This is a genomic window from Halomonas sp. B23F22_20, assembly GCF_043496985.1.
Taxonomy (GTDB): Bacteria; Pseudomonadota; Gammaproteobacteria; order Pseudomonadales; family Halomonadaceae; genus Halomonas.
Genome location: NZ_JBIEKH010000029.1, coordinates 1 through 42,541, shown reverse-complemented (window position 1 = coordinate 42,541; position 42,541 = coordinate 1). Strand labels below are relative to the sequence as shown.

Annotated in this window: 40 protein-coding genes; 14 read left to right on the top strand and 26 right to left on the bottom strand. The window is 64.4% G+C overall.

Translation table 11 applies throughout. From position 1 onward, the window contains the following. Positions 1-127: 127 nt before the first annotated feature. From ACGTN6_RS18430 to purU, 3 genes are all read right to left on the bottom strand, one after another. Positions 128-466, bottom strand: a complete 339-nt coding sequence (locus ACGTN6_RS18430; protein ID WP_394594422.1) for a hypothetical protein — start codon at positions 464-466, stop codon at positions 128-130. Positions 467-636: 170 nt separating this feature from the next. Continuing rightward, positions 637-1,308, bottom strand: a complete 672-nt coding sequence (locus ACGTN6_RS18425) for an energy-coupling factor ABC transporter permease (RefSeq protein WP_394594421.1) — start codon at positions 1,306-1,308, stop codon at positions 637-639. 38 nt (positions 1,309-1,346) lie between these two features. Beyond that, positions 1,347-2,201 (bottom strand): formyltetrahydrofolate deformylase, encoded by an 855-nt coding sequence (purU, locus tag ACGTN6_RS18420; RefSeq protein WP_183388384.1) that lies wholly within the window; start codon positions 2,199-2,201, stop codon positions 1,347-1,349. 238 nt (positions 2,202-2,439) lie between these two features. Between purU and ACGTN6_RS18415 the strand changes: the two genes are divergently transcribed. Beyond that, the gene (locus tag ACGTN6_RS18415; protein ID WP_394594420.1) at positions 2,440-4,038 is read left to right on the top strand and encodes a ribonuclease J; all 1,599 of its coding nucleotides are present in this window, start codon (positions 2,440-2,442) and stop codon (positions 4,036-4,038) included. A gap of 134 nt (positions 4,039-4,172) precedes the next feature. On the opposite strand, the gene ACGTN6_RS18410 is transcribed toward ACGTN6_RS18415, so the two are convergent. From ACGTN6_RS18410 to mobA, 7 genes are all read right to left on the bottom strand, one after another. Continuing rightward, on the bottom strand, positions 4,173-4,466 hold the full coding sequence (locus ACGTN6_RS18410; protein ID WP_183388385.1) for an H-NS family histone-like protein: 294 nt from the start codon (positions 4,464-4,466) through the stop codon (positions 4,173-4,175). 232 nt (positions 4,467-4,698) lie between these two features. Next, positions 4,699-5,691 (bottom strand): GTP 3',8-cyclase MoaA, encoded by a 993-nt coding sequence (gene moaA / locus ACGTN6_RS18405; protein ID WP_394594419.1) that lies wholly within the window; start codon positions 5,689-5,691, stop codon positions 4,699-4,701. Continuing rightward, the gene (gene moaE, locus ACGTN6_RS18400) at positions 5,688-6,149 is read right to left on the bottom strand and encodes a molybdopterin synthase catalytic subunit MoaE (protein WP_394594418.1); all 462 of its coding nucleotides are present in this window, start codon (positions 6,147-6,149) and stop codon (positions 5,688-5,690) included. Before moaE ends, moaA begins: the two co-directional genes overlap by 4 nt. A 2-nt stretch (positions 6,150-6,151) precedes the next feature. Continuing rightward, positions 6,152-6,961, bottom strand: a complete 810-nt coding sequence (gene moaC, locus ACGTN6_RS18395; RefSeq protein ID WP_394594417.1) for a cyclic pyranopterin monophosphate synthase MoaC — start codon at positions 6,959-6,961, stop codon at positions 6,152-6,154. A gap of 10 nt (positions 6,962-6,971) precedes the next feature. Then, positions 6,972-8,225: a molybdopterin molybdotransferase MoeA gene (gene moeA, locus ACGTN6_RS18390; protein ID WP_394594416.1), complete on the bottom strand. Its 1,254-nt coding sequence runs from the start codon at positions 8,223-8,225 to the stop codon at positions 6,972-6,974. Continuing rightward, complete coding sequence (gene mobB, locus ACGTN6_RS18385; RefSeq protein WP_394594415.1) at positions 8,222-8,809, bottom strand: molybdopterin-guanine dinucleotide biosynthesis protein B; 588 nt, start codon at positions 8,807-8,809, stop codon at positions 8,222-8,224. Before mobB ends, moeA begins: the two co-directional genes overlap by 4 nt. Further along, complete coding sequence (gene mobA / locus ACGTN6_RS18380; RefSeq protein ID WP_394594414.1) at positions 8,806-9,393, bottom strand: molybdenum cofactor guanylyltransferase MobA; 588 nt, start codon at positions 9,391-9,393, stop codon at positions 8,806-8,808. The genes mobB and mobA overlap by 4 nt, the downstream gene beginning before the upstream one ends. 217 nt (positions 9,394-9,610) lie before the next feature. On the opposite strand from mobA, the gene ACGTN6_RS18375 reads away from it, so the two are divergent. Then, complete coding sequence (locus ACGTN6_RS18375; RefSeq protein ID WP_394594413.1) at positions 9,611-10,195, top strand: cupin domain-containing protein; 585 nt, start codon at positions 9,611-9,613, stop codon at positions 10,193-10,195. An 87-nt stretch (positions 10,196-10,282) separates the two neighbouring features. Here ACGTN6_RS18375 and mmsB read toward each other — a convergent pair whose 3' ends face one another. From mmsB to ACGTN6_RS18360, 3 genes are all read right to left on the bottom strand, one after another. Continuing rightward, positions 10,283-11,185 carry a 3-hydroxyisobutyrate dehydrogenase gene (gene mmsB, locus ACGTN6_RS18370; RefSeq protein WP_394594412.1) on the bottom strand — a complete coding sequence of 301 codons (903 nt, stop codon included), beginning with the start codon at positions 11,183-11,185 and terminating at the stop codon, positions 10,283-10,285. Positions 11,186-11,269: 84 nt separating this feature from the next. Continuing rightward, positions 11,270-12,424, bottom strand: a complete 1,155-nt coding sequence (locus ACGTN6_RS18365) for an enoyl-CoA hydratase/isomerase family protein (protein WP_394594411.1) — start codon at positions 12,422-12,424, stop codon at positions 11,270-11,272. 22 nt (positions 12,425-12,446) lie between these two features. After that, on the bottom strand, positions 12,447-13,613 hold the full coding sequence (locus ACGTN6_RS18360) for an acyl-CoA dehydrogenase family protein (RefSeq protein ID WP_394594410.1): 1,167 nt from the start codon (positions 13,611-13,613) through the stop codon (positions 12,447-12,449). A gap of 234 nt (positions 13,614-13,847) precedes the next feature. Between ACGTN6_RS18360 and ACGTN6_RS18355 the strand changes: the two genes are divergently transcribed. Further along, positions 13,848-14,291 carry a MerR family transcriptional regulator gene (locus ACGTN6_RS18355; RefSeq protein WP_183388396.1) on the top strand — a complete coding sequence of 148 codons (444 nt, stop codon included), beginning with the start codon at positions 13,848-13,850 and terminating at the stop codon, positions 14,289-14,291. Between the two features lie 109 nt (positions 14,292-14,400). Beyond that, positions 14,401-16,092 (top strand): AMP-binding protein, encoded by a 1,692-nt coding sequence (locus ACGTN6_RS18350; protein WP_394594409.1) that lies wholly within the window; start codon positions 14,401-14,403, stop codon positions 16,090-16,092. A gap of 176 nt (positions 16,093-16,268) precedes the next feature. Here ACGTN6_RS18350 and ACGTN6_RS18345 read toward each other — a convergent pair whose 3' ends face one another. Next, positions 16,269-16,847 (bottom strand): hypoxanthine-guanine phosphoribosyltransferase, encoded by a 579-nt coding sequence (locus ACGTN6_RS18345; protein ID WP_394594408.1) that lies wholly within the window; start codon positions 16,845-16,847, stop codon positions 16,269-16,271. A 35-nt stretch (positions 16,848-16,882) separates the two neighbouring features. After that, positions 16,883-17,896: a beta-N-acetylhexosaminidase gene (gene nagZ, locus ACGTN6_RS18340; RefSeq protein ID WP_394594407.1), complete on the bottom strand. Its 1,014-nt coding sequence runs from the start codon at positions 17,894-17,896 to the stop codon at positions 16,883-16,885. Positions 17,897-18,258: 362 nt separating this feature from the next. Here nagZ and ACGTN6_RS18335 point away from each other — a divergent pair, with 362 nt between their 5' ends. The 4 genes from ACGTN6_RS18335 (at position 18,259) to ACGTN6_RS18320 (ending at position 20,963) form a co-directional block, all read left to right on the top strand. Beyond that, complete coding sequence (locus ACGTN6_RS18335) at positions 18,259-19,110, top strand: prepilin peptidase (RefSeq protein WP_394594406.1); 852 nt, start codon at positions 18,259-18,261, stop codon at positions 19,108-19,110. Between the two features lies 1 nt (position 19,111). Further along, the gene (gene coaE / locus ACGTN6_RS18330; protein ID WP_394594405.1) at positions 19,112-19,738 is read left to right on the top strand and encodes a dephospho-CoA kinase; all 627 of its coding nucleotides are present in this window, start codon (positions 19,112-19,114) and stop codon (positions 19,736-19,738) included. A gap of 120 nt (positions 19,739-19,858) precedes the next feature. Continuing rightward, positions 19,859-20,089 carry a DNA gyrase inhibitor YacG gene (yacG, locus tag ACGTN6_RS18325; RefSeq protein ID WP_394594404.1) on the top strand — a complete coding sequence of 77 codons (231 nt, stop codon included), beginning with the start codon at positions 19,859-19,861 and terminating at the stop codon, positions 20,087-20,089. Between the two features lie 4 nt (positions 20,090-20,093). Continuing rightward, on the top strand, positions 20,094-20,963 hold the full coding sequence (locus ACGTN6_RS18320) for a DNA replication terminus site-binding protein (protein ID WP_394594403.1): 870 nt from the start codon (positions 20,094-20,096) through the stop codon (positions 20,961-20,963). Positions 20,964-20,981: 18 nt separating this feature from the next. Here ACGTN6_RS18320 and ACGTN6_RS18315 read toward each other — a convergent pair whose 3' ends face one another. Continuing rightward, entirely contained in the window at positions 20,982-21,248 is a 267-nt protein-coding gene (locus ACGTN6_RS18315) for a hypothetical protein (RefSeq protein ID WP_394594402.1), read from the bottom strand. Positions 21,249-21,619: 371 nt separating this feature from the next. On the opposite strand from ACGTN6_RS18315, the gene ACGTN6_RS18310 reads away from it, so the two are divergent. Beyond that, positions 21,620-22,411 carry a helix-turn-helix transcriptional regulator gene (locus tag ACGTN6_RS18310; RefSeq protein ID WP_394594401.1) on the top strand — a complete coding sequence of 264 codons (792 nt, stop codon included), beginning with the start codon at positions 21,620-21,622 and terminating at the stop codon, positions 22,409-22,411. Positions 22,412-22,469: 58 nt separating this feature from the next. Here ACGTN6_RS18310 and ACGTN6_RS18305 read toward each other — a convergent pair whose 3' ends face one another. From ACGTN6_RS18305 to ACGTN6_RS18270, 8 genes are all read right to left on the bottom strand, one after another. Beyond that, on the bottom strand, positions 22,470-22,850 hold the full coding sequence (locus tag ACGTN6_RS18305; RefSeq protein WP_394594400.1) for a histone-like nucleoid-structuring protein, MvaT/MvaU family: 381 nt from the start codon (positions 22,848-22,850) through the stop codon (positions 22,470-22,472). A 259-nt stretch (positions 22,851-23,109) separates the two neighbouring features. Beyond that, positions 23,110-24,789, bottom strand: coding sequence for a 30S ribosomal protein S1 (gene rpsA, locus ACGTN6_RS18300; RefSeq protein ID WP_394594399.1), 1,680 nt, complete (start codon positions 24,787-24,789; stop codon positions 23,110-23,112). Between the two features lie 176 nt (positions 24,790-24,965). Beyond that, entirely contained in the window at positions 24,966-25,655 is a 690-nt protein-coding gene (cmk, locus tag ACGTN6_RS18295) for a (d)CMP kinase (RefSeq protein WP_394594398.1), read from the bottom strand. Then, entirely contained in the window at positions 25,652-27,967 is a 2,316-nt protein-coding gene (locus ACGTN6_RS18290; RefSeq protein ID WP_394594397.1) for a bifunctional prephenate dehydrogenase/3-phosphoshikimate 1-carboxyvinyltransferase, read from the bottom strand. The genes cmk and ACGTN6_RS18290 overlap by 4 nt, the downstream gene beginning before the upstream one ends. Next, the gene (gene pheA, locus ACGTN6_RS18285) at positions 27,968-29,059 is read right to left on the bottom strand and encodes a prephenate dehydratase (protein WP_394594396.1); all 1,092 of its coding nucleotides are present in this window, start codon (positions 29,057-29,059) and stop codon (positions 27,968-27,970) included. Positions 29,060-29,179: 120 nt separating this feature from the next. Continuing rightward, a complete protein-coding gene (gene serC, locus ACGTN6_RS18280; RefSeq protein WP_394594395.1) occupies positions 29,180-30,283 on the bottom strand; it encodes a 3-phosphoserine/phosphohydroxythreonine transaminase in 1,104 nt (367 codons plus the stop codon). A gap of 23 nt (positions 30,284-30,306) precedes the next feature. Further along, a complete protein-coding gene (gyrA, locus tag ACGTN6_RS18275; RefSeq protein WP_394594394.1) occupies positions 30,307-33,009 on the bottom strand; it encodes a DNA gyrase subunit A in 2,703 nt (900 codons plus the stop codon). Between the two features lie 188 nt (positions 33,010-33,197). Further along, a complete protein-coding gene (locus ACGTN6_RS18270) occupies positions 33,198-33,632 on the bottom strand; it encodes an acyl-CoA thioesterase (RefSeq protein ID WP_394594393.1) in 435 nt (144 codons plus the stop codon). Positions 33,633-33,793: 161 nt separating this feature from the next. On the opposite strand from ACGTN6_RS18270, the gene ACGTN6_RS18265 reads away from it, so the two are divergent. The 5 genes from ACGTN6_RS18265 (at position 33,794) to ACGTN6_RS18245 (ending at position 39,872) form a co-directional block, all read left to right on the top strand. Next, positions 33,794-34,726, top strand: a complete 933-nt coding sequence (locus tag ACGTN6_RS18265) for a recombination-associated protein RdgC (RefSeq protein ID WP_394594392.1) — start codon at positions 33,794-33,796, stop codon at positions 34,724-34,726. A 26-nt stretch (positions 34,727-34,752) separates the two neighbouring features. Continuing rightward, positions 34,753-35,907 carry a 1-acyl-sn-glycerol-3-phosphate acyltransferase gene (locus ACGTN6_RS18260; protein ID WP_394594391.1) on the top strand — a complete coding sequence of 385 codons (1,155 nt, stop codon included), beginning with the start codon at positions 34,753-34,755 and terminating at the stop codon, positions 35,905-35,907. A 107-nt stretch (positions 35,908-36,014) separates the two neighbouring features. Then, positions 36,015-37,169 carry a cation diffusion facilitator family transporter gene (locus ACGTN6_RS18255; protein WP_394594390.1) on the top strand — a complete coding sequence of 385 codons (1,155 nt, stop codon included), beginning with the start codon at positions 36,015-36,017 and terminating at the stop codon, positions 37,167-37,169. Between the two features lie 213 nt (positions 37,170-37,382). Next, entirely contained in the window at positions 37,383-37,952 is a 570-nt protein-coding gene (locus ACGTN6_RS18250; RefSeq protein WP_394594389.1) for a transglutaminase-like cysteine peptidase, read from the top strand. 3 nt (positions 37,953-37,955) lie between these two features. Next, entirely contained in the window at positions 37,956-39,872 is a 1,917-nt protein-coding gene (locus ACGTN6_RS18245) for a bifunctional diguanylate cyclase/phosphodiesterase (protein ID WP_394594388.1), read from the top strand. A 62-nt stretch (positions 39,873-39,934) separates the two neighbouring features. Here ACGTN6_RS18245 and ACGTN6_RS18240 read toward each other — a convergent pair whose 3' ends face one another. Further along, complete coding sequence (locus ACGTN6_RS18240) at positions 39,935-40,273, bottom strand: tryptophan synthase subunit beta like protein (RefSeq protein WP_394594387.1); 339 nt, start codon at positions 40,271-40,273, stop codon at positions 39,935-39,937. Positions 40,274-40,343: 70 nt separating this feature from the next. After that, positions 40,344-42,541 (bottom strand): Ig-like domain-containing protein (locus ACGTN6_RS18235; RefSeq protein ID WP_394594386.1); only part of this gene is annotated, 2,198 nt, incomplete at its 5' end.

Below are 42,541 nucleotides of genomic sequence, written 5' to 3'. Positions count from 1 at the left end.
CCCGTCGCCCGTCGCCCGTCGCCCGTCGCCCGTCGCCCGTCGCCCGTCGCCCGTCGCCCGTCGCCCGTCGCCCGTCGCCCGTCGCCCGTCGCCCGTCGCCCGTCGCCCGTCGCCCGTCGCCCGTCGCTCAGCGTATCCGATCCATGATCCGCACTTCATGCAACGGCACCCCGTGGTGCCGTGCAGCCTGCCAGCGTTCATCGCTGCTTTCCTTGCTGGCCAGACGATAAATAGCGATTCGCCGGGGTAAGAACACCAGCTCCGCCAGCGCCCACGCCACCAGAAATCCGCAGCCGGCAAGCCACCAGCCGGTGGGATCGAAGCGAAGCGCCAGGCCGTAGCTGATCACCGGGGTCATCAACAAAGCGAACCAAAGCTGGTGGACGCCAAAGAAACGATGGTCATTCAACATCTGGCGGCGAATCAGCCTGGCAGAACGCACTACAGGGGAAGCCGTCATGGTCATGTCGGGTCTGAGCCATTTCGAAGATGGCCATACTGTGTCAAAACTGGCGCCGACCGATCGTTACATCACAGGCTTAAAGCAACTGCTAATTCAGCTAAAGTTACAGTAGAGGTGCTTCTTGTAACATATTGATACCTGAGAGCGCGATCTACTGCCTATTGCCGGCTTCGCTATTTAGTATCGATATAGCGGTGGGCGTTGAAGGTAGCGACCCACTCGGGGTGATACACCATCAGGATGCTCATCAGCATGCCGGTGATGAAGGCTTCCGAAGGCATCAGCAGCGGCAGGAAGCGGGCATACTCCAGGGCCTGGTGCATGGCCTCGGCATCGGTGGCGCCCAGCGCCATCAATCCCACCGCAGCCAAACCGCTGCCCAGCGCAGTGAGCGCCGAGCCGAAGAAGGCGCAGACGAACAGGAAGACCATCAGATGATCGGGCAGGCGTCGGTCGACCCATCGCCAGACGAGGCTGATGATCAGTACCGGCACCACGCCAGTCACCAGCACGTTGACGCCCAACAGTGACCAGGCATCCCGGCCCAGCAGCACCATGACCAGGTTCACCAGGGTCACCGACACCAGCGCCAACGGCGCCTTGAACAGCAGCGTCAGCAAGGCGGTGAACATCAGGTGAAGGGTCAGCCACTCCACCGCCTGGGCCCTGAGCTGCCACAGCAACATGACCACGACGGTGGCCGCCAACCAACGATGCTGATGGGCACGATCGACCAGTAGCGCCTGCCACGGACGACGTGTCAGCGCCAGCCCGAGAAAGGCCAGCGACATGCCGCTTCCCAGCCACAGCAGCCAAGGCGCCAGCACCGGCTCGGAAAAGGACATCGCGCCGCTCCCGATTGCGTTACGTCCTCGCCGTCGATCTAGGCGAAGACCACCGTCTTGTTGCCATGCACCAGCACACGATCCTCGAGATGCCAGCGCAGGCCGCGAGCAAGCACGGCCTTCTCCACGTCGCGGCCAAAGCGCACCAGATCGTTGGGCGTGTGACAGTGGCTGACACGATGGATGTCCTGCTCGATGATCGGACCGGCATCCAGGTCTTCGGTGACGTAGTGGCAGGTGGCGCCGATCAGCTTGACGCCACGCTGATACGCCTGATGGTAAGGCTTGGCACCGGCGAAGGACGGCAGGAAACTGTGGTGAATGTTGATCACGCGACCGGCGTATCGCTCGCAGAGGCTGGGCGGCAGGATCTGCATGTAGCGCGCCAGCACCACGCAATCAGCCCGCGTTTCGTCAACCAGACGCTGCACCTCGGCGAAAGCGACCGACTTGTCGTCGGGATCGACCGGGACGTGATGGTAGGGAATACCGTGCCACTCGGTCAGCGAGCGCATGTCATCATGATTGGAAATCACCGCGGCAATGTCGCAGTCGAGCTCATTGGCGGTCCAGCGATACAGCAGGTCCACCAGGCAGTGGCTCTCGCGGGATACCATCAGTACCACGCGACGACGCTGATGGGTATCGGTCAGCGCCCAGTCCATGCCGAATTCATCGGCAATAGGTGAAAAGGCATCGCGCAAGGCCTCGGCAGACATACCGATGGAATCGGCCAGGATCACGTAGCGCATGAAGAAGCGCCCCGACTCCAGGTCGGAGTGCTGGCTGGCTTCGGTGATGGAACCGCCCTGGCCGGTAATGAAGCTGGAGACGCGCGAGACGATTCCCAATCTGTCGGGGCAGGAAACCACGAGCCGGTAATAGTGTGACATCGAAAGACCGTAACCCTGGAAGTGTCGAACGGACCTGCATTGTAGCGAAATCCCCGGCGCAAGACAGACCCGTACACCAGTGATTCCGTCGCGTTGTGGGCCAACGCCACGATCCCGTATAGTGAAAACCACATTTTCCGTTTCCGGCCCCTCGATGCCTCAACCCCGCGTCCAGATTCGCCCCCGCCGCCGCCCTCCCCTGCGTTTCCTGCCGCTGGGGGGCTGCGGGGAGATTGGCATGAACCTCAACCTCTACGGCTACGGGGAGAAGAACCACGAGGAAAGCTGGATCGCCGTGGATTGCGGCATGATGATCCGCCAGGATCTGCCCGACAGCCCGCTTCAGGTACCTGACCTGTCGACCCTCGGCACGCTGGACATCACGCCTGAGGCGCTGATCATCACCCACGGCCACGAAGATCATATCGGCGCTGCCGCCTGGCTGTGGCCCCAGTGGGGATGTCCGATCCACGCCACTCCTCTGGCGGCCGGCCTGCTACGCGCCAAGTTCGCCGAGCGCGGCCTCAGCCAGCAGGCCATCCAGGTCATCGAACCCGGAGAGGCGCTGAGCGTCGGTGCCTTCACTCTGCGCTACCTGCCGCTGACCCACTCGATTCCCGAGAGCTGCGCACTGCTGATCGCTGCCGGCTGCCATCGGGTGTTGCACACGGGAGACTGGAAACTCGATCCGGCTCCGCTGATCGGCCCCACCGTAGATTCCGAGACCTACCGCGCCCTGGCCCCGGTCGACCTGGTGGTGGGTGATTCCACCAACGCTCCCGTGCCAGGGCACTCGCGCAGCGAGGGGCTAGTCGCCGACGCTCTCGCTGCGGCTATCGACGGCTGCCAGGGGCGCGTGGTGGTGAGCTGCTTCGCCAGCAACCTGGCCCGCGTGCTGGCCATTGGCCGCGCCGCCGAGCGCTGTGGCCGCCGGATCAGCCTGATGGGGCGCTCGATGGAGCGGATGGTCGGCGTGGCCCGGGGGCTCGGCTACCTGGACGACCTGCCGCCCCTGGTCCCGGTCACCGACCTCGGCTACCTGCCACCCGACGAGGTACTGGTGATCGCGACCGGCAGCCAAGGGGAACCCCGCGCGGCGCTGTCGCGGCTCGCCAAGGGTCGGCACCCGCATTTCGAGCTTGAACCCGGCGACAGCGTCATCTTCTCCTCCAAGGCCATCCCGGGCAACGAACGGCTGATCGAGCGCCTCAAGCGAGGCCTGACACGACTCGGCGTATCGCTGCTGGACGAGACCAACCATGCGGAACTGCACGCCTCGGGCCATCCTGCCCAGGAAGAGCTCGCCACCCTGTATGGCTGGGTCCGCCCCCGGCACCTACTGCCGGTACATGGCGAATCCCGCCATCAGCAGGCTCATCAGGAAGTGGCCACGGCACTCGGCATCATGGCCCCGCTGATCCCCCGCAATGGCGACATGATCCGCCTGGACGCCGAGGGCCTGCATCTAGACAAGCGTCATCCCCAGACGCCACGTATCATTCACCAGGACGAGGTGGCCAGGCTGCCAGGTCTCGGCGGCAGCGCCGAACACCGACATGGCCAGCTGTACCTGGCCCTGACGGTCACCGCCGCCACCAACGGCGGCTGGACGCGTATCGGCCGCCTGCTGCTGGATACCAGTGACGCTAGTCCGCTGGACGAAGATGCCTTCAGCGACTGGCTCGACGACTGTCTCGATGACATTCGGGTGGAATCGCTCGCCGAGCTGCGACTGGCATTGCGCCCCCGCATGCTCGCCTGGTTCGGCGACCATCTACGCCGCATGCCAGAGATCCATCTGCAGATACTCGCCGCAGAAGCCGAGATGCCGGGATAAGGGTAGTGAGTGGTGAGTCATCCCGGATGGCATGGCCCTGAGCAACGACAAACCCCGAAGGTCGTGACCTTCGGGGTTTACGTATCACGCTGCGCTTGTCATTGCCAAATGGCGCGCGTGCATTGGCGCTGGCTTCACGCCTTGTCGGCAGCCTTCTTCGGCGGACGCCCACGCTTGCGCTGCGGCTGTTCGGGGACCAGATCCTCGATCGACAGGCCGGCCTCGTTGATCTGTTCACGAATTTCGGCAAGCTTGCGAGCCTTGAGAGCCTCTTCTTCCTGGCGCTGACGCTCTTCGTCGTGCTTCTGCTCGATGACCTCGCCGATCACCTCGGCCAGCTTGTGGAGTTGCTCCATGCTGAGTTGACGCGCCGCCGCTCGGGCGACGTTCTTGTTGCGAGCGATGCGCTCCAGGGTATGTTCTGACATTGCCCTCTCCATGAAGAAAATTGACGCACGGCCTATATGTGACCGATGTACGGAAAAGTATATGCGCCGCTGTCACTTTGGCAAGAAAAGCGACACAAAAATACATCCAGATGATATAGAAAGACCAGGCGGGAGGAGTGGCGATCAAACCGAAAAACCCTAGGTATTGGTAGAAAGGAAGAAAGCAGCGAGGGCAGCGTTCCATGCACCACCCTCGCTCATTGCTGGATAACTACCCCCCGGTCATGTTCATGAAGCGCACTACCTGCACATCGCCGTCGGTGGTGAAATGATGCCGCTCAGGCTTGAGAGGCATGGCAGCCACGATGGCTTCCTTGAGGGCATCGATATCGCCGGGATGGCGACGCAGCACGGCACGAAGATCCACCGAGTGTTCATTACCGAGGCATAGCAACAGGCGCCCTTCCACAGTGACCCGGACGCGATTGCAGCTGGCGCAGAAGTTATGGCTGTGCGGCGAGATGAAGCCAACCCGTGTATCGCTATCGGGCATCTGAAAATAGCGGGATGGTCCCATCGTCGACTCGGTGGTGGGCACCAGGCGATGACGCGCCTCGATCAGTGCCTGGACGTCATCGCTGGAACAGAAGGTCTCGTCGCGAGTATGGTCCGAGACATCTCCCAGGGGCATTTCCTCGATGAAGCTGATGTCGAGCCCTTCGCGACGAGCGAAGTCCACCAGCTCGACGACTTCGTCGTCGTTACGCCCCTTGAGAATGACCGCATTGAGCTTGATCCGATCAAAGCCGACCGCCTTGGCCGCACGGATGCCATCGATCACCTTGTCCAGATCCCCCGTGCGGGTCAGTCGACGGAAGCGCTCCTTGTCGAGGGAATCGATGCTGATATTGAGACGCTGGAGCCCCCCTTCCCGCAGCCGCTCGGCATACTTGGGAAGGCTGGCACCGTTGGTCGTCATGGCGAAGTCCCTGAGCCCCGGCAGCGCACCGATGTCCGCCACCAGGCGATCGATGTCCCGGCGAACCAGCGGCTCGCCTCCCGTCAGGCGGATCTTCTCCACGCCAAGTTCGGTAAAGGCCCTCGCCACCAGTGACAGCTCCTCGAGAGTGAGCACCTGGGCGCGTGGCAGGAAGGTCATCTCCTCGCTCATGCAATAGACGCAGCGAAAATCACACCGATCAGTGACCGAGATGCGGACATAGCGCACTCGCCTGCCGAAATCGTCGATGAGTTCGTCGGTCATGATGAAGTCTCCCAGCGTCTGGCATCTTGATGATCGGTCTCACGTTCGGCCACCCAATAGTCGCCGCTGGCGGAGTGCTCCTTCTTCCAGAAGGGCGCACGGGTCTTGAGGTAATCCATGATGAAATCGCAGGCCTCGAAGGCGGCGCGCCGGTGGGCACTGGCGACTACCACTAACACGATGGGATCCCCGGGGGCCAGACGCCCAACCCGGTGAATCACCCTGATGCCCTGAAGCGGCCAACGCGACTCGGCCTCGTCGGCGATCGACTCGAGGGCCGATTCGGTCATGCCCGGATAATGCTCCAGGCTCAGCGCTTCGATGTCAGGTCGTTCGTTGAAATCACGTACCAGGCCGGTGAAGCTGACCACCGCGCCGATATCGGTGCGCTCTGCGAGCACTTCTCGCTGCACGGCGCCGGCGTCGAAAGTTTGTTGTTGTACGCGCACACGTGACATATTCAGCCTCCGGTGACCGGGGGAAAGAAGGCAACCTCGTCCTGGGCGGTCAGCGGCGTGGCATTGCCTGCCATCACCTGATTGACGGCACATAGCACGCGCCCTTCCTCGAGGCCGGCGAAGCGAGGATCCATGGCCTTCAGCGCCGCCTTGAGCCCGCCCACGTCGGCACGCTCGAGCGATTCGAACGGCACAGACACTTCGCCGACACCGAGGCGCTCACGCAGTTCGGCCAGGCATTTGACCAGTACGCAGGGCTCATCCAGCACACAGCGAGCCCCCAGGGTCACCTCGCCGGCCTCGCCCTCACCGGTGACGATAGGCGCTTCACCGAGCCCCATATCGCGACGGTAATCGCCGGAGCGGCCTCCGCTCTTGGCATCCAGGTGGATCTCGCCAATTTCCATGTCCTTGTCCACCGCCTTGCACATGTCATAGAGCGTCAAACAGGCCACCGACACGGCCGTCAACGCCTCCATCTCGACCCCGGTGCGGCCGGTCAGCCGGCAGCTGGCGGTGACCCGCACGCAGGCGTTGGCCTCGTCCAGCTCGAACGCCACGCTGACCTTGGAGAGGGGCAGCGCATGACACAGCGGGATCAGCTCGTGGGTCCGCTTGGCGGCCTGAATGCCGGCGATCCGCGCCGTCGCCAGCACGTCGCCCTTGGGCAGACCGCCGTCGGCGAGCAACGCCAGGGTCGCGGTGCGCATGTGGATCACGCCGGAAGCACTCGCCTCGCGGTGAGTCTCGGGCTTGTCACCGACATCGACCATGTGGGCTTCGCCGCGGGCATTGAGGTGGGTCAGGCTCATGAAAGGGGCCTCATGACAATCGGGAAAGGGGTTGAATGACCACCGCTTCGCCGGGCTCGACCGACCCGCGGGTCGCGTCGAGCTCGATCAGGCAATCGGCGGCCACCATCGAGGACAGGATGCCGGAGCCCTGCGCACCGGTCGGTCGCACCCAGCGCCGGCCATGCTCATCGCTGCGGAGGATGCCGCGCAGGTAGTCGGTGCGGCCAGAGCGGCTTCTCAGCGGTGCGTCGGCCAGGGCGTACTCTCGTTCGGGCTCGAAATCGGCACGTCCCTGCAGCCGCCTCAGCAGCGGCGCGACGAACTGCAGGAACGTCACCATCACCGCCACCGGGTTGCCGGGCAGGCCGAGGAACGGCACCTGGCGAGCGCCGAGTACGCCGCAGGCCAGCGGCCGACCGGGGCGAATGGCAATACGCCAGAAGGCCAGCTGGCCCACTGTCTCCAGCGCCTGCCGTGTGTAATCCGCCTGGCCCACTGATACGCCGCCACTGGTCAGCACCAGATCGGCGCATCGAGCGGCCTCTTCCAGTGCCGCGACGACGGCCGCGGGATCGTCGCTCAGGATGCCGAGGTCGATCACCTCGGCGCCGTGTTCCCTCAGCAGGCCATGCAGGCTGAAACGGTTGGCGTCATAGATGCCAGCCGCAGGCAACGGCTCCCCTGGCGCGGTCACTTCATCGCCGGTGGAGAAGATCGCCACCCGGGGGCGGCGGAACACCACCGCGTCAGCAAGGCCAAGTGATGCCACAAGCCCCAGTTCGGCGGCACCGAGCCGGTGACCGATGGTCAGGGCACGCTGGCCGTGAGCGATATCTTCTCCGGCCTGGCGCACGTGCTGGCCACGACGCACGGCCTCGGGTCGGTCGACGCTCACCTCTGCTGCCATCTCACGCAGCTGCTCGCGCATGATCACCGTATCGGCGCCCGGCGGCAGCGGCGCGCCGGTGGTGATCGCCACGCACTCGCCCGGCGCCAACGGGACCTCGCGGCGATGCCCCGCCAGCACTTCGCCGACCAGCCGCCAGCGAACCGGCGGCTCGCCCTGCTCTGGCCAGGCCAGGGCGATGCCATCCATGGCGGCATTGGTGTTCTGTGGCACGTCGATGGGGGAGATCACCTCCTCGGCCAGCACCCGACCGAGCAGGTCATCGAGGGGCAACCGCTCCGCGGGCAGAACGTCGGCAACCAGCTCGGCCAGGGCCTTGCGCGCCTCATCCGGTGTCAGCATGTGCTCGCCGAGTTCGAAGCAGGAAAGCGTCATGCCCGAGGCTCCTCGTGGCGCGGCCGACGCTGGTCGGACCAGCGTCCGGGCCAGGCGGCCACCCAGTCGGCAAGTCGCTCGAGGTCGTTGAGATCCAGCGCCTCCACCCCAGCCGGCAGGGGCGGCGCACCATCGCTGGCCACCGCCTTGATCCAGCCATCCTCGGCGGCCCGCAGCGGCTTGCCCACGTCTTCACGGTAGAGCTCCAGCTTGGGCAACGGCCAGGCCTTGAAGCCCTCTACCAGCACCAGGTCCGGCGCCTGAGGCCGCACCATGGCGACCAGCTCGGCAAGATCGGCCTCCTCGCGGTCTGGCGTTTCCATCATCAACGCGATCCGCGCCCCGGAAGCCACCAGCATCGGCTCGGCGCCGGCCTGGCGCAGCCGATGGCTGTCCTTGCCAGGCTGGTCCACGTCGAAGGCGTGGTGGGCGTGCTTGATCACCGCCACCCGAAGCCCACGCTGACGCAGCGCCGGCAGTAGCCGCTCCAGCAGGGTGGTCTTGCCGGTACCGCTCCAGGCGGCGATGCCCAGCAGCGGCAAGTCATCCAGCAGCGGCAGCGGGCCAGCGTTCGCGTCGCTCATGGCCGCGCCTCCTCGAGACGCCGACGATCGGCCTCGGTGTTGAGGTTGGCAAAGGCCTCGACGCAGTCCGACATATCCACGGGCTGCCAGGCGTGACGCGCATACCAGCGATCAATCTTGCGTTCGCCGGCGGCCAGCGCCTGTGCCAGATCGTCGGCCAGCGAGCGGCGGATTAGTGCCACCACCGGGTGCAACCGCTCGCCATCATGGGCCACGGCGATGTCGGCCTTGCCACGGCCGCCGACCAGACGAGCGACCAGGTCATTCGGCAGCGACGGACTGTCGCAGGGCACTACCACGACCCAGTCGGTGGTCGCCGCCCGCAGCCCGCTGTAGATACCCATCAACGGCCCCTGATACCCCGCCTCGACGTCGCCGATGACTCGATCGCCCCACTCGGTATAGGCATCGGCATGGCGATTGGCATTGATCAGCAGCTCCGCCACACGACCGACGAGGGGGGCGCGGGCATGGCAGACCAGGGGGCGACCGGCGAAAGGCGCGAGGCCCTTGTCGCGGCCGCCCATGCGTCGGCCCTGGCCACCGGCCAGGACCAGGCCGGTGAGGGCGTCACGATGGATCACAACGAGGCTCCAGCAGGATGTTCGGGCATGGCCTCATGATGCCTCAGCCTCGCCGCAGGTTCCATGACCAGAGGGTCAGGTTCGGTGCCGATCGCGACATCGGAGGCGTCATGACTTATCGCCACGGCCTGCAAACGGTATCATCCGTCAATAATTTTCCACGACATACCATTCTCCGACATGAGCAGGATCGCGGCACGCACCGTGAACGATATCAATGGATGAAGGTTTCGACGTAGGCGCACGCCTCCGCCAACTGCGCCTGGAACGGGGGCTTTCCCAGCGCGAGCTCGCCAAGCGCGCACAGGTCACCAACAGCAGTATCTCGCTGATCGAACAGAACAGCGTCAGTCCCTCGGTGAGTTCGTTGAAGAAGATCCTCGATGCCCTGCCGGTGTCGATCAGCGCCTTCTTCGCCGGGGAGGAAACCAGCCACCCCCGCCCTTTCTACAAGGCCGGCGAGCTGACCGAGATCGGCGACGGCAAGCTCTCATGGCGGCTGGTCGCCGCCCGACGCCCGGATCGACGCATGTCGGTGCTTCACGAGCGCTATCCACCGGGCTCCGACAGCGGCGAAGAGATGCTCGAACACGACGGCGAGGAAGGCGGCGTGGTGATCTCCGGCCAGATCGAGATCACCGTCAACGGCGAGGTGGAGGTCCTGTCGGAAGGCGACGCCTACTACTTCGATTCACGCCTGCCCCACCGCTTTCGCAACATCGGCGAGCGGGAGTGCGTGATCGTCAGCGCCAATACCCCGCCGTCGTTCTCTGACGGCGGGGAAGAGTTGCATCATGGGTAATAGCGACTGGTGAGTGGCGAGCCACGGGCAACGCACTACCCGTCGCCCGTCGCCCGTCGCCCGTCGCCCGTCGCCCGTCGCCCGAGGCTAGGACTCCTCCCCCGCCCGATACAGCGTCTGGATGCTGGAGAAGTCCAGCCGACCGCTGCCCTGGGCGCTGTGCAGGGCGAACAGGTTGCGAGCCTGGGAGCCCATGGGCACGCTGGCACGGGTCTTGAGCGCCAGCTCCCAGGCAAGCCCCAGGTCCTTGGCCATCAGGTCGGTGAGGAAGCCGCCCTGATAGTCGCGGGACGACGCCGAACCCTCCATCACCCCCGGCCAGGGGTTATAGACATTCAGCGCCCAGTTACCGCCGCTGCTCTGCTTCATGATCTCGGACAGTACAGCGGGATCCAGCCCATTCTTGACGCCCAGTGCCAATGCCTCTGCCGTGCCGCTCATCAGGATACCGAGCAGCATGTTGTTGCAGATCTTGGCCACCTGGCCGGCACCCACCTCACCGGCATGGAAGATATTCTTGCCCATGACCTCGAGCACCGGCGTCGCCTTCTCGAAGCCGGCCGCATCACCGCCGACGATGAAAGTCAGGGTGCCGGCCTTGGCACCGCCGATGCCGCCTGAGACGGGGGCGTCCAGGTAAGTCAGGCCGCGTGCGGCCGCGGCCTCGCCGACCAGGCGAGCATCGTCCGGGGAGATGGTCGAGGCATCGATGATCAGCGGCTGGTGCGTCAGGTCGTCGAGCAGCCCGGGCGCCTGGTCGCTGCCGAGATAGAGCCCGCGCACGTGAGCGCCTGCAGGCAGCATGGAGATGACCACCTCGGCGTCGCGACAGGCGGCCGCGGCACTCTCGGCGCGCCGGGCTCCCTGCCCCTCCAGCGCCGCCACGGCGTCCTCGACCAGGTCGAAGACGCAGACGTCGTAGCCGGCGCTCAGCAGGTTGGCGGCCATCGGCGCGCCCATGTTGCCGAGTCCGATGAAGGCGATTGTCATGGCGTTGCTCCTTGAGTCCGATACAGGAAGCACTTCCTGAAGGCTATTGATGTTGTTGTGCAATACGGCAATCGCGCGAATCGACTAGCCGACCCGGCGGCCCACACCGAGATCTCTCAACGGGTGCGCTTCGCTCGACCAGGGCGAGGCCAGCATCGCCTGGATGTCCGCCTCCGGCACGCTGGCCACATCGGCATGCGACCAGCGCGGCTGCTTGTCCTTGTCGATCAGCAGGGCACGCACGCCCTCGGCCAGGTCACCCTGATGGCAGCACTGCACCGAGAGCCCGAGCTCGTCGCGGAAGGCATCGGCCAGGCTGGAGTGGCGGTGGCGCTCCAGCATCCGCCATACCAGATGGGCGGTCATGGGGCAGCCGCTGGACAGTCGGGCTCGGTTGGCCGAGAGCCAGGGGTCATCGCGATCGTCGGCCAGGATGCGCGCCACGGCATCGCTGGGCCCGACCTCGCCGACCAACGCCTGCAGGTGGTCGCGCCGCGGCCAAACCTGGCCCTCTGGCGCGGCGCCGCGAGCCTCGAAGCGATCGAGCACGCCCTGCACGGCGAGCCGGCAGTCGGCCGGCTCGCGGTCGCCGTAATCGGCCTCGGCCAGGGCGCCGAGCAGGTCGTCGCGGCGCTCACGCGGCACGAAGCGGTCCGCCAGCCCCAAGTCCAGGGCGTCGCGGGCATTGAGCTGGGCGCCGGTGAGCCCCAGATAGGCGCCGATACCGGGGGGCATGCGATTGAGGAACCAGCTGGCGCCGATGTCGGGATACAGGCCGATGGTGATCTCGGGCATGGCGATCAGCGTGGTCTCGGTGACCAGTCGCTGGAAGCCACCGGCCATCAGTCCCAGGCCGCCGCCCATGACGATGCCATCGCCCCACACAAGCAGCGGCTTGGGATAGGTATGGATACGATGATCGAGCCGATATTCGGCGGTGAAATAGGTTTCGGGAAACAGGCCGCCGCGCGCCGCACCGCGGACATCCCCCTCCTCGGCGAGGGAACGGTACAGCGCTACCACGTCGCCGCCGGCACAGAAGGCCTTGTCGCCGGCCCCCTCGAGCCACACCGCGACCACGCTGCGGTCCACTGCCCAGGCCTCGAGCTTGGCCGCGAGGGACTGAATCATCTCCAGCGACAGGGCATTGAGCGACTTCGGGGCATTGAGAGTGGCCACGCCCACCCGACCGCCGCCACACGTAGGCAATTCGTCGAAACTGACCGCAAGGTCCGACATCAGTGTCTCTCCTGGTGTCCGGTTACTGAAGCGATTCGATGACGCCGTCGGCCAGCAGCCGACGAGCGACGATCAGTCGCATGATCTCGTTGGTTCCCTCAAGGATCTGGTGGACCCGAGTGTCGCGGACCAGCCGCTCCAGGGGATATTCGCGGATATAACCATAGCCGCCGTGCAGTTGCAGAGCCTCGTTGCAAACGTTAAAGCCCATGTCGGTGGCGAAGCGCTTGGCCATGGCGCAATGCGCAGTGGCTTCGGGGTCGCCCTGGTCGAGCCGCCAGGCGGCATGGCGCACCATCAGCCGGGCCGCCGTGAGTTCGCTGGCCATGTCGGCGAGCTTGAACTGCAGGGCCTGGAAACTCGCCAGCTCCCGGCCGAACTGCTTGCGCTCGGCCATGTAGTCGCGCGACAGGGTCAGCGCCTGCTGTGCGGCCCCCAGGGAACAGCTGGCGATGTTCAATCGACCGCCGTCGAGCCCCTTCATGGCGAACTTGAAGCCTTCGCCCTCTTCGCCAAGGCGGTTGCCCACCGGCACCCTCACGCCATCGAAGCTTATCAGGCAGGTTGGCTGGCTCTTCCAGCCCATCTTCTCTTCCTTCTTGCCGACCACCACGCCTTCGGCGTCGGCCGGCACCAGGATCGCCGAGACGCCAGCGGCGCCGCTGTCCGGCTCGCCGGTGCGCGCCATCACCACCAGCACGTCGGTGGCACCGGCCCCGGAGATGAACATCTTCGATCCGCTGATGACATATTCATCGCCTTCCCTGACCGCCCGGGTCTTGAGGCTGGCGGCATCCGAACCGGCGCCCGGCTCGGTAAGACAGTAGGAGCCCAGGGCATCACCGGCTATCATGGCCGAGACATAGCGCTCGCGCAGGGCGTCGCTCCCCCAACTGGCGACCATCCAGGTCACCATGTTGTGAATGGTCAGGTAGGCGGTGGTAGCGATGCAGCCTTGGGCAAGCTGCTCAAAGATCAGCGACGCATCGAGACGCGACAGGCCCAGGCCGCCCTGTTCCTCCGGCGTGTAGATGCCGAGGAAGCCGGCCTCGCCGGCGCGGCGGATCACGTCAACCGGGAAATGGCTCCGCGCGTCCCAGTCGGCGGCGTGCTCAGCCAGCTCGACCCGGGCGAAATCGGCGGCGGCATCGGCCAGCGCCTTCTGGTCATCGGTAAGCGCAAAATCCATGGGAACCTCTCGTCATACGGCTTGGGAGAACGGGATCCGGGTCGGTCGCCGGCCAGCCGCGCGCCACAGGGGCGATCGCCAACCGGCCCACGGCAACCAACCTAGCACTTGCTTGGTTTATCCCATATCACCCCATGGTCGAACAAGCACTTTACGTTAACGTAAACCTCGTCTAGGGTTTCCTGACGAGGTGGGAAACCGCCGGCGGACCACCCGGCTACAGGAATGATCGTCATGAGTCGAACCTCATCACAGGCCCCGGAAGCCAGTTCGGACGCCCTGCCCCGGCAGCAGCGTACCTACAGCATCGGCGAGCTGGCGAAAATGTTCGAGGTGACGCCGCGCACCATTCGCTTCTACGAACAGGAAGGACTGCTGGCGCCGAGCCGGCAGGGCCAGAAGCGTATCTACCGCGAAAAGGACCGCGTGCGCCTCAAGCTGACGTTACGCGGCAAGCGTCTGGGCTTCTCGCTGGCCGAAATCCGGGAAGTGGTGATGATGTACGACGCCATGCCCGACGGAAACGCGCGCCAGCTGAAACGCCTGCTGGAGATTCTCAAGGAGAAGCGCGCCGATCTTGAGCAGCAGCTCGAGGACATCCGCCTAATGCGCATGGAGATCGACGACGTGGATCAGCGGGCGCGAGAGGTGTTGCGCCACCTGGACCAGGAAGACTGAAAGCATCGAGCGACGTTCCTGCAGCAGCGTCGCTTGATGCCGGCCGGGCCGTGATCCCCGGGGCGCGCATCCCGCCCCCTGCGTTCATGCCACAACAACGAGAGCCACCATGTCACGCCTAACCCGTCATAACAGCTACGTCAGCGGCATCAGCGACACCCCCCTGAAGGGACAGACCATCGGCGACTGCTTCGACCAAACCGTCGCCCGTTTCCCGGATAGAGATGCCCTGATCAGCCGCCACCAGGGACTGCGCTACAGCTGGAGCACCCTGCAGGGCGCGGTAGACCGGGCGGCCCGAGCGCTGCTGGCCCTGGGCGTCACCAAGGGAGAGCGAGTCGGCATCTGGTCGCCGAACTGCGCCGAGTGGACCATCACCCAGTTCGCCACCGCCAAGCTCGGCGCCATTCTGGTCAACATCAACCCAAGCTATCGCACCCACGAGCTGGAATACGCACTCAAGCAATCGGGCACCTCCACGCTCATCCTGCAAGGCGCGTTCAAGACGTCCGATTACGTGGCCACCCTGGCCGAACTGGTGCCGGAGCTTAGCGAGGGCACACCGGCCCACGTCGACAGCCCCGTGCTACCGGACCTCGAGCGCGTGATCTGCCTCGACGCCGAGCGTGCCCTACCGGGCATGTATACCTGGGAAGGGATGCTCGCCTACGCCGACGAAGTGCCCGCTTCGCGGCTGGCCGAAGTCCAATACGGCCTGCAGTTCGACGAACCGATCAATATCCAGTACACCTCGGGCACCACCGGTGCACCCAAGGGCGCTACCCTCTCGCACCACAACATCCTCAACAACGGTTTCTTCGTGGCGCGCACTATGGGCCTCAGCGAGGCCGATCGCATGGTGATCCCGGTGCCGCTCTACCACTGCTTCGGCATGGTGATGGGCAATCTGGGCTGCATGACCCACGGCGCGGCGATGATCTACCCGGGCGATGGCTTCGACCCCCATGCCACCCTGCAGAGCGTTGCCGAAGAGCGCGCCACCGCCCTCTACGGCGTACCGACCATGTTCATCGCCGAGCTGGAGCATCCAGAGTTCGAGACGTTCGATCTCTCCAGCCTGCGCACCGGCGTCATGGCCGGCTCCATCTGCCCCATCGAGGTGATGCGTCGAGTCATCGACCAGATGCACATGGAAGGAGTCACCATCTGCTATGGCATGACCGAGACCAGCCCAGTCAGCCTGCAGACCCAGACCGATGCGCCGCTGGACAAGCGAGTGACCACGGTGGGCGCCATCCACCCTCACCTGGAGGTCAAGCTGGTCAGCCCGGACAGCGGAGCGGTGATACCCCGCGGCGAGACCGGCGAACTGTGCACTCGCGGCTACAGCGTGATGCTGGGTTACTGGAACAACGAAGAGGCGACTGCCAAGGCCATCGACCCGGCCGGCTGGATGCACACCGGCGACCTGGCGACCATGGACGACGAGGGCTATGTGGCCATCGTGGGACGCATCAAGGACATGATCATCCGCGGCGGCGAGAACATCTATCCCCGCGAAATCGAGGACTTTCTGTATACCCATCCGGCGATCTCCGACGTGCAGGTCATCGGCGTGCCCGACGAAAAGTACGGCGAGGAAGTCATGGCCTGGGTCAAGCTCAGCGAGGGAGAAGCGCTCGACGAGGACGCGCTCAAGGCCTTCTGTCAGGGCAAGATTGCCCACTACAAGATCCCCCGCTACGTGAAGTTCGTCGACGAGTTCCCGATGACCGTCACCGGCAAGATCCAGAAATTCAAGATGCGCGAGGAAGCGACGCACGAGCTCGGACTCGACTGAAAGCTGGAAGCTGGAAGCTGGAAGCTGGAAGCTGGAAGCTGGAAGCTGGAAGCTGGAAGCTGGAAATCAGCGTGAACTAGACCAACAGACCACAACACCCCCTTCGGGAAACCGAAGGGGGTGTTGTTCTTCCAGCTTCACGCTTCGAGCTTAAGGCTCCCGCTCGATAGAGCGGGCTAAAGCCCCTTGGGCGCAAAGATACCCGGGGCGTTGCGCCAGTAGCCCTGGTAGTCCATGCCGAAACCGAAGACGTAGCGGTCGACGACTTCGAGGCTGCAGTAATCGGCCTTGAGGTCGGGCATGGCCTTGCGGTCATGGCGCTTGTCGACCAGCACGGCGGTGGAGATGCTGGCGGCCCCTGCTTCACGGCAGTAGTCGAGGATCGCGGCCAGCGTCGCGCCTTCATCGAGAATGTCGTCGACGATTACCACATGGCGGCCGGCCATGGGGATTTCCGGAGAGACGCGCCAGAACAGCTCGCCCCCGCGAATGCCGCCACGGTAGCGGGTGGCGTGGAGATAGTCGACTTCCAGGGGAAAGCCGAGCCGGGTCAGAAGGTGGCCGGTGGTGATCAGGCCGCCGTTCATCACGCAGTAGAAGACCGGCAGCTTGTCGCCCAGATCACGGGCTATCTCGTCGGCCATGCGATCCAGAGCACGTTCGACCTCTTGCTGGCTGATCAGGCAATCGGCGGAATCCATGACCTCACGCATGTCCGCCAGGGACGGGAGGGCATCGGCATCGAGTTTGGGCATCGGAAGCTCGTCGTGGTTCGTCATTCGGGAAAGAGTCAGTCGGCGGCCATCGCCTCGAGGCGAGCATGCACACGGCGCCATCGGGACAGCGCACCGAGGGCATCGAGCTCGGGACGGGCACGCCCGTAGCGCAGCTTGGCGACACGCTTGCTGGCACGCCCCTCGCAGGCAGCCACGACCTCAACGGCCGCGGCACGATCGTTGCACACCAGCAACATGTCGCATCCGGCTTCCAGGGCCTGACGGGCTCGCTCTGCGGGCGCACCGGCGGTACGGGCACCCGCCATGCTGAGATCGTCGGAGAAGATGGCGCCCTTGAAGCCCAGCGACTCGCGCAGCATGCCCAGCCAGGCGGGCGAGAACCCCGCCGGCCGATGATCGAACGCCGAATACACCACATGCGCCGGCATCACACCCCCCAGGCGAGACGACAGCGCATTGAAGGGTATCAGGTCGCGCTGTCGCAGCGCCTCGAGCGGACGCTCGTCCACCGGCAGCTCGTGGTGGGAATCCGCAGCCACGCCTCCGTGGCCGGGAAAGTGCTTGCCAACCGCCGCCATGCCGGCCTCGTTGAGCCCCTCGATGAAGGCAGCGGCCAGAATGGTCACGATCTCGGGATCACCACCGAAGCTGCGATCGCCGATCACCGTGGAATGTCCTGCATCGACATCCAGCACCGGTGCAAAGCTGAGATCCAACCCGCAGGCTGCCATCTCCATGCCGAGCAGCCAGCCGGCATCCTGGCACAAGCGCCGAGCGACTTCGGGAGCAGCCAGATACTCGCGGCCTAGCCGCGACATGGAGGGCAGCCGGGTAACACCCTCGCGCAGGCGCTGTACGCGCCCACCCTCCTGGTCGATGGCCAGCAGCAGGTCAGAACGCACCTCGCGAATCGACCGGCACAGCTCGCGGACCTGGTCGGCATTCTCGACGTTGCGGCCAAACAGGATCACCCCGCCAACCGCCGGCTGCACCAGCAGCTCTCGCTCCTCGTCATGCAGCCGTGTCCCTTCCAGGTCCAGCATCACCGGTCCAAGCGTCTGGGTCATGATCGCCTTCCTGACGGATGAAGGGGGGCGATTCTAGACCAAAGACGCCTGTTGCGACAGCCTACGCCCCGTCGAACTTCCAGGATCATGGTAGCGCGCCTTCGAGCCATGAGCGACGAGAGGCATTGGCATACGGTCTGAGTATCCGTCGGAACAAGGTGGCTCACCGTGACAGATGGCTGGGTACCATGCGGGCGAAAAGCACGGCCATGTCGTTTACGGTGAACCAGAGCGCCGTCCACTTCTCGGCCTGCCGTCTCGCGCTCCAATGCAACAGCATCTCGTCAATGCCCCATCCCGGACAAGCCGGCCTCTGCAACGTAGAATGTGCACCGACACTCTTCGCGAATCCGGAGCGCCCTTTGCCTGTCGACTTGCCCCCTCAGCTGCTGTGGCCGCTGACAGCCTTCATCGGCCTGTGTCTCGGCAGCTTTCTCAACGTGGTGATCACGCGCCTGCCGGTGATGCTGATGCGCGAGTGGCGCGCCGAGGCGCGGCAGGCACTGGAACTGGAGACCGAATCGGCGTCAGCCTTCAACCTGGTCACGCCTCGCTCACTGTGTCCACGCTGCGAGACGCCGATCGCCTGGCACGACAACCTGCCACTGCTCGGCTGGCTGAAACGACGCGGTCGCTGCGCCCACTGCAACACCCGCATCAGCCTGCAATACCCGCTGGTGGAACTGGCAGGCGCCCTGCTGACCCTGGCAGTGACGGCCCTGTTCGGCCCCACGCTCGAGGGCACCTTCATCCTCGCCGCGTGCCTGAGCCTGTTGGCCATGGCGGTCATCGACTTGCGCACCCAACTGCTACCGGACATCATGACGCTCCCCCTGCTGTGGGCCGGACTGCTCTATCAACTGCTGTGTCAGCCGTTGCAGCTGCCATCTGCGGTGATCGGTGCCATGGCCGGCTATCTCTCGCTGTGGAGCTTCTACTGGTTGTTCAAGGCGGTGACCGGCAAGGAAGGCATGGGCTACGGCGACTTCAAGCTGTTTGCAGCGCTGGGGGCTTGGCTGGGCTGGATCTACCTGCCACTGGTGCTGATCCTGGCCGCCGGCGCCGGAGCGATCGTCGGGGTGCTGGTCCAGCTGGCGGTGCCCCGGCTACGCGGTGCCCCCATGCCCTTTGGTCCCTGGCTCGCCGCAGCCGGCTGGATCGCGCTGCTGCTCGGCGAGCCGCTAATGGCGACCTATCTGACCCTGGTGATGTGATATGTCCAAAACGCCCCTGATCGTTGGCGTAACCGGCGGCATCGCCTCCGGCAAGTCCACCGTCGCCCGCGCCTTCGCCGCACTGGGCATTCCCTGGGTAGATGCCGACGACGTGGCTCGCGAAGTAGTCGAGCCCGGCGAGCCGGCTCTGGCCGCTATCGCCGAACGCTATGGCAAACACGTGCTGCAGCCCGACGGCGAACTGGATCGTCGCGCGTTGCGCGAAATCGTGTTCGCCGACCCAAGCGAGCGGCGCTGGCTGGAATCCGTGACACACCCGCGCATACGCCAACGCCTGCTCGAGCGGCTGGATGCCTTTCGCGGGAATCATGCGCATCCCTATGCGCTGCTGGTCTCGCCGCTGCTATTCGAGTCGGGGCAGCACCAACTCGTCGACCGCGTGCTGGTCATCGACGTGCCGGAGTCACTGCAGATTCGCCGTACCGCCAGCCGCGATGACGTGGACGAGACGCAAGCTCGCGCCATCGTCGCTGCACAAATGCCACGCGACCGTCGCCTGGCCCGCGCCGACGACATACTCGACAATGACACTGACAAGGCAGGCCTGACTGGCCAAGTCGCCGAACTGGACCGTCTTTACCGGGCGCTGGCGACCGGTAGGCCATGATGCCAGCCAACGCTTGGGGCCGCCGTCACGCCCCAAGGAAGTGACGCGGATTTGCCCCCGGGACGCGGATTCGCCATCCTTGTCATCATCGAGAACGCCCCAGCCACCGAGAGACATTGCATGCCCTCTGCCGATTCCGACCGCCCCCTCGAGATCGCCTGCCCTCAGTGCCGCAAGACGGTCCGCTGGAGCGAGGACAACCCCTACCGCCCCTTCTGCAGCAAGCGCTGCCGGCTACTCGATCTTGGCGCCTGGGCCGACGAATCCCATCGAATCGCCGGCGAGCCGGCCATGGACGAGGCCAATATCGACGCCTGGCTGGCCCAGGCCGACCGGGATGGTGGCGGCTGAGGCGATGAGTGCCGCTCCCGAATACCAGCTGCTGGCCAGGCTGGAGGCCGCCTATGACGCGCTGATCGAAGCCAGCGAGGCACTGGCCACCACATGGCGCAGTGAAGGCGGCGAAGCCTGGGCCTTCGAGGCAGCATGCGCCGACGCCGCTTGGCTGCATCGGGCGCTGCTGGACTTCTGGTATCAGGATGGTCAAGACGGCCGCAGCACGCGTAGTCACGTCGGCCTGATCGCGGCAACGCCATCGCTCATGGCCAGCGCTAGAGAAGTCAACGCCGCCAAGCGTGACTTCGCCGGCCTGCTCGGCCAGATTCGTGAGGAAGTGCCCAGCCTGCTGCCCGAGGTCAAGGCGGTGCTACCGTTCCGCCATCCCGAGCTGCACGATCATCTGCGCGGCAGCGGCCTGGCGCGACTGCATCTCAAGCAGTGCTGGCGAGCCATTCCCATGGCCCCGGCGCCGGTCTCCCGGGTAAGGCTCGCCTGGTACGCCAGCGGCCGCTCCATCAAGCGCTTGAGCGTACGCGACGCCGAACAGAAACTGCTGGCCCTCGACACCGATGCGCCACATGTTCGTATCCAGCTGCGTCAACTGGCCGGCATTCCCGACAGCGAACCTCTGGCCCAAGTGCAGCGGCAGGCGCCGCTGATGCGAGCCAACCTGTTCTTCCGCGATCCAATGGAGGACGGGCACACGCGACGCGCCATGAACGTGGCGCTACCGCTCTTCATACCGGCAGACGACGGCCGCCTACCGAGTCACAACTTGCCGCCGCCGCACCCACCCGAGAAGCGCACGCGCGCTCGTCGCAGCGACGAACGGCTGGAGCACGAGCCTTTTCTGCCCAGCCTGAGAGTATATAGATATCGTCACTAAAGCCGTCAGACTTGCGCGTCAGGCGATGCGACCGAGCGACTGAAGCGTCTTGAGAAGTTCGCTGACGCTCTCGGCCGGCAAGGCATAATCTTTCATCAGATCCTTCAGGCGCCGCTCGAAGGCTTGTTGACGTGACTGCTCATCGGTCTCCTGCTCCTCGATAGAGCGCACGGGAGGACCAGTGGGTATATCCAGTTGACGGCCGGGACTCTCGAGTTCGCGCAGCGCTTCGGCGAAGGCATCGTCGAGTTCACGGAACTTGCGTAACTTCTCACGCTCATCCATGGGCTTTCGGAATTTTTGCTGTTTCATTCGTGACCAGTCGGTTCAAGGCCCAGGCCGGGAAGGAAAAGCGCTGGCCGAGGCCTGATAAGGAAACCCACGCAGTATACCTCCAATCTCTTCGCCTGACACCTGTGAGCGGGTGACTCGACCCCATTATGTGCTGAATCGATCAATGATAAAAGGCAAACTTGCCTTCGACCCCCTTTAAGCGGCATAAAGCAAGAATACGATAAGCGTCCATAACAACAAGAATCGGGCCAGACATGGAACACCCGACGATCCCGGCATGAGATCTGGCGGCGCGTCGGCCGGATATGCCTCGACAGGCATCAGCAAGGCACGGGTTTATTATGCAGTTCGAGGGGAAGGCCATGTGCCAGGACATGATGCGAGCGGAAATCTGGCTCCAGGAAACTCTGGACAGCCAGCAAGGCATCGAAGAACTCGCCACGAGGATGGGATACTCATCTTCGCAGATCAGGCGTCGCTTCAGAAAGCGCTTCGGCGTCTCCCCCGGCACTTACCGGGACCAGTTGCGCCTGGAAAAAGCGGCTCGCTTGCTGATCCACACACCACAGAACATCAGTCATATTGCTGCCGTCTGCGGTTATCGCAATCACTCGGCCTTTTCGCGCGCCTTCCAGCGCTACTACGGCGATTCTCCACGCCACTACCGTCAGCGTCTGCGCCTGACATTGCAGAAGCAGTGCAGCGACAGCACCACCTTCAGCTACCAGATTCGCGAGCTACCAAGGCGCCAGGCGGTCCTGACCCGGCTCTATCACCCGCAACCCCTGGAGAACCTGCAGGGCTGGCAGCACCACACCTGGGGAGCCGAAGATCTCCCCTCGGCGCTCAACCAGGCCTCGCCGCTGGCCGTCTTTCACGATCAGCTGATAGCAGGCGGCCTGCCGCGTCTCGATCTCGGCGTAGCAGTCGACGACACCACGTCCCACCTGGCGCTACCGCCAACCTTCCGTCTGCAGAACCTACCTGCACGACGACTCGCCTGCATCACCCTGGACAGCACCCGACAGGTCGATTCGGCCGTACTGGACATGGCATGCCGCAGCCTCGCCGGTAGCGGTGCACCGCTGAACGGAGAGGCTCCACAACTGCTCCAGGAACACGGCGTGCTCGAGCTGCGCATTCCGCTGCTCTGACAACATGATGCCGCCTATCGAGGCGGCATCATGGCTTCAATGGAAAACGCCGAAGGTCTCAGTCCTCGGTGCGCACCAGCCAGGACTCGACGGTCTCGGCACCGAATTCGTCCTTCCAGGCTTTCAGGGTCTTCTGATTGCCACCGCGAGTCTCGACCACCTCGCCGGTGTTCGGATTCTTGTAGATCTTGAGCTTGCGCTTGCGGCGCCCACCGGCGCTGGGTGCCGAAGCCTTGGGCGCCGCCGCACCGGGCTTGGGGTTGAGCAACTCGATGACATCATTCGCGCTCTTGTCGAACTCCTTCATGAGCTCCTCGAGCTTAGTCTTGAACTCAAGCTCGGCTTTGAGCCGCTCATCGTTCTCCAGGCGCTCAAGCTCATTCTGGAGCTGCTTGAGTTGCTGCTCTTTCTGCATGTAATTGCTGAGTAGTGATGACATCTAACAAATCCTTATTGAACAATTCGGGAGTGCACCGACATTATTACGCCTATTAGCATATATCGCAACTCTGAACGAACAAGCCAGCCTTTTCGAGACATGGCGAAATATAACTTATCGCCACGCCCTAACTATGGTGCGACATCAGCTCGAGCAATTAATTCGCCGCATACTTGTGAACAAACACAAAACAAAAGGCGCCGCCCTTGTGGGCGGCGCCTCCGGTCTTGCTTGAGAGTCGGGCCGAAAGCCCGAGAACTCAGTCCTGACCCATTTGCTGCTTGATCAGATCGCCGATAGTGGTCGGACCGCCACCGGTGTCGACGTCCTGCTCGCGCAGCTTGCTCATGTTGCGGCGAGTATCATCCTGATCCTTGGCCTTGACGGACAGGTTGATCTGACGGTTTTTGCGATCGACGCCGATGATACGGGCCTCGACGCTGTCGCCCTCGTTCAGCGCGTTGCGAGCGTCTTCGACGCGATCGGCGCTGATCTCGGAGGCCTTGAGCACGGCCACGACATCGGTCGCCAGTTCGACGTGAGCCTCTTTGGCATCGACCTCGACAACGCGGCCGGTGACGATGGTGCCCTTGTCATTGACGGCCAGGAACTCGGCAACCGGGTCGGTGTCGAGCTGCTTGATGCCCAGCGAGATACGCTCACGCTCCGGATCGATGGACAGGATGACGGCTTCAGCTTCGTCGCCCTTCTTGAAGGAGCGCACAGCCTCTTCGCCGGTCTCGGTCCAGGAGATGTCGGACAGATGCACCAGGCCGTCGATACCACCTTCCAGACCGATGAAGATACCGAAGTCAGTGATCGACTTGATGGTACCGGCCACGCGGTCGCCCTTGTTGTACTGGGCGTTGAAGGTTTCCCACGGGTTGGCAGTGCACTGCTTGATACCCAGAGAGATACGACGACGTTCCTCGTCGATGTCCAGCACCATGACGTCCACTTCGTCGCCGACCTGAACGACCTTGGACGGGTGGATGTTCTTGTTGGTCCAGTCCATCTCGGACACGTGGACCAGACCCTCGACACCCTCTTCCAGCTCGGCGAAGCAGCCGTAGTCGGTGAGGTTGGTGACGCGGGCATGCACCTTGGTACCTTCCGGGTAACGATCCTTGATGTTGACCCAGGGATCTTCGCCCAGCTGCTTCAGGCCCAGGGAGACACGGTTGCGCTCGCGGTCGAACTTGAGCACCTTGACGGTGATCTCGTCGCCCACGGACACGATCTCGCTCGGATGCTTGATGCGCTTCCAGGCCATGTCGGTGATATGCAGCAGGCCGTCTACGCCACCCAGGTCGACGAAGGCGCCGTAGTCGGTGAGGTTCTTGACGATACCGATGATCTGCTGGCCTTCCTGCAGGGTAGCAAGCAGGGCTTCACGCTCGGCGCTGTTCTCGGCTTCGAGAACGGCACGACGAGAGACGACCACGTTGTTGCGTTTCGGGTCGAGCTTGATGACCTTGAAGTCCAGTTCCTTGTTCTCGAGGTGCGTGGTGTCGCGCACCGGACGCACGTCGACCAGAGAACCCGGCAGGAAGGCGCGGATGGAATCCACGTCGACGGTGAAGCCACCCTTGACCTTGCCGTTGATCACGCCCTTGACGATCTCTTCCTTCTCGAAGGCGGCTTCCAGGACCTTCCAGGCCTCGGCGCGCTTGGCCTTCTCGCGAGACAGACGGGTCTCGCCGAAGCCGTCTTCCACGGCTTCCAGAGCGACGTGGACTTCGTCGCCAACGGCGATGGTCAGCTCGCCGTTCTCGTCGCGGAACTGCGCCGCGGGGATCTGACCTTCAGACTTCAGGCCGGCATTGACGGTGACCCAGTCACCCTCGATGTCGACGACGGCAGCCGCGACGATGGCGCCCGGCTCCATGTTGATGTCCTGGAGAGACTGTTCAAACAGTTCAGCAAAGCTTTCGCTCATGATGTTCCTACGTGATCAACGTTGTGCGGCAGGGCCGCTCCTCCGCACCACCAGCGAGTGCGGGCCATTCCAGACTGTCTTCGGGGATGTTGGCGCTGGTTCGACCTGGCCGAGCTCACGGGAAACGGGGTGCCCGACCACGTCATCACATCTTGCCGAAGACGCCGCAAGGGAGTTCAGGTGTCGGAGGCGAGGCCACGCAGGGCCAGCAGTTCCGTCAGCCGATCCACCACTTCCGGTATCGTCAGGCTCGTGGTGTCCAGCTCGACGGCATCTTCGGCCGGTACGAGCGGTGCCACGCTGCGTTGCATATCGCGTGCATCGCGTGCCTGAATCTCCTTTAGAAGACTCGATAGACTAGCATCCACCCCCGCCTCTCGCAACTGGAGCTGGCGTCGTCTGGCGCGCTCCTCCGCGCTGGCGGTGAGGAAGATCTTCAGCGGGGCGTCCACGAACACCACGGTACCCATGTCACGGCCATCGGCCACCAGCCCAGGCGGCTTTCGGAAGTCACGCTGACGCTTGAGCAGCGCCTCCCGCACCGCCGGCAAGGCGGCGACCCGCGAGGCGGCGTCGCCGACCTGCTCGGTGCGGATCGTACGGGTGGCCTCTTCGCCTTCGAGCAGGACGCGCGGCTCGCCATCCTCTGCCAGGAACACCACGTCCAGCGTCTCGGCGATTGCCGCCACGGCCGACGCGTCGTCCAGCGCAACATCGTGCTTGCTGGCAGCCAGCGCGGTCAGCCGATACAGCGCACCGCTATCGAGCAGGTGCCAACCCAGCCGCTCGGCGACCAGCCGGCTGATGGTGCCCTTACCGGCCCCACCGGGACCGTCGATGGTCAAGACCGGAGCCTGATCGCTCATGAAGCCTCCCGCTCTTCCTCGAGGGACAGCCCGACGCGGCGCGCCAGGGTCACGAAGCCGGGGAACGACGTTGCCACGTTGGCACAGTCATCGATGACGATCTCATCGGAGGCGCGAAGCGCCGCGACGCTGAAGGCCATGGCGATGCGGTGGTCCCCCAGGCTGTCGATCCGACCGCCGCCGTAACTCGGACCCTCGCCGCCTTGCCCTTCGGCACGACCGACGATATCGATGCCGTCTTCGTACAGGTGATTCTCTACGCCCAGTACGGTGAGGCCGTCGGCCATCGCCTTGAGACGGTCGGACTCCTTGACTCGCAGCTCCGCGGCCTCGCGCAGCCGGGTGGTGCCCTCGGCATTGGCGGCGGCAACGAACAGCGCCGGGAACTCGTCGATGGCCAACGGCACCTGGTCGATGGGAATGTCGATACCGTGAAGCGGCGCGTAGCGGATGTGCAGATCGGCTACTGGCTCACCGCCCACCTCGTGCTCGTTCTCCAGCCGCAGGTCGGCGCCCATCTGCTGGAGGATGTTGATCACCCCGATGCGCGTAGGGTTGATGCCGACGTGCTCGAGCACCAGGTCGGCGCCCGGCGTGATGGCCGCCGCCACCAGGAAGAAGGTCGCCGAGGAGATATCCGAAGGCACGTCGATCGGCGCGGCGGCCAGCTTGCCGCCGCCCTGCAGCCAGCAGGTATCGCCCTGGCGCTCGACCTTGTAACCGAAGCCGTTGAGCATGCGCTCAGTGTGGTCGCGGGTCGGCGCCGGCTCGCGCACCCGGGTCTCGCCCTCCGCATAGAGCCCCGCCAGCAGCAGGCAGGATTTCACCTGGGCGCTGGCCATCGGCATGTCATAGTCGATGCCTTTGAGCGGCTGACCACCCTTGATCCTGAGCGGCGGGCGCCCGCCTTCAGCGGTCTCGATCACCGCCCCCATCTCACGCAGCGGATCGGCAACCCGCCCCATGGGGCGCTTGGTCAGCGAGACGTCGCCGGTCAGCTCGGTATCGAAGGCCTGTCCGGCCAGCAGGCCGGCGAACAGGCGCATGGCGGTGCCGGCGTTCCCCACGTAGAGCGGCCCGGCCGGCGCCTTGAGGCCGCGCAGGCCGACGCCGTGCACGGTGACGCGACCCTGATGCGGGCCTTCGATGGCCACACCCATCTCGCGGAACGCCTGCAGGGTGGCCAGGCTGTCCTCACCCTCCAGGAAGCCGGAGACCTCGGTCACGCCCTCGGCCAGGGCGCCGAGCATGATCGAGCGGTGAGAGATCGACTTGTCGCCGGGCACGCGGATTCGCCCGGTCACGCCGCCGCCGGGGCTGACCCGGTAGCGCAGCTGGTCTTGTACTTGCATCTGGTATTCCGCCTGGTAACTGGTCTGGTTAAGCAGGGAGTCGAAGTAGTGACGAGCATGGCTGGCGCGATCGAAAGTGGCCAGCATGGCATCGGTATCGCCGCGCTCGACCGCCTGACGCAGCCGGGCCACACCGTCCTCGAAGTCGTCGAGGGCGTGAAGCACGGCGTCACGGTTGGCCACGAAGATATCGCGCCACATCACCGGATCGCTGCCGGCGATGCGCGTGAAGTCGCGAAAACCGCCAGCGGCGTAGCGAAAGATCTCGAGACGCTCGTCCTGGCGGGCCAAGGTATCCACCAGGGAGAAGGCCAGCAGGTGCGGCAGATGACTGGTGCGGGCCAGCACCTCGTCGTGGCGCTCCACGCCCATCTCCAGCACCTCGGCACCGGCGGCTTCCCATAGCGCCCGCACCCGAGCCACGGCATCAGGGTCGGTGCCGGGCTCGGGCGTCAGGATCACCTTGTGACCGACATACAACTCGGGGTTGGCCGCCGCCACGCCGCTCTTCTCGGATCCGGCGATGGGATGGCCGAGCACCAGGTTTGCCGGCAGCTCGCCAAAGGCCGCCACGGCGGCCTCACGAATGGCGCCCTTGGTGCTGCCGACGTCGGTGATCACCAGGTTCGCAGCGGCTCGCCCCAGCCCCGCATCGAGTTCGGCCATCACCTCGCGCATGGCCAGCACCGGCACCGCCAGCACCACCAGGTCGACGCCATCGAGCAGCGACGCTAGTTGCGTATCGCCCCGGTCGATCAGCCCCATCTCAACGCCGCGAGCGATCTCCTCGGCGTCGGGATCGCAGGCCAGGATTTCGCCGTGCTTTTCAGCGGCCCCGAAGCCGGCCGCGCACCCTTCAGCGGCCCCGAAGCCGGCCGCTCGCAGGGCCGCGGCCAGCGAGCCGCCGATCAAACCGAGTCCGACGATCAGCACCCGGGACGGCAGATTCTGCCGAGCCATCTAGAGCACGCCCTGGGGGAAGGAGCCCAGGACCTTGACCTCGGCGGCACGCAGCCGCACTTCCTCGAGCACCGCCGACACACGCGGCTCGTCGTGATGCCCCTTGAAGTCAATGAAGAACACATAGTTCCACACGCCGCTGCGCGAGGGACGGGTCTCCAGGCGGGTCAGATCGATCTGGTGGCGGTGGAAGGGCTCCAGCAGGTCGTGCAGGGCCCCCGGCTGGTTGCGCATGGCGACCACGATGGAGGTCTTGTCCTCGCCGGACATCGGCACGTCCTGGTTGCCGATGATCAGGAAGCGGGTGGAGTTGTCCGGACGATCCTCGATCTTTTCGGCGATGCGCGTCAGATCGTAGAGCTTGGCGGCCATGTCGCCGGCGATGGCGGCGCTATGCCATTCGGTCTTGACCAGGCGCGCGGCTTCGGCGTTGGACGAGACAGGCACCCGCTCGGCATGGGGATAGTGCGCATCCAGCCATTTGCGACACTGAGCGAACGACTGCGGATGCGAGTAGATCCGCGAGACCTTGTCGCGCCGGGTGGTGTCGGCAACCAGCAGATGATGATGGATCCGCAGCACCACCTCTCCGCAGATGCTCAGCCCGGAATCCATGAAGGAGTCCAGGGTATGGTTGATCACACCCTCGGTGGAATTCTCCACCGGCACCACGCCATAGTTGACGGCGCCCGCCTCCACTTCGCGGAACACCTCATCGATGGCGGCCATGGGCAGGCTGACCGCACTCTCGCCAAAGTGCTTGAGCGCCGCCTGCTGGGTGAAGGTGCCCTCAGGGCCCAGATAGGCGACCTTGACCGGCTGCTCCAGGGCCAGGCAGGCAGACATGATCTCACGGAACAGTCGAGCCATTTCCTCGCCGTCGAGGGGGCCCGGGTTGAGCTCCATGATCCGTCGCAGGACCTGAGCCTCGCGCTCGGGCCGGTAGAACACGGCCTGAGGGTCTTGCTGGGTCTTGATCTCTGCCACGCGACGGGCGCATTCTGCGCGCTCGCTGATCAACCGCAGGATGTCGCTGTCCAGCTCGTCGATACGCTGTCGCAGCGTCTCGAGATTGATGGGGGCATCACTCATTGGTGGTTCCCTGAATTGTTAAAAGCCGTAGGCCGTAAGCCGTAAGCCGTGCTGCTGTTGCCCAGCCTGGCTGGGGCAATGGTTCTTCTTGCAGCTTAAAACTTACAGCCCCCGAGGGAGTTAACCCCGTCGCCGCTCGAAATCGGCCATGAAGTCGACCAGCGCATCCACGCCTGCCTCGGGCACCGCATTGTAGAGGCTCGCACGCATGCCGCCGACGCTGCGATGGCCCTTGAGGTTGAGCAGGCCGGCCTGCTCGGCCTCCGCCAGGAACGGCTTGTCGAGGCGATCGTCGGCCAGCACGAAGGGCACGTTCATCCGCGAGCGGTTGCGCGGCGTGATCGGGTTCGAATATAGGCTGCTGCCGTCGATGGCAGCGTAGAGCTTCTCGGACTTGCGCGCGTTGAGAGCATCCATGGCCGCCAGGCCACCGATGTCGTCCTTGAGCCACTGGAACACCAGTCCGGCCAGGTACCAGCCGTAGGTGGCCGGCGTGTTGATCATCGAGCCAGCCTCGGCCAGGGCCTTGTAGCCCATCAGGCTCGGCATCTCGGCACAGGCGCGGTCGAGCAGGTCGTCGCGCACGATCACCAGCGTCAGACCGGCCGGACCGATGTTCTTCTGGGCACCGGCATAGATGACGCCAAACCGTGAGACATCGATCGGGCCGGACAGAATGCTCGACGACATGTCACACACCAATGGCACCTCGGTGCCATCCGCACGCACGGCCTCGGGAATGTAGTCGAACTCGAGCCCGCCGATGGTCTCGTTGGCGGTGTAGTGCAGGTAGGCCGCGTCATCGGCCAGGGCGATATCGGCCTGACGCGGCACAGCGCTATGGCCGCTTGCCTCGCTGGACGCCACCACCGGGGCGGCGCCGAACAGATGGCGCGCCTCGGCGACGGCCTTCTTGCCCCAGATGCCGGTATGCAGGAAGTTGGCGCTACCCCCCCGCCCCAGAAGGTTATAGGGCACCGCCGCAAACTGCATCGTCGCCCCACCCTGGGTGAACAGCACTCGATAGTTGTCGGGAATGGCCAGCAAATCACGCAGGTCGCGCTCGGCCTGCTCGGCAATAGTCACGAACTCGGGGGAACGATGGCTCATCTCCATCACCGAGAGGCCGCGCCCCTGGTAATCCAGCAGCTCGTCGCGGGCGCGCTCGAGGACCGGCTGCGGCAAGGCGGCCGGACCGGCGCAGAAGTTGAAATGGCGTGTCATCAGCGTCGTCGTTCCGTTATGTATTACTGATCGTCTTCCGAAGTCGGCGGCTCGCCGCCGGCCTCGGCATCGGGGGCCTCAAGGGACTCGCCCTCTTCGCCATCGGCAGGCGTCGCTTCATCCTCGGGCTCGTCGATGCGCACCGTCTTGACCAGCGCTTCTCCCTCGCCCAGGCGAATCAACATCACGCCCTGGGTGTTGCGAGAACTGATCGACACCTCGTCGACGCGGGTTCGCACCAGGGTGCCTCGATCGGTGATCAGCATCATCTCGTCGGCGCCGTAGACCTGCATCGCGGCCACCAGGGCACCGTTGCGCTCGCTGGTCTGCATGGCGATCACCCCCTGGCCGCCGCGCCCGCGCAGCGGGAACTCCTCGAGTCGAGTCCGCTTGCCGTAGCCGTTCTCGCTGGCGGTAAGGATGTAGATCTGGCCACCGTTGCCCTGATGCTCTTCGGCGCTGTCGGCATCATCCCCTTCGCTTTCGGCGTCGATCAGCTGGCTCTGGGGAATGATCAGGCTGATCACCTCGGCATCGTCCATCAGCTTCATGCCGCGTACGCCGCGGGCAGTCCGCCCCATGGCACGCACATTGCCTTCCTCGAAGCGGATGGCCTTGCCATTGGAGGACAGCAGCATGGCATGATCCGAGCCGCTGGTGATGGCCGCACCGACCAGGCGATCGCCCTCCTCGAGCTCGATGGCGATCAGCCCCACGCTGCGAGGCCGGGAGAATTGCTCCAGGCTGGTGCGCTTGACCGTGCCCTTGGCGGTCGCAAAAAAGATATAGCTGTCCGGATCATAATCGCGAACCGGCAGGATGGCGTTGATCGACTCGCCCTCGTCCAGCGGCAGCAGATTGACCAGCGGCTTGCCCCGCGAGCCACGACTGGCCGATGGCATTTCATAGACCTTGAGCCAGTACACCTTGCCGCGGTTGGAGAACAGCAGCACGGTATCGTGAGTCGAGGCCACCAGCAGGTGCTCGATGACATCCTCGTCCTTCATCGCCGTGGCCGACTTGCCGCGCCCGCCGCGGCGCTGGGCTTGGTAGTCGGAAAGCGGCTGGGTCTTGGCATAGCCGGAGCGGGACACCGTGACCACCATGTCTTCCTCGGCGATCAGATCTTCGATGGACAAATCGAGATGGCTGGCCTGGATTTCGGTACGGCGCACATCGCCGAACTGGTCGCGCACCGCGGTCAGCTCCTCGCGAATCACCTCCAGCAGGCGATCGGCGCTGGCCAGGATCTCGGTGAGCTCGGCGATCTTCTCGAGAATGCTCAGGTACTCGTCGAGCAGCTTCTCGGTTTCCAGCCCGGTGAGGCGATGCAGGCGCAGCTCGAGAATGGCCTGAGCCTGGGCCGGCGAAAGGCGATACTGAGAAGCGTCCTGGCTGAGACCAAAACCCTCTTCCAGGTCCTCGGGCTTGCAGGAGTGGGCACCCGCCCGCTCGAGCATGCCGGTGACCTGGCCCGGGGACCAGTTGCGGTCGAGCAGCTTCTCCTTGGCCTCGGACGCGTTCGGCGAGGCCTTGATCAGCTCGATCACCTCGTCGATGTTGGATATGGCCACGGTCAGGCCTTCGAGGATGTGGCCACGTTCGCGCGCCTTCCTCAGCTCGTAGAGGGTACGCCGGGTCACCACCTCGCGACGGTGGCGGATGAACGCCTCGAGCACCTCCTTGAGGTTCAGCGTTCGTGGCTCTCCGCCTTCCAGGGCCACCATGTTGATGCCGAAGACGTTCTGCAGCTGGGTCTGGGCGAACAGGTTGTTGACCACCACTTCGCCGGACTCGCCACGCTTGACCTCGATGACGACGCGCAGGCCGTCCTTGTCGGACTCGTCACGCAGCTCGGCGATGCCGTCGATGCGCTTGTCCTTGACCAGCTCGGCAATCTTCTCGATCAGCCGCGCCTTGTTCACCTGGTACGGCAGTTCGGTGACGATGATGTGGTCACGACCGGTCTTTTCGTCGTGCTCGATGGTGTGCTTGGCACGCACGTAGATGCGCCCGCGACCGGTGCGATACGCCTCGAGAATACCGGCGCGACCGTTGATGATGCCGCCGGTGGGGAAATCCGGACCGGGGATGTACTCCATCAGATCGTCGACCGACAGGGTGTAGTCGTCGATCAGCGCCAGGCAGCCGTCGATCACCTCCACCATGTTGTGCGGCGGGATGTTGGTGGCCATACCCACCGCGATGCCCGAGGAGCCGTTGACCAACAGATTGGGCACCTTGGTGGGAAGCACGTCAGGAATGCGCTCGGTGCCATCGTAGTTGTCGACCCAGTCGACGGTATCCTTCTCCAGGTCGGCCATCAGCTCGTGGGCGAGCCGGGCCATGCGCACCTCGGTATAACGCATGGCGGCGGCGTTGTCGCCATCAATGGAGCCGAAGTTGCCCTGGCCATCGACCAGCACGTGGCGCATGGAGAAGTCCTGGGCCATGCGCACGATGGTGTCGTAGACGGCGCTGTCGCCGTGAGGATGGTACTTACCGATGACATCGCCGACGACACGTGCCGACTTCTTGTATGGCTTGTTCCAGTCGTTGTTCAGCTCGTGCATGGCATAGAGCACGCGCCGGTGGACCGGCTTCAAGCCATCGCGCACGTCGGGCAGCGCACGGCCGATGATCACGCTCATCGCGTAATCGAGGTACGACTGCTTGAGCTCGTCCTCGATGTTGACTGGCAGAATCTCTCTGGCGATGTCACCCATGGGTCGTCGAATCCTTTGCACTGCAAGAGGTTGGCGCGCCGCCTGGCCGTGAGGGGACGCGCCATATCAGCCCAGCATCATACCACTGTGGGCGCCGCAAAGCAGCGATAAGGAACCACCGATGGCACCGCCAGCGCGGCGCAAGGCAGGCCACCACTTCCCCGCGCCAAGCACCCGCGCGATTCGGGCTAGGTGTCTAACGCCTCCTGCACGACCAGCGGCGCCATGGCCTCGCGCAGCACCCCATCGATGGTGACAGCCTTGTTGGCGGCAACGTCCAGCAGCACGAAGGTAAGATCGGCACTAGCGACCGTCTTGCCATCGCGAGTCCGGCGGATGTTCTGATGCATGCGCGCGCTGCGGCTGCCGAGCTCGGCCAGCCCGGTGACCACCTCCAGGTCCTCGCCGGCCACCGCCGCTCGCCGATAGTCGATGTTCAGGTTGACGGCGACGAAGGCCACCTCGCCGCCCTGGATGATCTCGGCCAGCGCAGGGCGCTCATCGAAATACGCCCAGCGCCCCTCCTCGAGGAACTCCAGATAGCGGGCATTGTTGACGTGGCCGTAGCCATCGAGGTGGTAGCCGCGCACGCGCAGGAAGACGCTAGAAAGCCGGGCATCCATGACGGAACTCCTGATCGAGAGTGGAACGAACCCTCGATTCTAGTCAGACGCGCCGCCCAAATTCAAACAACAGTTTGAATTTGGGCGTTCCCGGGATGCTGGCACCCCCGTGCCCCATTCGCCATAATGTGCGTCCTTTTCGCCCACGGAACGCTTCATACATGTGGTTCAAGCACTTGCACCTCTATCGCCTGCACGACGCCCCCACGCTGGACACCACCCACCTCGAGGAGGCACTGGGCCAACAGGCGTTTCGTCCACTGGGCGGCAGTGAAGCGCGCCGACTGGGCTGGTGCCCGCCCGCCGGCCGGGCCGGCACCCAGCTGCTGCACGAACTGCAAGGACAACGCCTGATCACCGCCCTGCGCCAGGAGCGCCTGCTGCCGGCCGCCGTGGTCAAGGAGGAACTGGAGGAGCGCGTCGACGCCATCGAGACCCAGGAAGGCCGCAAGCTGCGCCGCCAGGAGAAGCTCACGATCAAGGAGCAGGTCTACGAAGAGCTGCTGCCCCGAGCCTTCGTGCGCAGCCAGAAAGTGGATCTGTGGTGGGACAGCCGTCGCTCGCTGATCGCCGTCAACGCCAGCAGTCGCAAGCGCGCCGAAGAGATCCTCGACCTGCTTCGCGAGACGCTGGGCAGCCTAAAGGTCACGCCGCTGGCCAGCCAGACCCTGCCCATGCGCGCCATGACCACCTGGCTCGGCGACCCCGGCACCCGGCCAGCGGACCTGGTACTGGGCGACCAGGTCGAACTCAAGGCCAAAGGCGATGACGGCGTGCTGCGCGCTCGCCAGGTCGATCTCGACAGCGACGAAATTCAACAGCTGCTCGAAGGCGACCGGCAGGCCAGCAAGTTGGCGTTGGGCCTGGAGGGGAGGCTGTCGTTCGTGCTCCACGACGACCTGGCGGTGAAGTCGATCCGGTTCGACGACGCCCTGGTCGACGAAGCTTCCCAGGCCGACGACGGCGATGATGCCCTGGTGCGCCTGGAGACCGATTTCCTGCTGATGACCCAGGCGCTGGCCGACGGCATCGAGCGCCTGCTGGCCTGGCTGGGCGGCGAAGCCCAGGCCGGCCAGGCCACCCCCACCGCTTGACCAATACGGCCGCGCTCATGACAACCATGCATACTGAAGACTCCTCAGATCCGTGGGCCGAGATTCGCCCCTATCACGACCACGAAGTGGCCGAGGTGCTGACCCGACTGGCCAAGGATCCGGAACTGCTGGATGCCCTGACCCGCTTTCGTCTGCCCCGCCTGGCCAAATGGATGCCCCGCCTGTCGCGGGCCATTGCCAGCACCGCGGTCCGCCGCGAAGTGCGCGATGTCACCACCATCCGCGACTTTCAGGCTCGCATCGCCGGTTACATGCAGCGGATGCTGCGCAGCTCGACCAGCGATTTTCGTGTCGATGGCCTCGAACGGCTCGCCCCCGATACCGCCTACCTGTTCATCGGCAACCATCGCGACATCTCGCTGGATCCGGCTTTTGTCAACTATGCGCTCTACCTGGCCAAGCGCGACACCGTGCGTATCGCCATCGGTGACAACCTGCTGCAGAAGCCCTATGTCACGGATCTGATGAGGCTCAACAAGAGCTTTATCGTGCCACGTAGTGCCCGCGGCAAGCGGGCCATGCTGGCCGCCTATCAGAAGCTCTCCGCCTATATTCGCCATTCGATCACCGTCGACAATCACTCGATCTGGATGGCTCAGCGCGAGGGGCGGGCCAAGGACGGCATCGATCGCACCGACCCGGCGATTCTCAAGATGCTGACCATGTCGCGCCGCGCCGAGGACCGCAGCGCCGGCATCGGCGAGGCAATCGCCGAGCTGCGCGTTGTACCGGTATCGATCAGCTACGAGTACGATCCCTGCGACATCCAGAAGGCTCGGGAGCTGCGCGCGGTACACACCAGCGGCGTCTACGACAAGAGCGAGTTCGAAGACATCCGCTCGATCGTTTCCGGCATTACCGGCCAGAAGGGCCGCGTGCATCTGCGCTTCGGCACGCCGCTCACGTCTGACTTCGACACCCCCGACGCGGTGGCGGCGGAGATCGACCGCCAGGTACTCGGCGGCTACCACCTCTTCCCCAGCCACTACCTGGCGCTCGAGGCCCTGGGTGATGCACCGGAGCTGCTCGACCTGAGCGAGGTCACCGATGCCGATCGCGCCCGTTTCCAGGCACGACTCGCCGAGGTACCGACGGAATTGCGTGACTGGTGGCTGGCCCAGTACGCCAATCCGGTGCGTAACGTGCGGGGGAAGGTGTGAGGTGTGAAACGCCAGACGCTAAACACCGCAGTCTCAGACTGTCGCCAATGTGACGTTGCGGCCCATCGAGTCAGCTTGATCCGATAGAGAGGCCGGGAGGAACGAGGATGACCGAGCGAGCCGCTCAGACGCGCGAGGCGCACAAGGCTACGCTGATCGGCGCCGGGGTGGATTTCCTGGTCGGCATGGCCAAGCTCGTCGCCGGCAGCCTGGTCGGCTCCGCGGCCCTGATCGCCGACGGCATCCACTCCTTTTCGGACATCGTGACCGACGTCTTCGTGGTGGCGGCCACTCACTTCGGCCGCCAGGCCCCCGACCGCGACCACCCTTACGGCCATGGCCGCATCGAGACCCTCGCAACGCTCTGGCTCGGCGGCGTGCTGATCTTCGTCGCCGGCGCCATCGCCTGGGCGAGCCTCGGCCGCCTGTACGCCGGCGAATCCGTTCCCGCCCCCGGCGGCTGGGCAATTGCCATCGCCGCGATTGCCCTGCTGGCCAAGGAGGGCATCTATCACTACACGATGCGTGTCGCCCGGCGCATCGAATCTCGCCTGCTGGAGGCAAACGCCTGGCATTCCCGCTCGGATGCCCTCTCCACCCTGGTGGTATTGATCGGCCTGCTGGCGGCCCAGTTCGGCTTTGGCTGGATGGATGCCGTGGCCGCCGTCGTGGTGGGGATCATGGTCGGCCAGGTCGGCGGGCGGCTGCTCTGGGAATCCAGCCAGGAGCTGATCGACACCGCCTTGCCGGCGGCGGATCAGGCGCTGCTGAAAGACACCGCCGAGACCGTCCCGGGGGTGCGCGGCGTGCACGAGCTTCGCACCCGCCGGGTCGCCGGCGATGCGCTCCTCGACCTGCACATCGTGGTGCCGCCCCGGGTCACCGTCTCGGAGGCGCACGAGATTGGCAATGCGGTCAGCCGCCGGCTGCGCGAGGCCATGCCCAGCCTGGCCGATGTCACCTTCCATATCGATCCCGAGGACGACGAGGGCCAGACCGCGCATAGCCGACGCCCCGGCCTGCCGCTGCGCGATGATGTCGAGGCGCTGCTCGATGCCGCCTGGCACGCGTTGCCGGCCTGGCGCGCCCGCGTCGACCTCGACCTCCACTACCTGGACGACCGCATCGACGTGGCTCTCTATCACGCCCCCCTATCCGACGACCTCGACCCGGACACCGCCGCGGCCGATCTGCGCCGTGCAGCCGGGGACCTCGCGTGGATGGGCCGACTGCGGCTATGGCAGGGCCCCGGGCGCGGCTGAGCGGCCTCGCATTCAACATCCTTGACCACTAAACTTTAGCCAATGCTCATCCATCACCAAGACGGCATGGACGACGCCTCACGCCCTCGCCTGGCCGCGCCCGATCGGCGACGCTGTCTTGCCGCGATTGGGGGCCTGCTCGCCGTCGCCGCCCTAGGTCTGCCATCGCAAGCATTGCGGGCTAACCTCGACAGGTCTCGCCTGCGCGATAGCATGCGCCAGGAGTTCGGCTCCGATGGTCTGCGCGAGCTCGAGGACTGGTTGGCGCTGCTGGACCGACTCCAGGCGGCGCCGCGTGATGCCCAGTTGCGTGAGATCAACGATTTCTTCAATCGTCGCGTGCGCTGGCTCGACGACTCTCGGATCTGGCAGCAGGAAGACTACTGGGCCACCCCGTTGGAAACACTGGGACGCGGAGCGGGCGACTGCGAAGACTTCACCATCGCCAAGTACGTTTCCCTACGCGAGCTCGAGGTCCCCGAAAGCATGCTGCGCCTGATCTACGTCAAGGCCAGGATCGGCAGCAGTCGCATTACCCAGGCGCACATGGTGCTCGGCTACTACACGGCGCCCAGCGACGAGCCGCTGGTACTGGATAACCTCGTGACGACGATCGAGCCCGCCGGTCAACGTACCGACCTGGCCCCCCTGTTCAGTTTCAATGGCAGCGGCCTGTGGGCCGGTGGCTCCAGCCAATCGCGTGCGGACCCCGTGGCACGGCTCTCACGCTGGCGAAGCGTCATCGACCGCATGCGACGACAGGGTTTCATCCAAGGAGGATAATGAATGTCACTCATCAAGCAGCTTTGGCTGATCATCGTGGGCCTCGTGCTGCTGTCCTTCGGGGCCAGTCTGTTCATCGGGGTCACGACGAGCCGCGCCTATATTGAACAGGAAGTTCGCATCAAGAACGCCGACAACGCTAACGCACTGGCGTTGACCATGACACAGATGCCCAAGGATGCCGTGACCATCGAGCTGCTGATTGCCGCCCAGTTCGATACCGGCTACTACCGTCACATCGAGCTGCGCGCTCCCGACGGCGAGGTCATCGAGTCACGCCACGCCGATGCGACCGTGGGCGACGTACCGGGTTGGTTCGTCAAGCTGATCGACTTCGAGGTCCCGCCTGGGCAAGCCGTGGTGCAGGATGGCTGGCAGCAGTTCGGCACCCTGAGCGTGGAAAGCCAGCACAGTTATGCCTATCGATCGCTGTGGCGAAGCACCTGGAAGCTGGCGAGCTGGTTTGCCCTCGTCGGCCTCGTCAGCCTGCTGCTGGGGGGACTGCTGGTGCGCAGCATCCGGCGCCCTCTGCTCAGCGTCGTGGAACAGGCCAAGGATATCGGCATGCGGCGATTCACCACGACCAAGGTGCCTCGCACCAAGGAACTGGGCGAAGTGGTCGAGGCCATGAATCAGCTAGGCGTCCGAGTGGGCGACATGCTCAATCGCGAAAGCCAGCAGCTCGACGGACTGCGTCGTCGGCTTCAGCACGATGACGTCACCGGCGCGCTGAACCGTGAGGCGTTCCTGGGTCAGCTACAAAGCCATCTCGAAAGCCAGGATTTCCGGGCGAACGGCTGCCTGGCCCTGGTACGCGTGGGGCGGTTGAGCCAGATCAATGAAGCGCTCGGTCATGACGGTGCCAATGCGCTGTTACGTGAACTCGTCGATGCACTGGAACGGCTGGTCCAGGAACATGGCAGTGGCCTGGTGGGTCGTCTCAACGGCCGCGATTTCGCACTGCTGCTTCCCGGCCAGCAGGAGCTGGAATCCAGCCACCGCGAGATACTCCACCGCCTCAAGGCACTGACCGAGATGCACGAGACATTGATCACACTGCCTGGCGCCATCTGCCACTACATGCCGGACGACCAGCGCAGCAGGCTGCTGGCGGATCTCGATGGCGCCCTCTCGATGGCGGAAACCCACGGCTACCATGAGCTGGCAGTCGTCGATGGCCATCGGCCCAAGAGCCTTTTCACCAGCCATGCGGAGTGGCGCGAAGCACTGCAGAATGCCATTCGGGAAGGCGTTCAACTGGCCCACTATCCGGTATTGGATCAGCAGGGCAAGCTCATGCACGTCGAATGCCCATCGCGTCTGCGCCTGCAACGACACTGGCAGCCAGCCGGCGTCTTCATTCCTTGGGTGTCCCGACTCGGACTGGAGACACGGCTCGACCTGGCAGTGGTAGATGCCGCCCTGCGGGATATTGCCGAACGCAAGCAGGCGATAGGCATCAATCTCTCTGTCGCTTCGATTCGCGACGTCCGCTTCGTGCTCGAGCTGAGAGCCCGTCTCAGCGCTAACCCACACCTGGCCGAGCAGTTATGGCTAGAACTGCCAGGAAATCTGGCGATTCGGGAAATCGACAGCTTCCGCAGCCTGTGCCGCGAGCTGCGTCCATTCGGCTGCAAGTTGGGGCTGGAGCATGTCGGCGCGGAGTTCAGCCACATCGCCGACCTGCATGACCTTGGCCTGGCATACTTGAAGATCGACGGGAGCCTGGTCGCTGGCATTACCGACGCACACCACCAGCAGAGCATCTTGCGCGGCATGGCGACCCTGTGCCACTCGCTGGGGATTCTCGCCATCGCCGAGGGGGTTCAATCACCAGCTGAGGCCCGAACCCTTTTCGAACTGGGTCTGGACGGCATTACCGGCCCCGGCGTGAGTTTTGACTTGCAGACAGACGACTAACGAACGACGCCACTCACCAACCCGAGGGCTGGTGAGTGGCGTTCATGTGCCGATGACGCCTGTCATATCACGTCATCGTCTCCCTCTTGATCCGATACGAGATTGAGCCCGTTGAGCTGATGACGCAGCGACTGGCGCTCCATCACCTTGCGCTGGGCCGCTTCAGGCAGCTCGGTGAAACGGATCAATCCCTTGTCCATCAGCAGCTCGATCACATCTTCAAGCACCCTGACGAAGGCGAGATCGGATGCCTGAAAATGGACCACGTCATCAGCCGGATCTCCCTCGATCATGAAAGCCTGTAGCTCCAGGGAGTCGGCCGCCAGGTATTCACTACACTGCGCGTCCGGCTCCCGACGCACCTGTTGAATTTCACCTTGCGCATCGCGCTTGACATACATGGCACTGCCCCAATAAGTCTTCGACGAACGGTTGCATCTTTGCAGTCCTCCGCGATACCGACAAGTGACCTCAATCAATCGGGTTATGCGGGATGTCGATCACCTTCTCTTCATGGCCAGGTCCTGCAGGCTCTCCCTGAGGGCCCTCGCGCTTGACGTCGGCCGGCCCAGATCCATGCGAAGCCCCCTGATCCGTGAACAGATCCTCTTTGCCATCATACAACAGGTCCTCGGCCGCTAGAGTTCCACCCGCGTTATCATTCTGAGGCGTCACGAGGCTCTCGGTATCCTCGACGGCCGAGTCGCCGTCAGCCTGAGAGGTTGTCCTGACAATGCTGGACCCTTCGTCGTCGGGTGCCAGACTGAAATCGTCGAAATTCAGAAGACTCAGGCCTTGAGCGGAAGCGCTCTGGGCACTCACCAGGGCGCCGTTGGACTCGCCGTTGAGCGTCAGTTCCAGGGTACCCTGAACCCTGTCTCCGTCGTCATCCGTCAGGGTGTAGCTGAAGCTCTCCGTCAGGATGTCTCCCTCGTGCATGCCATCGCGCACGTCACGGCTGATCTCATAGGTGTAGCTGCCGTCATCCGACACCGTTATCCGGCCATACTCTCCCTGGATGACGCCATTCTCAACGCCACCCTGCCAGACGAGGCTTTCACCCGGCTCCTGGTCATCCGCTCCCCAGCCATGGATATCGTCGGCGATCGTGCCGGACGTGGTCGGCAAGTCATCGGTCGACGAGACCTTGGCGTAGAGATCGAAGGACGTCGAACCATTCTCATAGGTCCTGACGGTATCCACGAGGTTACCGTCATTGTCGCGGAACCCCTCGATGCTGAGGACGAACTCGCGGTCGCCCACGGTGATGACCTGCTCCTGGTTGGGATTGGTGATGCGCATGATGTCGCGATGATCCCAGCCCGTGTTCGGGGTCTCCGTATGCTCCAGGGAGATGATCGTCTCAACGGTCGTCGGCGTGCCGTCGATCTCCACGGTGAACTCCACCACCATGTCGATGGTATCGAGCACCTCGGCGTTGCTGCTGATCGGGAAGTTATGGTGAGTCAGCGTCCCTAGCGAGAACAATGCATCGGTAGGCACGCCCGTGGAGTCGGTAACACCATCGGAATACTCGAATTCGTAGCCCGAGCCACTACGCCCGCCCCACTGCAGATAAATGCCGTCTTCATTCGAGGACTGGACCACGCGACCTGACCATCCCGTGGTCGTCATGTTCTCCCAGCGGGCTTCCAGGGCACTGATGCTCTGTTCGCTGACGGCGACCGTAACCTGCCCTGTGGGTGATCCCACCCTCGGCACATCGTCGATGATATCGATATTCAGCGCGCCACTGGTTGTATCCCCCTCACTATCGGCGAGCTCGATATCGAAGACATCCTGAACACCGTCGATGCCGGTTCCTTGGCTGGTATGCTCGGTGGAGTTCTCGGCCAGAGTATAGACCCAGCCATATTCGCCATTGCCGTTATCGGTCACTTCGAGCGTGCCGTACTCACCTTCGAAGACGCCGCCATCGTTGGCATTGACGCCATTGATCGTCAGGCTCGCCGGGGCATCGCCACCCACCGTGGCACCGAAAGTGCCGCTCGTGACATTCGACCCATCACCGGCGCGGCTACCACTCAGCAGGCCGGCTTCATCGACGACACCATCGCTGCCCTCGAGCGACGACAGCACTGGCTTGGAGTCCTCGTTGACCGTCACATGCAGACGCGCGTCACTGGTGTCACCGTCAGCGTCGGTGATCGTGTAATCGATGATGACATCGCCTTCGAAGCCGGCGACCGGGGTAAAGGTGACTTCACCGCTATTCGGATCGATGCTCACCGTTCCAGCACCGGCATACCCAGACGCCAGGCTGGCCGACGTCAAGGTGGAGCCGTCAGCGCCCTGGTCATCGTTGGCCAAGACGTTGTAGGTCACCGAGGTGTCCTCCTCGGTCGTGGCCGCATCGTCTTCGGCCTCGGGCGTGGTGTCCTCGATGCGGATGTCCAGGCTGTCCTGGGCGGTCTCGCCGGCCACGTCGGTCACCTGGATATCGAAGCGGTCGAGGATCTCGCCGCCGCGGTGGTCCTCGGCGTCGCCGTCTTCGGTGTATTCGTAGGCGATCTCGCCGCTGGCGGCGTCGTAGCCGGTGATCACCAGCGTGCCTTCATTGCCGACGATGGTCACCGGGCTGTTGCTGGCACCGGTGATATCGCTGCCGTTGACGGTCACGCCGGCGATGCCGGCCTGGGCGCCCACGG

What these genes read in the sequence shown, in the direction of transcription:
- mobB (WP_394594415.1), bottom strand. Translation starts at nt 8,809, where the DNA reads ATGAGCGACGCGAACGCTGGCCCGCTGCCGCTGCTGGATGACTTGCCG.
- ACGTN6_RS18305 (WP_394594400.1), bottom strand. Translation starts at nt 22,850, where the DNA reads ATGTCATCACTACTCAGCAATTACATGCAGAAAGAGCAGCAACTCAAG.
- ACGTN6_RS18375 (WP_394594413.1), top strand. Translation starts at nt 9,611, where the DNA reads ATGGATGAAGGTTTCGACGTAGGCGCACGCCTCCGCCAACTGCGCCTG.
- ACGTN6_RS18345 (WP_394594408.1), bottom strand. Translation starts at nt 16,847, where the DNA reads ATGCCCAAACTCGATGCCGATGCCCTCCCGTCCCTGGCGGACATGCGT.
- mmsB (WP_394594412.1), bottom strand. Translation starts at nt 11,185, where the DNA reads ATGACAATCGCCTTCATCGGACTCGGCAACATGGGCGCGCCGATGGCC.
- pheA (WP_394594396.1), bottom strand. Translation starts at nt 29,059, where the DNA reads ATGAGTGATGCCCCCATCAATCTCGAGACGCTGCGACAGCGTATCGAC.
- ACGTN6_RS18270 (WP_394594393.1), bottom strand. Translation starts at nt 33,632, where the DNA reads ATGGATGCCCGGCTTTCTAGCGTCTTCCTGCGCGTGCGCGGCTACCAC.
- ACGTN6_RS18415 (WP_394594420.1), top strand. Translation starts at nt 2,440, where the DNA reads ATGAACCTCAACCTCTACGGCTACGGGGAGAAGAACCACGAGGAAAGC.
- ACGTN6_RS18355 (WP_183388396.1), top strand. Translation starts at nt 13,848, where the DNA reads ATGAGTCGAACCTCATCACAGGCCCCGGAAGCCAGTTCGGACGCCCTG.
- ACGTN6_RS18410 (WP_183388385.1), bottom strand. Translation starts at nt 4,466, where the DNA reads ATGTCAGAACATACCCTGGAGCGCATCGCTCGCAACAAGAACGTCGCC.
- nagZ (WP_394594407.1), bottom strand. Translation starts at nt 17,896, where the DNA reads ATGACCCAGACGCTTGGACCGGTGATGCTGGACCTGGAAGGGACACGG.
- purU (WP_183388384.1), bottom strand. Translation starts at nt 2,201, where the DNA reads ATGTCACACTATTACCGGCTCGTGGTTTCCTGCCCCGACAGATTGGGA.
- moeA (WP_394594416.1), bottom strand. Translation starts at nt 8,225, where the DNA reads ATGACGCTTTCCTGCTTCGAACTCGGCGAGCACATGCTGACACCGGAT.
- ACGTN6_RS18245 (WP_394594388.1), top strand. Translation starts at nt 37,956, where the DNA reads ATGTCACTCATCAAGCAGCTTTGGCTGATCATCGTGGGCCTCGTGCTG.
- ACGTN6_RS18315 (WP_394594402.1), bottom strand. Translation starts at nt 21,248, where the DNA reads ATGGATGAGCGTGAGAAGTTACGCAAGTTCCGTGAACTCGACGATGCC.
- ACGTN6_RS18365 (WP_394594411.1), bottom strand. Translation starts at nt 12,424, where the DNA reads ATGTCGGACCTTGCGGTCAGTTTCGACGAATTGCCTACGTGTGGCGGC.
- gyrA (WP_394594394.1), bottom strand. Translation starts at nt 33,009, where the DNA reads ATGGGTGACATCGCCAGAGAGATTCTGCCAGTCAACATCGAGGACGAG.
- ACGTN6_RS18320 (WP_394594403.1), top strand. Translation starts at nt 20,094, where the DNA reads ATGAGTGCCGCTCCCGAATACCAGCTGCTGGCCAGGCTGGAGGCCGCC.
- ACGTN6_RS18310 (WP_394594401.1), top strand. Translation starts at nt 21,620, where the DNA reads ATGTGCCAGGACATGATGCGAGCGGAAATCTGGCTCCAGGAAACTCTG.
- ACGTN6_RS18255 (WP_394594390.1), top strand. Translation starts at nt 36,015, where the DNA reads ATGACCGAGCGAGCCGCTCAGACGCGCGAGGCGCACAAGGCTACGCTG.
- ACGTN6_RS18430 (WP_394594422.1), bottom strand. Translation starts at nt 466, where the DNA reads ATGACCATGACGGCTTCCCCTGTAGTGCGTTCTGCCAGGCTGATTCGC.
- ACGTN6_RS18360 (WP_394594410.1), bottom strand. Translation starts at nt 13,613, where the DNA reads ATGGATTTTGCGCTTACCGATGACCAGAAGGCGCTGGCCGATGCCGCC.
- rpsA (WP_394594399.1), bottom strand. Translation starts at nt 24,789, where the DNA reads ATGAGCGAAAGCTTTGCTGAACTGTTTGAACAGTCTCTCCAGGACATC.
- ACGTN6_RS18290 (WP_394594397.1), bottom strand. Translation starts at nt 27,967, where the DNA reads ATGGCTCGGCAGAATCTGCCGTCCCGGGTGCTGATCGTCGGACTCGGT.
- ACGTN6_RS18250 (WP_394594389.1), top strand. Translation starts at nt 37,383, where the DNA reads ATGCGCCAGGAGTTCGGCTCCGATGGTCTGCGCGAGCTCGAGGACTGG.
- ACGTN6_RS18425 (WP_394594421.1), bottom strand. Translation starts at nt 1,308, where the DNA reads ATGTCCTTTTCCGAGCCGGTGCTGGCGCCTTGGCTGCTGTGGCTGGGA.
- ACGTN6_RS18265 (WP_394594392.1), top strand. Translation starts at nt 33,794, where the DNA reads ATGTGGTTCAAGCACTTGCACCTCTATCGCCTGCACGACGCCCCCACG.
- coaE (WP_394594405.1), top strand. Translation starts at nt 19,112, where the DNA reads ATGTCCAAAACGCCCCTGATCGTTGGCGTAACCGGCGGCATCGCCTCC.
- ACGTN6_RS18350 (WP_394594409.1), top strand. Translation starts at nt 14,401, where the DNA reads ATGTCACGCCTAACCCGTCATAACAGCTACGTCAGCGGCATCAGCGAC.
- cmk (WP_394594398.1), bottom strand. Translation starts at nt 25,655, where the DNA reads ATGAGCGATCAGGCTCCGGTCTTGACCATCGACGGTCCCGGTGGGGCC.
- yacG (WP_394594404.1), top strand. Translation starts at nt 19,859, where the DNA reads ATGCCCTCTGCCGATTCCGACCGCCCCCTCGAGATCGCCTGCCCTCAG.
- serC (WP_394594395.1), bottom strand. Translation starts at nt 30,283, where the DNA reads ATGACACGCCATTTCAACTTCTGCGCCGGTCCGGCCGCCTTGCCGCAG.
- moaE (WP_394594418.1), bottom strand. Translation starts at nt 6,149, where the DNA reads ATGTCACGTGTGCGCGTACAACAACAAACTTTCGACGCCGGCGCCGTG.
- ACGTN6_RS18260 (WP_394594391.1), top strand. Translation starts at nt 34,753, where the DNA reads ATGCATACTGAAGACTCCTCAGATCCGTGGGCCGAGATTCGCCCCTAT.
- moaA (WP_394594419.1), bottom strand. Translation starts at nt 5,691, where the DNA reads ATGACCGACGAACTCATCGACGATTTCGGCAGGCGAGTGCGCTATGTC.
- moaC (WP_394594417.1), bottom strand. Translation starts at nt 6,961, where the DNA reads ATGAGCCTGACCCACCTCAATGCCCGCGGCGAAGCCCACATGGTCGAT.
- ACGTN6_RS18240 (WP_394594387.1), bottom strand. Translation starts at nt 40,273, where the DNA reads ATGTATGTCAAGCGCGATGCGCAAGGTGAAATTCAACAGGTGCGTCGG.